The organism is Cellulosimicrobium cellulans, from assembly GCF_001722485.1.
In the GTDB taxonomy this organism is placed as follows: Bacteria; Actinomycetota; Actinomycetes; order Actinomycetales; family Cellulomonadaceae; genus Cellulosimicrobium; species Cellulosimicrobium cellulans_A.
This window is the reverse complement of sequence record NZ_LWGL01000013.1, coordinates 1-40397: the sequence shown is the minus strand read 5'-3', so window position 1 is coordinate 40397 and position 40397 is coordinate 1. Positions and strand designations below refer to the sequence as shown.

The 40397-nt window shown below is 74.6% G+C and carries 34 protein-coding genes and 1 pseudogene; 22 read left to right on the top strand and 13 right to left on the bottom strand.

Going from position 1 to position 40397, the window contains the following annotated elements:
- The coding region (locus JZ5iCDA_RS19975) for a hypothetical protein (protein WP_216093391.1) at positions 1 to 187 on the bottom strand (187 nt) is incomplete at its 3' end.
- Here JZ5iCDA_RS19975 and JZ5iCDA_RS03105 point away from each other — a divergent pair.
- Positions 125 to 525 (top strand): annotated as a pseudogene (locus JZ5iCDA_RS03105) (RNA polymerase subunit sigma-24); the annotation flags it as partial. The gene JZ5iCDA_RS19975 and the pseudogene JZ5iCDA_RS03105 overlap by 63 nt on opposite strands.
- 41 nt (positions 526 to 566) lie before the next feature.
- Here the strand turns inward: JZ5iCDA_RS03105 and JZ5iCDA_RS03100 are convergent.
- Positions 567 to 944 (bottom strand): nuclear transport factor 2 family protein, encoded by a 378-nt coding sequence (locus tag JZ5iCDA_RS03100; RefSeq protein ID WP_069385797.1) that lies wholly within the window; start codon positions 942 to 944, stop codon positions 567 to 569.
- A gap of 188 nt (positions 945 to 1132) precedes the next feature.
- On the opposite strand from JZ5iCDA_RS03100, the gene JZ5iCDA_RS03095 reads away from it, so the two are divergent.
- On the top strand, positions 1133 to 1594 hold the full coding sequence (locus tag JZ5iCDA_RS03095) for a tRNA (cytidine(34)-2'-O)-methyltransferase (protein ID WP_069385805.1): 462 nt from the start codon (positions 1133 to 1135) through the stop codon (positions 1592 to 1594).
- A gap of 108 nt (positions 1595 to 1702) precedes the next feature.
- On the opposite strand, the gene JZ5iCDA_RS03090 is transcribed toward JZ5iCDA_RS03095, so the two are convergent.
- Together JZ5iCDA_RS03090 and xylA are read right to left on the bottom strand one after the other, a co-directional pair.
- Positions 1703 to 3304 (bottom strand): xylulokinase, encoded by a 1602-nt coding sequence (locus tag JZ5iCDA_RS03090; protein ID WP_253181923.1) that lies wholly within the window; start codon positions 3302 to 3304, stop codon positions 1703 to 1705.
- 1 nt (position 3305) lies between these two features.
- A complete protein-coding gene (xylA, locus tag JZ5iCDA_RS03085) occupies positions 3306 to 4487 on the bottom strand; it encodes a xylose isomerase (RefSeq protein WP_069385796.1) in 1182 nt (393 codons plus the stop codon).
- A gap of 103 nt (positions 4488 to 4590) precedes the next feature.
- Here xylA and JZ5iCDA_RS03080 point away from each other — a divergent pair, with 103 nt between their 5' ends.
- Entirely contained in the window at positions 4591 to 5829 is a 1239-nt protein-coding gene (locus tag JZ5iCDA_RS03080; protein ID WP_069385795.1) for an ROK family transcriptional regulator, read from the top strand.
- Positions 5830 to 5836: 7 nt separating this feature from the next.
- Here JZ5iCDA_RS03080 and JZ5iCDA_RS03075 read toward each other — a convergent pair whose 3' ends face one another.
- A complete protein-coding gene (locus JZ5iCDA_RS03075; RefSeq protein WP_069385794.1) occupies positions 5837 to 6604 on the bottom strand; it encodes a MerR family transcriptional regulator in 768 nt (255 codons plus the stop codon).
- Positions 6605 to 6657: 53 nt separating this feature from the next.
- On the opposite strand from JZ5iCDA_RS03075, the gene JZ5iCDA_RS03070 reads away from it, so the two are divergent.
- Entirely contained in the window at positions 6658 to 7152 is a 495-nt protein-coding gene (locus JZ5iCDA_RS03070) for a DUF6194 family protein (protein WP_069385793.1), read from the top strand.
- 18 nt (positions 7153 to 7170) lie between these two features.
- On the opposite strand, the gene JZ5iCDA_RS03065 is transcribed toward JZ5iCDA_RS03070, so the two are convergent.
- Complete coding sequence (locus tag JZ5iCDA_RS03065) at positions 7171 to 8367, bottom strand: LacI family DNA-binding transcriptional regulator (RefSeq protein WP_366246652.1); 1197 nt, start codon at positions 8365 to 8367, stop codon at positions 7171 to 7173.
- 161 nt (positions 8368 to 8528) lie between these two features.
- Between JZ5iCDA_RS03065 and JZ5iCDA_RS03060 the strand changes: the two genes are divergently transcribed.
- The 7 genes from JZ5iCDA_RS03060 to JZ5iCDA_RS03030 all read left to right on the top strand — a co-directional run bounded on the left by JZ5iCDA_RS03060 (position 8529) and on the right by JZ5iCDA_RS03030 (position 18853).
- Positions 8529 to 9470 (top strand): carbohydrate ABC transporter permease, encoded by a 942-nt coding sequence (locus JZ5iCDA_RS03060; RefSeq protein WP_069385792.1) that lies wholly within the window; start codon positions 8529 to 8531, stop codon positions 9468 to 9470.
- A 2-nt stretch (positions 9471 to 9472) separates the two neighbouring features.
- Positions 9473 to 10411: a carbohydrate ABC transporter permease gene (locus JZ5iCDA_RS03055; protein WP_069385791.1), complete on the top strand. Its 939-nt coding sequence runs from the start codon at positions 9473 to 9475 to the stop codon at positions 10409 to 10411.
- A 124-nt stretch (positions 10412 to 10535) separates the two neighbouring features.
- Positions 10536 to 11873, top strand: coding sequence for an ABC transporter substrate-binding protein (locus tag JZ5iCDA_RS03050; RefSeq protein ID WP_069385790.1), 1338 nt, complete (start codon positions 10536 to 10538; stop codon positions 11871 to 11873).
- Positions 11874 to 11971: 98 nt separating this feature from the next.
- On the top strand, positions 11972 to 14182 hold the full coding sequence (locus JZ5iCDA_RS03045) for a beta-galactosidase (RefSeq protein WP_253181922.1): 2211 nt from the start codon (positions 11972 to 11974) through the stop codon (positions 14180 to 14182).
- A 145-nt stretch (positions 14183 to 14327) separates the two neighbouring features.
- Positions 14328 to 17912, top strand: a complete 3585-nt coding sequence (locus JZ5iCDA_RS03040; RefSeq protein ID WP_139122931.1) for an Ig-like domain-containing protein — start codon at positions 14328 to 14330, stop codon at positions 17910 to 17912.
- A 162-nt stretch (positions 17913 to 18074) separates the two neighbouring features.
- Positions 18075 to 18380, top strand: a complete 306-nt coding sequence (locus JZ5iCDA_RS03035; RefSeq protein ID WP_083259606.1) for an STAS domain-containing protein — start codon at positions 18075 to 18077, stop codon at positions 18378 to 18380.
- Positions 18377 to 18853: an ATP-binding protein gene (locus JZ5iCDA_RS03030; protein WP_069385787.1), complete on the top strand. Its 477-nt coding sequence runs from the start codon at positions 18377 to 18379 to the stop codon at positions 18851 to 18853. The genes JZ5iCDA_RS03035 and JZ5iCDA_RS03030 overlap by 4 nt, the downstream gene beginning before the upstream one ends.
- Positions 18854 to 18897: 44 nt before the next feature.
- Here the strand turns inward: JZ5iCDA_RS03030 and JZ5iCDA_RS03025 are convergent, their stop codons facing one another.
- Positions 18898 to 21174 (bottom strand): SpoIIE family protein phosphatase, encoded by a 2277-nt coding sequence (locus JZ5iCDA_RS03025; protein ID WP_069385786.1) that lies wholly within the window; start codon positions 21172 to 21174, stop codon positions 18898 to 18900.
- Positions 21175 to 21451: 277 nt separating this feature from the next.
- Between JZ5iCDA_RS03025 and JZ5iCDA_RS03020 the strand changes: the two genes are divergently transcribed.
- From JZ5iCDA_RS03020 to JZ5iCDA_RS03010, 3 genes are all read left to right on the top strand, one after another.
- Positions 21452 to 22252 carry an ABC transporter ATP-binding protein gene (locus JZ5iCDA_RS03020; RefSeq protein ID WP_069385801.1) on the top strand — a complete coding sequence of 267 codons (801 nt, stop codon included), beginning with the start codon at positions 21452 to 21454 and terminating at the stop codon, positions 22250 to 22252.
- 127 nt (positions 22253 to 22379) lie between these two features.
- Positions 22380 to 22814 carry a YciI family protein gene (locus JZ5iCDA_RS03015; RefSeq protein WP_069385785.1) on the top strand — a complete coding sequence of 145 codons (435 nt, stop codon included), beginning with the start codon at positions 22380 to 22382 and terminating at the stop codon, positions 22812 to 22814.
- A gap of 39 nt (positions 22815 to 22853) precedes the next feature.
- Complete coding sequence (locus tag JZ5iCDA_RS03010; RefSeq protein ID WP_069385784.1) at positions 22854 to 24188, top strand: RNA polymerase sigma factor; 1335 nt, start codon at positions 22854 to 22856, stop codon at positions 24186 to 24188.
- Positions 24189 to 24232: 44 nt separating this feature from the next.
- Here JZ5iCDA_RS03010 and JZ5iCDA_RS03005 read toward each other — a convergent pair whose 3' ends face one another.
- Both JZ5iCDA_RS03005 and JZ5iCDA_RS03000 read right to left on the bottom strand, forming a co-directional pair.
- Positions 24233 to 25285 (bottom strand): aldo/keto reductase, encoded by a 1053-nt coding sequence (locus tag JZ5iCDA_RS03005; protein WP_069385783.1) that lies wholly within the window; start codon positions 25283 to 25285, stop codon positions 24233 to 24235.
- A gap of 84 nt (positions 25286 to 25369) precedes the next feature.
- The gene (locus JZ5iCDA_RS03000) at positions 25370 to 25960 is read right to left on the bottom strand and encodes a M15 family metallopeptidase (protein WP_069385782.1); all 591 of its coding nucleotides are present in this window, start codon (positions 25958 to 25960) and stop codon (positions 25370 to 25372) included.
- A gap of 142 nt (positions 25961 to 26102) precedes the next feature.
- Here JZ5iCDA_RS03000 and JZ5iCDA_RS02995 point away from each other — a divergent pair, with 142 nt between their 5' ends.
- Positions 26103 to 27842 carry a SpoIIE family protein phosphatase gene (locus JZ5iCDA_RS02995; RefSeq protein ID WP_069385781.1) on the top strand — a complete coding sequence of 580 codons (1740 nt, stop codon included), beginning with the start codon at positions 26103 to 26105 and terminating at the stop codon, positions 27840 to 27842.
- Positions 27843 to 27907: 65 nt separating this feature from the next.
- On the opposite strand, the gene JZ5iCDA_RS02990 is transcribed toward JZ5iCDA_RS02995, so the two are convergent.
- Positions 27908 to 28462, bottom strand: a complete 555-nt coding sequence (locus JZ5iCDA_RS02990) for a TetR/AcrR family transcriptional regulator (protein ID WP_069385780.1) — start codon at positions 28460 to 28462, stop codon at positions 27908 to 27910.
- A gap of 61 nt (positions 28463 to 28523) precedes the next feature.
- On the opposite strand from JZ5iCDA_RS02990, the gene JZ5iCDA_RS02985 reads away from it, so the two are divergent.
- A complete protein-coding gene (locus JZ5iCDA_RS02985) occupies positions 28524 to 29435 on the top strand; it encodes an alpha/beta fold hydrolase (protein ID WP_069385779.1) in 912 nt (303 codons plus the stop codon).
- 31 nt (positions 29436 to 29466) lie between these two features.
- Here JZ5iCDA_RS02985 and JZ5iCDA_RS02980 read toward each other — a convergent pair whose 3' ends face one another.
- A complete protein-coding gene (locus JZ5iCDA_RS02980; protein ID WP_069385778.1) occupies positions 29467 to 30492 on the bottom strand; it encodes a 3-oxoacyl-[acyl-carrier-protein] synthase III C-terminal domain-containing protein in 1026 nt (341 codons plus the stop codon).
- Positions 30493 to 30571: 79 nt separating this feature from the next.
- On the opposite strand from JZ5iCDA_RS02980, the gene JZ5iCDA_RS02975 reads away from it, so the two are divergent.
- The 4 genes from JZ5iCDA_RS02975 to JZ5iCDA_RS02960 all read left to right on the top strand — a co-directional run bounded on the left by JZ5iCDA_RS02975 (position 30572) and on the right by JZ5iCDA_RS02960 (position 35154).
- On the top strand, positions 30572 to 31609 hold the full coding sequence (locus tag JZ5iCDA_RS02975) for a LacI family DNA-binding transcriptional regulator (RefSeq protein WP_069385777.1): 1038 nt from the start codon (positions 30572 to 30574) through the stop codon (positions 31607 to 31609).
- Positions 31610 to 31733: 124 nt separating this feature from the next.
- The gene (locus tag JZ5iCDA_RS02970; protein ID WP_069385776.1) at positions 31734 to 32900 is read left to right on the top strand and encodes a Gfo/Idh/MocA family protein; all 1167 of its coding nucleotides are present in this window, start codon (positions 31734 to 31736) and stop codon (positions 32898 to 32900) included.
- 77 nt (positions 32901 to 32977) lie between these two features.
- Positions 32978 to 34216: a dihydrodipicolinate synthase family protein gene (locus JZ5iCDA_RS02965; protein WP_083259607.1), complete on the top strand. Its 1239-nt coding sequence runs from the start codon at positions 32978 to 32980 to the stop codon at positions 34214 to 34216.
- A complete protein-coding gene (locus JZ5iCDA_RS02960) occupies positions 34213 to 35154 on the top strand; it encodes a sugar phosphate isomerase/epimerase family protein (RefSeq protein ID WP_069385775.1) in 942 nt (313 codons plus the stop codon). Before JZ5iCDA_RS02965 ends, JZ5iCDA_RS02960 begins: the two co-directional genes overlap by 4 nt.
- A 200-nt stretch (positions 35155 to 35354) precedes the next feature.
- Here JZ5iCDA_RS02960 and JZ5iCDA_RS02955 read toward each other — a convergent pair whose 3' ends face one another.
- Positions 35355 to 35939 (bottom strand): TetR/AcrR family transcriptional regulator, encoded by a 585-nt coding sequence (locus JZ5iCDA_RS02955; RefSeq protein WP_069385774.1) that lies wholly within the window; start codon positions 35937 to 35939, stop codon positions 35355 to 35357.
- 86 nt (positions 35940 to 36025) lie between these two features.
- Here JZ5iCDA_RS02955 and JZ5iCDA_RS02950 point away from each other — a divergent pair, with 86 nt between their 5' ends.
- Positions 36026 to 37531, top strand: a complete 1506-nt coding sequence (locus JZ5iCDA_RS02950) for a hypothetical protein (protein WP_069385773.1) — start codon at positions 36026 to 36028, stop codon at positions 37529 to 37531.
- Between the two features lie 216 nt (positions 37532 to 37747).
- Positions 37748 to 38782 carry a saccharopine dehydrogenase family protein gene (locus tag JZ5iCDA_RS02945; protein ID WP_216093389.1) on the top strand — a complete coding sequence of 345 codons (1035 nt, stop codon included), beginning with the start codon at positions 37748 to 37750 and terminating at the stop codon, positions 38780 to 38782.
- Positions 38783 to 38864: 82 nt separating this feature from the next.
- On the opposite strand, the gene JZ5iCDA_RS02940 is transcribed toward JZ5iCDA_RS02945, so the two are convergent.
- On the bottom strand, positions 38865 to 40376 hold the full coding sequence (locus tag JZ5iCDA_RS02940; RefSeq protein ID WP_366246653.1) for a UxaA family hydrolase: 1512 nt from the start codon (positions 40374 to 40376) through the stop codon (positions 38865 to 38867).
- Between the last annotated feature and the right edge of the window lie 21 nt (positions 40377 to 40397).

Below are 40397 nucleotides of genomic sequence, written 5' to 3'. Positions count from 1 at the left end.
CGACTCGAAGCTCCTCACGGCGGCGGCGCGCGAGGCGCTCGTCCCGCTCGCCCGGTCCTGGTGCTGCGCGTGGGCGGTCGGCCACGCCGGCCCGGCCGAGATCGACGCGCACGGCATCATCGGCGCCGACGCCCTCGGTCGCGGCCGGGGCGCGTACGGGCTGCAGGCGGCGATCGCGGAGTGCCACGCCGTCGCGCCTTCCGTCGAGGAGACCGACTGGGAGCGCGTCGTGCTGCTCTACGAGGCGCTGGGCCGCCTCGCCCCTCCCCCGTGGTCGAGCTCAACCGGGCGGTCGCCGTCGCGATGGCGCAGGGACCGGACGCGGCGCTGCGCATCGTCGACGACCTCGTGGCGACCGACCGGCTCTCCGGGTTCCACCTGCTGCCGAGCGTGCGCGCCGAGCTGCTCGGCCGGCTCGGGCGCACCGACGAGGCGCGCGCGGAGTACGACCTCGCCGTGCGCCTGTGCCCGAACCCGCGCGAGCGCGAGCTGCTACGACGCAAGTCCGCGGCGCTGCGGCCCTGAAGCGTCCCCGAGTCCCCGGCCGCTCGGTCCTCTCGACCGCGTCAGTCCGCCGCGCTGTACGCCTTCCCGGGCCAGTACGCCCACTCCTCGAACTGCGACACGCGCCCGTCGGGGGCGAACCGCAGCAGCCACAGGTCGCGGTACTCCTGCTCGCGCGGTGCGGTGTAGCGCACCTCGAGACGGACGACGGCGGCGTCGGCCTCGACCGCGACGGGCTCGGCGGTCACCGTGAACGACGCGTCCTCGTCCACGGTCCAGAACCCGCGGATCGCGTCGTGCCCGTGCAGCGGCTTCTCGTCGTACGGCGAGCGCAGGTACGTCGCGTCCTCCGTGAACAGCCGCTCGACCGCCGACGCGTCGCTCGACCGCCACGCCGCCTCGTACGCCCCGACCCACGCCATGACCTCGTCGCGGCTCATCTCCCGACCTCCTCCGGCTCCCCGGCCAGGGTGCCGGAGCACCGCGCCGACCGCACCCGCGCCGGACGGGGCAGGACGGCCGTCGTCACCGCGCGGCTGCGAGAATCGACGCCGTGAGCCTCCTTCCCGACCCCGGCACGGACTGGCGCCCGCACGTCGCCGACCCGGCCGCCCGCCCGTCCCCGACCCTGCCGCACGTGGTGTTCTTCGAGCCGCGCATCCCCGGGAACACGGGCAACGCCATCCGCCTCGCCGCGGTGACCGGGTCGCGCCTGCACCTCGTGGAGCCGCTCGGCTTCGAGATGGACGAGCCGCGACTGCGACGTGCGGGGCTCGACTACCACGACCTCGCCGCGGTCGAGGTGCACGCCGACCTCGACGCCGCCCTCGCGACGCTGCCCGGGCGGGTCTTCGCGTTCACCACGCGCGCGACGACGACGTACACCGACGTCGTCTACCGCGCCGACGACGTCCTGCTGTTCGGCCCCGAGCCGACCGGCCTGCCCGACGAGGTGCTCGCCCACCCGCGCGTGACGGAACAGCTGAAGATCCCCATGCAGCCCGGCCGTCGTTCGCTCAACCTCACGAACGCGGCGTCGATCGCGGTCTACGAGGCGTGGCGGCAGGCGGGGTTCGCCGGCGGCGCCTGAGCCGAGCCTCCCGGGCAGCCGGCCGAGCGAGCACGGTCCCCCGCGCGCACGAGAACGGGGTCGGTGCCGTCATCCGGCGGATGACGGCACCGACCCCGTGGTCGGCGGTCAGACGAGGTCGCGGACCGCCGCGTACTGCTCCCGGATCGCGGGCACCGGCTCCGCCTCGGAGACCGTGGCGGACGACGCGGCCCAGTCCGGCGGCGGCACCTCACCACCGCCGTCGCCGGCCGCGGAGCCTCCCGACCCGGCGCGGTGGGCGGCGAGGACCCACGCGGCCTGGCGCGCGGCGCCGTCGGCCACGTACTCGCCGGGCTCGGGGACCGTCACCGGCAGCCCGAGCACCTGCGGCGCGATGCGCCGCACCGCCTCGGACTGCGCTCCCCCGCCGATGAGCTGCACCCGCTCGACCTTCACGCCCAGCGCGCGCAGGGCGTCGAGGCCGTCGGCGAGGCCGCACAGCATGCCCTCGACGAACGCGCGCGCCAGGTGCTCGGGCGTCGTCGTGCCGAGCCGGATCCCGTGCAGCGTGCCCGACGCGTCGGGGCGGTTGGGCATCCGCTCGCCCTCGAGGTAGGGCACGAGCACGAGCCCGTCCGCGCCGGGCGGCGCGGCGAGCGCGAGCCGCGAGAACTCCTTGTGGTCGACGCCGAGCACGGACCGCGCCGCGTCGAGGACGCGGCTCGCGTTGAGCGTCACGGCGAGGAGCAGGTACCGGCCCGTCGCGTCGGAGAACCCGTTGACGAGGCCGGAGCCGTCCGCGGTGCGGTCGTCGGCGACGGCCGACACGACGCCCGACGTCCCGATCGACACCGCGACGTCGCCCGCGACCATGCCGAGGCCGAGCGCCGCGCCGGCGTTGTCCCCCGCACCCGGGCCGAGGAGCGCGCCGCCCTCGACGGCGGCCCCCGCCACGGTCGGGTGCGCGACGCCCGCGACCGCCGACGGCGCGACGACCCGCGGCAGCACGACGTCCGTGCGGCCGAGCGCGACCTCGAGGAGGTCGAGGCGGTAGCCACCCCGTCCGTCGTCCTCGCCGTCACCCTGACCGCCTCCGCCGCCCGAGGCCGCCCGCGTCGCGTCCCAGTACCCCGTGCCCGACGCGTCGGACGCGTCGGTGACGAGCGCGTCGAGGTCCGGCCCGAGCGGTGCGGTCGGGTCGCCCTTCGGGCCGTACCCCGCGATGCGCCAGGTCAGCCAGTCGTGCGGCAGCGCGACCGCCGCGACGCGCGCCGCGTTCTCCGGCTCCGCGTCGCGCAGCCAGCGCAGCTTCGTGACGGTGAGCGAGGCGACGGGCACCGAGCCGATCGCGTCGGCCCACGCCTGGGCCCCGCGCTCGTCGTCTCCGTCGCCGAGCTCGCGCACGAGGTCCCGCGCCGCGCCGGCCGACCGGGTGTCGTTCCACAGCAGCGCGGGACGCACCACGTTGCCGTCGGCGTCGAGCGCGACCATCCCGTGCTGCTGACCGCCCACGGCGAGCGCGGCGACGTCGTCCAGGCCGCCCGCCGCCGCGACCGCGGCGCCGAGGGCCTCCCACCACGCGTCCGGGTGGACCTCCGTGCCGTCGGGGTGCTTCGCCGAGCCGAAGCGCCGCAGCGCCCCGGTCTCGGCGTCGCGGACGACGACCTTGCAGGACTGCGTGGACGTGTCGACGCCGGCGACCAGCACGCGCTGGCCGCCGGCGCCGACCGTCCCGGAAGGGATCGCCACGTCAGCCGATGAGGTGCTCGAGCGCGAGCTGGTTGAGACGCACGAAGCCGAAGTCGCGGTTCGCCGCGGCGTCGACGTCGAAGTCCTCGTACGCGCTGCGGTCCGCGAGCAGGTCGGCCACCGACTCGCCCTCGGCGAGCGTCGACTGCCCGAGCTCGAGGACGCCCGAGTGCTCGAACGCCTCCTGGACGCGGCTGTCGGCGCGGTACGCGGCGGCCTTGCGCGCGAGCAGGCGGTACGTCTCCATGTTGGCGCGCGCGGAGTCCCACACGCCGACCTCGTTCTCGGTGCGCGACGGCTTGTAGTCGAAGTGGCGCGGGCCCGTGTAGCGCGGGCCGCCGTTCGGGAAGCCGTTCTCGAGCAGGTCGACCGTGAAGAACGCGGAGAGCAGGTCGCCGTGGCCGAACACGAGGTCCTGGTCGAACTTGATCGAGCGCTGGCCGTTGAGGTCGATGTGGAAGAGCTTGCCGGCCCACAGCGCCTGCGCGAGGCCGTGCGTGTAGTTGAGGCCCGCCATCTGCTCGTGGCCCGTCTCGGGATTGAGGCCCACGATGTCGCCGTTGTCGAGCTTCGCGATGAGGCCGAGCGCGTGGCCGATCGTCGGCAGGAAGATGTCGCCGCGGGGCTCGTTCGGCTTGGGCTCGAGGGCGATCTTGAGGTCGTAGCCCTTCTCCTTGATGTACGCCGCGGTGAGGTCCAGGCCCTCGGCGTAGCGCTCGTGCGCGGAGTGCAGGTCCTTGGCGCCGTCGTACTCGGTGCCCTCGCGCCCGCCCCACATGACGAACGTCTTCGCGCCGAGCTCGGCGGTGAGGTCGACGTTGCGCAGCACCTTGCGCAGCGCGTAGCGGCGCACGCCGCGGTCGTTCGACGTGAGCCCGCCGTCCTTGAACACGGGGTGGCTGAACAGGTTGGTCGTCACCATCTCGATGACGAGGCCCGTCTCGTCCGCGGCCTTGCGCACCGCGTCAAGTCGCTTCGTGCGCTCGGCGTCGTCGGCGCCGAACGGCACGACGTCGTCGTCGTGGAACGTGAAGCCCCACGCGCCGAGCTCCGCGAGGTGCCGCACGGAGTCGGCGGGGTCCAGCGCGGGGCGGCTCGCGCTGCCGAACTGGTCCTGCGCGGTCCAGCCCACGGTCCACAGACCGAAGGAGAAGTTGATGTCCTGGGTCGCCTCGTCGGCCACGGTGGTCTCCTCGTCCTCGAGAATCTCGGCGGCGGCGCGCCGGTCGCGCCACCATTTTTGTTGTACGGATGAACTTATGCGCCAGGATCGGTAGGGTCAAGACGTGAACCGCGCCGCCGCCACCCGACCGGGTCCCGCCGCCGCCCGGCAGACGTCGCTGCGCGAGCACAACCTCGCACTCGTCGCCCGGGCCGTCTTCGAGTCCCCGACTCCCTGCTCGCGCGCGGACATCGCCGCGGCCAGCGGGCTGACCCGCGCGACCGTGTCGACGCTCGTCGACCGGCTCGTCGCGGCGCGCATCGTCGCCGAGCTCGCGCCCCTCGCCGCCCAGCGCGCCGGACGCCCCGCCGTGCCGCTCGTCCCCGCACCGCGCACCGTCGTGGGGCTCGGGCTCGAGGTCAACGTCGACTACCTCGGCGGGCGTGTCGTCGACCTCGCCGGCTCGGTCGTCGCCGAGCACGTCGAGCCCGACGACCTCCACGACAGCGACGCCGCGGCCGTCCTCGGCCGGCTCGGGCGCATCGCGCGCGGTCTGCTCGACGCCGTGACGGCCGACGGGATGACCCCCGCCGGCGCGACGCTCGCCCTGCCCGGTCTGGTCGACGTGCGCACCGGCCGCCTCGTCGTCGCCCCGAACCTCGGCTGGTCGGGGCTCGACCCGGTCCCGCTCCTGGGCCTCGACGCCGTGGCGCCCGGGCTCGCGGTCACGGTGGCCAACGAGGCCAAGCTCGCGGCGCTCGCCCAGTCGGGCGGCGGGGTCGAGCCCGACGGCGCGGGTGCACCCGTGCCGCCGTCGTACCTCTACGTCTCAGGCGACGTCGGCATCGGCTCGGCGATCGTCGTGGACCGGAGGCTCTTCCACGGCGGGCACGGGTGGGCCGGTGAGATCGGGCACGTCGTCGTCGACCCGAGCGGCCCGCGCTGCCGCTGCGGCGCGACCGGGTGCCTCGAGCAGTACGCCGGCAAGGACGCCCTGCTGCACGGTGCTGGCCTCGGCACCGGCGCGGAGACGGCGGACCTCGTCGCGGCGCTCGACGCCGGCACCCCGGACGCCGTCGCGTCCGTGGACCGCGCCGGCCGCGCGCTCGGGAGCGCGCTCGCCGACTACATCAACCTCGTCGACGTCGACACGGTGCTCCTCGGCGGCATCTACCCGCCCCTGCTCGCGCACCTGCGCGGACCCGTCGAGGCGGAGCTGCGCGACCGCGTCCTCGCCGCGCCGTGGACCGACGTCCGCGTGGACGCCGCGCCCGTCGGCGACCACGCCGCCCTCACGGGCGGCGCGCGCGAGGTGCTGCGCCGCGTCGTCGAGCACCCCGCGGCGTGGGTCGAGGGCGACTGAGCAGGGCTCAGCCCGACGTCGTCCCCCCGACGGCCTCGACGACCGCGGCGAGGTCCGCGCCGGCGCGCAGCAGGGCGACCGAGCGCTGCGCGATCCTCTCGAGACGCTCGCGCAGCACCCCCTCGGCCCGCTCGACGCCCGACGCGCCGTCGAGCGCGGCGAGCAGGTCGCGCACCGCGGGCACCGGGTGGCCGGCCGAGCGCAGGGCCACCACGACGCGCGCGCGGGCGACGGCGCCCGGCGGGTAGCGGCGCACGCGCAGCGACGTCACCCGTTCCGGGTCCAGGAGGCCCTCCGCCTCCCAGAACCGCAGCGTCGAGGTCCGGACGCCGAGCGCCTCGGCGAGCTCGGTGATCGTCATCGCGTCGCCGTCGTCGCGCGCGGCGGGCGCGGGTACGGCGAGCTCCGCGCGGATCGTCCGCAGCGCGTCCTGCGCGCGCAGCACCTCCTCGCGCTCGCGCGCGAGCCCGACGTGGAGGTCGGCGACGGACGCCGCCGCGCGGTCCAGGGTCTCGTGCCACAGCTCCGCGAGGAGCCGCCGCGCGACGACCGGCCCGGCGGCCGCCGCGACGCCCCGGTACGCGTGCAGCGCGGCGACGTGCACCGGCGTGAAGGCGCGGTAGCCCTGCGCCGAGCGCACGGCGGGCGGGAGGACGCCGAGCCGCTCGAGGTCGCGCACCTGCTGCAGGGAGTACCCCGTCGCGCGGGCGACGTCGGCGGTGCGCAGCGGTGGTCCCGGCGGACATCCTGATGGAGACCCGTCCCCCGGCGTCACGCGTGATCGCCCCGCAAGACCCCACGCAAGCACTTCAACGTCATGCTCGAAGTATGGACATGGAGCAGATCATCGGCACGGTCCGGACGTTCGACGGTGCCCTCGTCGTCACGCCCGGACCCACCAGCGGCGCCCCCGAGCTCGCGTGGGGCGACGCGTTCTTCTACCACGCTCCCGACGGCGTGATGCCGGAGCGCGAGCAGCCGTACGGCACGATCGTCACCAAGGACTACCCCGGCGACGACGCGTGCGACCTCGACCGCGACGGGCGCTGGCGCGTCAACGTCCACGTCGACCGCGCGACGTTCCGCGAGCTCGTCGGGGCGGACCCGCGCGACGCGAGGCTGCCCGACGACCTCACGGCCACCGACGTCCTGATCCCCCACCCCGCCTACGCGGCGCAGGGCTGGGTCGCCGTCGTGAACCCGGGCGAGCGGACGGGCGCGCTCGTGCTGCGGCTCCTGCGCCAGTCTCACGACGCGTCGCGCGCGCGCCACGAGAGGCGGGCAGCGACGCGGAAGCCGTCACGGCCGTCGAGGGAGGACTGAGCGGCGGCCCTTCGCCGGTCAGCGGTCGGCGGGTGCGGCGGTGGTGGCCGCCGTGCCGGCGCCGCCCGGTGGCGGCGCGGTGCTCGCGCGGCGGACGAGCCACGTGGGCACGAGCCGCGTGCCGGTCTCGTGCACGTTCTCCCGCACCTGGCGCAGCACCTGCTCGACGCAGCGGCGGCCCACCTCGGCGAAGTCCTGGTGCACCGTCGTCAGCGGCGGCTGGAACTCACCCGAGTCGGGCAGGTCGTCGAAGCCGACGACGCTCACGTCCTCGGGGACGCGGCGACCGGAGTCGTGCAGCGCCCGGAGGAGGCCGAGCGCCATCTGGTCGTTCGCCACGAAGACGGCCGTGCAGCCGTCGCGCGCGGCGAGCCGCAGCCCGGCCTCGTAGCCCGAGGCCGCGGACCAGTCGCCGTGCTCGACGGGCGGCACCTCGCGGCCCGCGTGCTCGAGCGTGCGCCGCCACGCCGCCGCGCGCCGCTCGGCGGCGAACGAGTGCGCCGGCCCCGCGAGGTGGTGCACCGTGGCGTGCCCCAGCCCCAGCAGGTGCTCGACCGCCTGCCGCGTGCCGTCCGCCTGGTCGGTGTCGACCACGGCGTAGCGGTCGCCGGCGTCGGAGTCCGCGACGACGAGCTGCACGCCGGGCGGCAGGCTCACCTGCGCCGTGTCGAGGAGGTGGACCTCCATGAGCAGGATGATCGCGTCGACCGCGAGCTCGCCGAGCCGCGTGAACGCCCCGTGCACGCCGCTCTGCGTCGGCGCGGCGACCGGGATGACCGTGATGGCGTACCCCTCGGCGGCGGCCGACGTCGCGATCGCCTCGAGCGTGCGGACGTTGCCCGTCGTGGCGAGGGAGAACAGGATCACGCCGATCGTGCGGAAGGTGCCGCTCTTCAGCGCGCGCGCCGCGCTGTTGGGGCGGTAGCCGAGCTCCGCCATCGCCTCGAGGACGCGCGAGCGCGTCGCCTCGACGACGCCGGGGTGGCCGTTGGCGACGCGCGACACGGTCTGCGCGGAGACGCCGGCGACCCGCGCGACGTCGGCCATGGACACGCGCCGCACGGGGATCGGGGGCGCCAGGGTCCGCTCGGGCACGGTCGGCACGGTTGGCACGGTCGGCACGGTCGGCACGGCCGTCGCGACCGCGCCCCGTCCCTGCTTCGCGTCGATGGCCGTCGTCGTGGCCGGGGCGTCCTCGTCGAGCCCGTCGGTCATGGTCCTCGTCCTCGTGGTCCGTCCGGCGGGGCTCCCTGCGGCCCCGTCACGGGTCACCATAGGGCATGTTTGCGCAAACATCGAACGTCGTGCATGCTGATGTTTGCGCAAACAACGTGGCGACGACCGACGTCGCCCGCCCCCGAGGACGAGGAAGCAGCATGACGACGACGTCCCCACCCGTGGCCGCGCCGAACGTGCCACCGGTCGACGGCCCCGCCTCCGGCGAACGCCGGGTGCGACGGCGATCCTGGATCGGCTGGGGCTTCATCGGCCCCTTCATGGCCGTCTTCGCGCTCGTCTTCCTCGCGCCCATCGCGTACTCGATCTACCTGAGCCTGTTCCGCACGCAGATGGTGGGCGGCACGCAGTTCGTGGGCGTCGAGAACTACGTGCGGGCGTTCTCCGACCCGCAGTTCTGGTCGGGTGTCTCGCGCGTCGGCCTCTTCCTGCTCGTCCAGGTGCCGATCATGCTCGGCATCGCGCTGCTCGTCGCCCTCGCGATCGACAGCGGCCGCCTGTACGGCAAGAACTTCTTCCGCATCTCGATCTTCCTGCCGTACGCCGTCCCCGCCGTCGTCGCGACGCTCATGTGGGGCTTCATGTACGGCACGCGCTTCGGGCTCGTGGGGAACATCAACGACGCGCTCGGCACGTCCATCCCCAACCCGCTCTCGCCGGACTGGGTGCTCCTCGCGATCGGCAACATCGTGACCTGGGAGTTCGTCGGCTACAACATGCTCATCTTCTACTCGGCGCTGCGGGTCATCCCGACGTCGCTGTACGAGGCGGCCGAGCTCGACGGCGCGAGCCAGTGGCAGGTCGTGCGGGCCATCAAGATCCCCGCGATCCGCGGCTCGCTCGTCATCGCGACGATCTTCTCGATCATCGGCTCGTTCCAGCTCTTCAACGAGCCGAGCATCCTGCAGAGCCTCGCGCCGAACGCCATCACGACGTACTTCACCCCGAACCTGTACGCGTACTCGCTGTCGTTCTCCGGCCAGCAGTACAACTACTCGGCGACCGTCGCCATCATCATGGGCGTCCTCACGATGATCGTGGCCTACGTCGTCCAGCTGCGCGGCATGCGCAAGGAGGCCTGACCGTGACCGCGACGACTCCCACCACGTCCGTGCCCGCCGCCCGGCCCACCGGACGCAAGCCCGCCCGCCTGCGCTCGGCCAAGCCGCACAGCGTCGCCCGGCCCCGCCGCAGCACGCTCCTCACGGTCCTCAGCGGGATCGTGCTCCTGTACTCGCTCGTCCCGCTGTTCTGGCTCTTCGTCAACGCGACGAAGACGCAGTCGAGCCTCTTCTCGTCCTTCGGCCTGTGGTTCAGCGGCGACTTCGCGCTGTTCGACAACGTCGCGCGGACGCTGACGTACGACGACGGCATCTTCGGCCGCTGGTTCCTCAACACGGTCCTGTACGTGGTCCTCGGCGCGGGCGGCGCGACGTTCCTCGCCATCCTCGGCGGTTACGCGCTCGCGAAGTTCGACTTCCCGGGCAAGCGCGGCGTGTTCGCCGTCGTCATCGGCGCGGTCGCGGTGCCCGGCACGGCGCTCGCCGTCCCGACGTTCCTCATGTTCAGCCAGATGGGCCTGACGAACACGCCGTGGGCCGTGATCATCCCGTCGCTCATCTCGCCGTTCGGGCTGTACCTCATGTGGGTCTTCGCCGCCGAGGCGATCCCGACCGAGCTGCTCGAGGCGGCGCGCATGGACGGGTCGAGCGAGTTCCGCACGTTCTTCCAGGTCTCGCTGCCGCTGCTCGCGCCCGGCATCGTCACCGTGCTGCTCTTCACGATGGTCGCGACGTGGAACAACTACTTCCTGCCGCTGATCATGCTCAAGGACCCGACCTGGTACCCGCTGACGCTCGGCCTCAACGCGTGGAACGCGCAGGCCGCCACCGCGGGCGGCGAGGCGATCTTCGACCTCGTGATCACCGGGTCGCTGCTGACCATCCTGCCGCTCGTCGTCGCCTTCCTGCTCCTGCAGCGGTACTGGCAGTCCGGCCTCGCGGCGGGCTCCGTCAAGGAGTGACCTCGCGGCCGCGCGGGCCCGGTCCGGGCCTGCGCGGCCTCCTCGGCCGCGTCGTGCGACGACGCCGCCCTCCTCGCCCTGCACACCCCCAGATCCGTCTGACGACGAAGTGAGAGGAACCCTCATGTCCATCCGCACCACCCGCACCCTGCGGGCCGTCGCCGCGACCGGCGTCGTGGCCCTCGGCCTGGCCGCCTGCTCCGGCGGCGGCGACTCCGGCTCCGGCGGCGGTGGCTCCGCCGACGACGTCGCGGCCGCGCTCGAGGAGGGCGGCTCGCTGACCGTCTGGGCCTGGGAGCCCACGCTCGAGCAGGTCGTCACCGACTTCGAGGCCGAGTACCCGAACGTCGACGTCGAGCTCGTCAACGCGGGCACCGGCAACGACCAGTACACCGCGCTGCAGAACGCGATCGCGGCCGGCAAGGGCGTCCCCGACGTCGCGCAGGTCGAGTACTACGCGCTGCCCCAGTTCGCGCTCTCCGAGGCCGTCGCCGACCTGTCGTCGTTCGGCGCCGACGAGCTCGACGGGACGTTCACGCCCGGCCCGTGGAACGCGGTCCAGCAGGGCGAAGGCATCTACGGCCTGCCGATGGACTCCGGCCCGATGGCCCTGTTCTACAACGAGGAGCTCTTCACGCAGCACGGCATCGAGGTGCCGACGACGTGGGACGGCTTCGTCGAGGCGGCCCGCGCGCTGCACGCCGCGGACCCGAACGTCTACATCACCAACGACACGGGCGACGCGGGCTTCGCGACGTCGCTGATCTGGCAGGCCGGCGGCCAGCCGTTCCAGGTCGACGGCACCGACGTGACGATCGACCTCGCGGACGAGGGCAGCACGAAGTTCGCCGAGACGTGGCAGACGCTCATCGACGAGGAGCTCCTCGCCCCCGTCAGCTCGTGGAGCGACGAGTGGTACCAGGGCCTGGGCAACGGGACGATCGCGACGCTCGCGATCGGCGCGTGGATGCCGGCCAACCTCGAGTCCGGCGTGCCGGACGGTGCCGGCAAGTGGCGCGTCGCGCCGCTCCCGCAGTGGGAGGAGGGCGCCTCGGCGAGCGCCGAGAACGGCGGCTCCGCGCTGTCGGTGCCGGCCGCGAGCGAGAACCAGGCCCTCGCCTACGGGTTCCTCGAGTACGCCAACGCGGGTGACGGCGTCCAGACGCGCGTCGACGGCGGCGCCTTCCCGGCGACGACGGCCGAGCTCGAGTCGGAGGAGTTCCAGTCCTACGAGTCGGAGTACTTCGGCGGCCAGAGGATCAACGAGGTCCTCGCCGAGTCGGCCACGAACGTCGTCGAGGGCTGGTCGTACCTGCCGTTCCAGGTGTACGCGAACTCGATCTTCAACGACACGGTCGGCCAGGCGTACGTCTCCGGCACGCCGCTGACCCAGGGCCTGCAGGACTGGCAGGACGCCTCCGCCGCGTACGGCAAGGAGCAGGGCTTCACCGTCAACGAGTGACGCCCGCCGGTGGCCGGACCCCCGGGCCCGGCCACCGGTGACCGCCCGACGGCGCGACGACGCCGTCGTCCGAGCACCACCCCGAGGAGCACCTCATCGTGTCGACCCCCACCGACCGCCCGACGGCCCCCGCCGACGGCCCCGTCCCTCACCGCTGGCTGCGGCGCCCCGGCCCGCACGCGCGCCCCGGCGACCCGGCCCGCCCGGACGAGCACGCGCCGTCGGGCCTGTCCTACGGCGCGGACTACAACCCGGACCAGTGGCCCCGGGAGGTGTGGGACGAGGACGTGCGCCTCATGCGCGAGGCCGGCGTCACGGTCGTCTCGCTGGCGATCTTCTCCTGGGCGCGGATCCAGCCGACCGAGGACACGTGGGACTTCGCGTGGCTCGACGAGGTCATGGACCTGCTGCACGAGAACGGCATCACCGTCGACCTCGCCACCGCGACCGCGTCCCCGCCGCCGTGGCTCACGACGAAGCACCCCGAGATCCTCCCCCGCACGCGCACCGGGGAGACCCTGTGGCCGGGCGCGCGCCAGCAGTGGCGCCCGACGTCGCCGGTCTTCCGCGAGCACGCGCTGCGCCTCGTCGAGCGCATGGCCGAGCGATACGGCGACCACCCGGCGCTCGTCGCCTGGCACGTGTCGAACGAGCTGGGGTGCCACAACGTCTACGACTTCAGCGACGACGCGGCCGCCGCATTCCGCACCTGGCTGCGCGAGCGGTACGCGACGCTCGACGCGCTCAACGCCGCGTGGGGCACCGCGTTCTGGTCGCAGCGCTACAGCGACTGGGACCAGATCCTGCCGCCGCGCCTCGCCGCGTCGCACCCGAACCCGACGCAGCAGCTCGACTTCAAGCGGTTCTCGTCCGACGCGCTCCAGCAGTACCTGCGCGCCGAGGCCGCCATCCTGCGCCGCGCCACGCCCGACGTCCCCGTGACGACCAACTTCATGGTCATGGGCGAGACGAAGGGCATGGACTACGCCGCGTGGGCCGACGAGCTCGACTTCGTCTCCAACGACCACTACGTGCTCCCCGGGCCGCAGGCGCTCGACGAGCTGTCGTTCTCCGCCAACCTCACCGGCGGCATCGCCCGGCACCGCCCGTGGTTCCTCATGGAGCACTCCACGAGCGCGGTGAACTGGCAGCCGGTGAACGTCGCGAAGAAGCCGGGCGAGCTCGCGCGCGACTCCCTCACGCACGTCGCCCACGGCGCCGACGCGGTCTGCTACTTCCAGTGGCGCCAGTCCGCGGCGGGCGCCGAGAAGTACCACTCGGGCATGGTCCCCCACGCCGGGGAGCACTCGCGCCTGTTCCGCGACGTCGTCGCGCTCGGCGCGACGCTGCGCGATCTCGCGCCCGTCGCCGGCAGCGACCAGGCGCCCGCGCGTGCCGCGATCGCGTTCGACTGGGACTCGTGGTGGACGAGCGAGCTCGACTCGCACCCGACCGACCGCCTGCGCTACCGCCAGGAGGCGCTCGACTGGTACTCGGCGTTCCTCGCCCTCGGCGTGCGCGCGGACGTCGTGCCGGTCGCGGCCGACCTCACCGGGTACGACGTCGTCGTGGCACCCGTGCTGCACGTCGTCCCTGCGGCGCTGCGCGACCGCCTCACGGCCTTCGTCGAGGGCGGCGGCCACCTCGTGACGACGTACTTCTCGGGCGTCGTCGACCAGGACGACCACGCGTGGCTCGGCGGTTATCCCGGGGCGCTGCGCGACCTGCTCGGTATCCGGGTCGAGGAGTTCGCGCCCCTGCTCGACCACGAGTCCGCCACCGTCGAGGTGGACGGGGAGCAGCTCGAGGCCACCCTGTGGACCGAGCCGCTCGACGTCGTCGACCCGGCCGTCGAGGTCGTCGGCTGGTACAAGACCGGCGAGCACGCGGGCCGCGCGGCGATCACGCGCCGCCCCGTGACGACGGGCGCCGGGACCGGGTCGGCGGCGTACGTCTCGACGCGCCTCGGCCGCGAAGGCCTCGTGCCCGTCCTCGCACGGCTGCTCGACGACGCGGGCGTGCGCAGCGAGCTGCCCGCCGCGGCGCGCGGCCTCGTCGAGCTCGCCGTCCGGACGAACGGCACCGAGGACTTCTGGTTCCTCGTCAACCGGACGGCGCAGCCGGTCGAGGTGCCGGACGTCGCGGGCGACGTCCTCGTCGGACGCCGCCTCACGCCGTCGGGTGCCGCAGACAGCACGGACGGCACGGACGGCGCGCACGACACCGCCGTCGGAGCGCTCCTGCTCGACGCGCGCGGCGTGGCGGTCGTCCGCCGCCCGGCCGCGACGGCCGGCACCGTCACGCGGTAGCCGCCGCAGCGGGAGAGCCCTGGCCGTGGAGGCCGGGGCTCTCCCCGTACGGGCGCGGCCCGCCCCCAGATCCCCGCGGGAACCACCCGCACCCGGTGGCACGCACGCCACCGGTTCGCAGCGACGCGAAGGAGGTGGCTCAGCGATGAGCCGGACCAGGATCGACCGCACGACACGGGGTGGCCCACCCCGCAGGCCGCTGGGCGCACGGCTCGGCGCGGGACTCGGCGCGGGGGCCCTCGTCGCGGGGTGCGCCCTCGCGGCCGTCCCCGCCCAGGCAGCACCCACCGCCCCGCTCAGCACCGTCGGCACCGTCGGCACTGCTGGAGCGGCTGCTGCCGCCGACGTCCCCGGCGTCACGGTGACGCCCGACCCGTCCTACGCCGGCGCCCCGTTCGAGGGCTGGGGCACGAGCCTCGTGTGGTTCGCCAACGCCACCGGCGACTACCCGGACGAGATCCGCGAGAAGCTCGCCGACATGGTCTTCGGCGACGAGGGCCTCAACCTCAACATCGCGCGCTACAACGTGGGCGGCGGCAACGCGCCGGACGTCCCGCCGTACCTGCGCGCGGGCGGCGCCGTCGACGGCTGGTGGAAGGCTCCCGAGGGCACGACGCGCGAGGACGTCGACTGGTGGGACCCCGAGAACCCGGACCACTGGGACTCCGGCGCGGACGCCACGCAGCGCTGGTGGGTCGACCGCATCAAGGACGAGGTCACGCACTGGGAGACGTTCAGCAACTCCCCGCCGTGGTTCATGACCGTCAGCGGTTACGTCTCGGGCGGGTTCGACCCGAACGCCGACCAGCTGAAGACGGAGAGCATCGACGACTTCGCCGCCTACATGGTGGGCGTCACGGAGCGCCTCGAGGACGCGCACGGCATCGAGGTCGACACGATCGACCCGTTCAACGAGCCGAACACGAACTACTGGGGCACCCAGCTCGGCGCCGACGGCAACCCGACCGGGGGCCGCCAGGAGGGCGCCCACATGGGACCGGAGCTGCAGCAGCAGGTGATCCCGGCCCTCGCCTCGGCGCTCGAGGACGCGGAGACCGACGCCGTGATCTCGGCGATGGACGAGACGAACCCGGGCACGTTCGCGCGCAACTGGAACTCCTACCCGCAGTCCGTGCGCGACCAGGTCGCGCAGCTCAACGTCCACACCTACGGCACGGGCCAGCGCACCACGGTGCGCGACATCGCCAAGGGCGAGGACAAGCCGCTGTGGATGAGCGAGGTCGGCGGCAACTGGAGCTCGACCGGCCAGGACTTCGAGACCATGGAGTCCGGCCTCGGCAGCGCCCAGCACATCGTCGACGACCTGCGCGAGCTCGAGCCGGACGCGTGGGTGTTCTGGCAGCCCGTCGAGGACTACACCAACATGGCGCCGGGCGGCGAGAGCGCGGACGGCATGAACTGGGGCGAGATCCAGATCCCGTTCGACTGCACGGCCGAGGACACGCTCGAGACGTGCCCCATCTACACGAACACGAAGTACTGGGCGACCCAGAACTTCACGCACTACATCGAGCCGGGCGACCGCCTCGTCCGCTCCGACGACGCGAACAGCACCGCCGCGATCTCGCAGGACGACGAGTCGGCGGCCGTCGTGCACGTCAACGCCACGAAGGCCGAGCGCGCCGTCACGCTCGACCTGTCGAAGTTCGGTGCGGTCGGGTCCGATGCGACCGTCACCCCCGTCACGACGAGCGCGTCCGGCTACCTCGTCGAGGGCGAGCCCGTCGCCGTCACGCCCGCGACCGGCGACGCCGGCCCGAGCGCGACCCTCACGGTGCCCGCCGAGTCCGTCACGACGTTCGTCGTCGACGGCGTCTCGGGCGTCGCCGACGACGCGGCCCTCGTCCAGGACGGCCACGTCTACCGGATCGACGGCGCGCAGGCGGACCGCTCGCTCGCCCCCGCGGCGACCGGCGACGGCGTCGTGATTCGCACCGACGCGCCCGTCGCGGAGCAGGCGTGGCGCCTGACCGCGCTCGGCGCCTCCGAGGGCTCGGGCACGAACCGGACCCGGTACGCCGTGACCAACGCGGCGACGGGCGAGCAGCTCGCGGTCGCCGAGGACACCTCCCCCGTGCTCACGGCGGCCCCGGCCGATGTCGCGGACACCCCGCTCGCCGCGCAGTGGATCCTGTCCACGACCGGCGACGGCACCTACACGCTCGTCAACGCCTTCTCGAAGACGCTGCTCGAGGTCGGCGGCCAGGCGACGGCGGACGGCTCCGCCGTCGGCACGTACCTGGCCAACTCGGGCGCGAACCAGCGCTGGCGCGTCGTCGACGAGACGGTGCTCGGCACCGAGCCGGTCGAGGCGTTCACGACGCCCGGCACCGCGCCCACGCTCCCGGGCTCGGTCGTGCCCGTGTACCGCGACGGCGCGCGCGGCGAGCTCCCCGTGACGTGGGACGTCCCGTCCGACGACGCGTGGGCGACCGCCGGGACCGTCGAGGTCTCCGGGACGGTGGCCCTGCCCACCGGCGGCTCCGCCGAGGCGACCGCGACCGTCGTCGTGGACACGCTCGAGCGCACGCTGCCGGCGCGCGCGAAGGCGTACGCGGGCGGCACGCCCGAGCTGCCGGCGACCGTCACGGCCGTCGCCGCGGGCGGTGCCGAGGTCCAGCGCCCGGTCGAGTGGGACGCCGCGCCCGAGGGCGCGTTCGACGCGGTCGGCGTGGTCGAGCTCACCGGCACCGCCGACGCGGGGTCGGGTGAGACCCTGCCCGCGACGGTCCGCGTCCAGGTGACCGAGGCGGCGTCCGCGAACGGCGCGCTCGCACCGGGCACGACCGCGAGTGCGACGTTCACCGAGCCCGGCTACTCCGTCGCCGGGGTCGTCAACGGCAACCTCACCGACAAGGCGTGGTCGAACTGGCTCTCCGGCACGAAGCGCACGTCGGACACGCTCACCGTCACGCTGCCGGAGGAGCGCGACGTCACCGGTGTCGTGACCCGCTTCTGGAAGGACGGCTCCAGCGCCACCTGGGCGCGGACGGTGCAGCTTCAGGCGCTCGTCGGCGGCACGTGGACGGACGTGGGCCAGCCCGTCGCCGTCGACGCTGCACCGAGCGGCCCCTCGCCCGCGGTCGAGATCCCGGCGGACGTGCGGACGTCCGCGGTCCGCGTCGTGCTCACCGCGCGCGACAACACCCACATGGTGGTCTCCGAGATCGAGGTCCTGGCCAAGGTCCCGGGCTCGGGGACGGACGCCGCGGCGGCGGGCATCACCGTCGACGGCGAGCCGCTCGCGGGCTTCGACCCCGAGGTCACGGCGTACGAGGTCGCCGCGGGCGACGTGCCCACCGTCGAGGCGAGCCCGCGCGACCCGTACGCGACCGTCGCGGTGCGGCCCGCCGACGCGGTGCCCGGCACGACGACCGTCCGCGTGACCGCCGAGGACGGCACCGAGCGCACCTACACGCTCGCGTGGACCGATCGAGCGGCGCTGGCACCGGTCACCGCGACCGCCGAGACCCGCTGCCTCGCCGGCAAGGTCTACGTCGCGGTGCGCGTGACGAACGACGGCGAGGCGCCGGTCGACCTCGAGGTCACGACGCCGTACGGCTCGCGCTCGTTCGCCGACGTCGCGCCGGGGCGCAACGCGTACCACGCGTTCGCGGCCCGCAGCGCGTCCGTGGCGGCCGGCACGGTCTCCGTGTCGGTCGACGGCGGCGCGGCCCGCGAGGTCGGGTTCCCGGCCCGCTCCTGCTGACGCGAGGCGCCCCACGACGGCCACCCGACCGGCACCGCCGGCGGGTGGCCGTCGTCGTCCCGGGGTGTCGCGCGCGGACGGACGGGCGCAAGGCGCGCGGATTGCGTAGCGTAGGCTCCTGGCACCCTGGACCGTCCCGGGTGTCGCGGAGGAGGCGCGCCCGTGACCGACAGCGGTGTGACAGTGCAGGACCAGGGGGCTCTCTGGGTGATGTACGGCGAGATCGACGCCGCCGTGCAGGCTCGCCACGAGGACGAGCTGGTCCGCCACGCGCAGTCGGCCGCCGGACGGATCCGGATCGACCTGTCGGCGGTGACGTTCATGGACTCCGGCGGCCTGCGCCTGCTCTACCACGCCGCGACGGCCGGCACCGGCAAGCCCGCGCTCCTCGGCACCCCGCAGCGCGTGCGCGACCTGCTCGACCTCAGCGGGGTCGTGACCCTCTTCGACCTCGAGGGGTCGCGGTGACGATCGACCGGTCCGTCATCCCGGACCGGTTCGTGGAGATCGGCTCGTGGCGCCTCGCGGCGATGGGAGACCTCGCCGAGCTGCGCGCGGAGCTGCACCGGGTGCTCACCGGGTCGCCGCTACCGCCCGACCGGCACCTCGACGCCGTGCCGGAGCGCGTCGTCCTCGTGGCGAGCGAGCTCGCCACCAACGCGTTGCGCCACGGGCGCCCGCCCGCGATGCTGCGCCTGCTGAGCGACGGCCGGGAGTTCGTCGTCGACGTCGTCGACCACTCCCCCGAGCTGCCGCCCGTGATCGACGCCCACCGCCCCCCGGGCGCCGGCGGGTTCGGCCTCCAGCTCGCGCGGCGCACCGCCCGCGAGGTGGGCTGGTTCGGCACGACGACAGGTGAGAAGCACGTCTGGGCACGCTTCGTCGTGCCGCTGTTCCGCGCGGGCGCGAGCGCGCGCAGCGCCCTCGCGCTTCTCGGCTGAGGGGAGCGCACCCGGCCGACCCCCGGCCGTGCTCGCCGCGGCCCTCAGGCGTCGCGGCGCAGGACCAGCAGGGTCGCGTCGTCCGCCGAGCGCGGGTCGCGCGCGGCCGTGACGATGGCGTCGGCGTCGAGCACGCCGCCCGTGCACACCCCCGCGAGCCGGGTGAGACCGTCGCGGATGGACTCCCCGCGCCGCTCGACGAGACCGTCGCTGTACAGCACGAGCGCCCCGCCGGGCGCGACCTGGAGCCGGTTGACGACCGGCGCCTCGTCCACGAGGCCGAGCGGGGGCACCGCGGCGGGCTCGGCCCACCGCGTGCTCCCGTCCGGCTCGACGACGAGCAGGGGCGGGTGCCCCACGGACACGTGCTCGACGACTCCGGTCGCGGGATCGAGCACCGCCACCGCGAGCGTGGCGACCTCCCCGGGCAGCGTCCACCGGGCGAACTCGGCGAGCCGCGACACCGCCTGCGAGGCGCACGACGTGTCCACGAGCGCGGCGCGCAGGGTCGTGCTCAGCTGGCCCATGGTCGCGGCGGCCTGCAGGCCGTGCCCGGTGACGTCCCCCACGACGAGCGCGATCTGCCCTGAGGGCAGCGCGAGGGCGTCGTACCAGTCGCCGCCGACGAACCCGTCGCCGGCCGCCTCGTAGCGCGACTGGATCGACCACCCCTCGACCTGGGGCAGGATCGCGGGCAGGAGGCTGCGCTGGAGCGACTCGGTGGCGCGCAGGTCCTTGCGCCCGCGCACGTACAGCGCCTCGACGAGGTGGCCGCGCAGCGCCGTCGCGAAGTCGACCTGGTCGGGCGTCCACGGCCGGCTGTGCCCGCGCACGACCTCGCGCCAGCGGTCGAAGGACTTGCGCGGGCTCAGGCGCACGGTGTCGCCCTCGCGCGAGGCGATCGCCTTGTTGTACGGGTCGCCGCCCCAGTCGACGTGGCGCAGCACCTCGTCGCGCACCCAGACGACGACCTGGCCGTCGGGCAGCACGATGCCCATCAGGCCCGCGACGTCGGGGGCCATGGACGCGACGTCCGGCGCGTCGCGCGCCAGGCAGTCGGTGGCGACGAGCTCCTCGCCCTGGGCGAGCACCCACGCGACGAGCGCGCGGCAGCCGTCGTCGTCGGGCACGCTGCCGACGGAGATCAGCCGGCCCTCGGCCACCACCGCCGCGCCGTCCGCGCGCACGAGCCGGCGCAGCCAGCCGGACCGCGTGATCGCGATGCCGAGCGGGGCCGCCTCGTCGCGGCTGTCCGCCGCGAGGTGGGCCAGCACGCTCTCCGCGCGGCGCACCTCGGCGTCGCGCTCCTGCTCGGCCTGGCCCACGAGGCGCACGGACAGCGCCGAGCCGAGGAACTCGGCAGCGGTGCGGACCTCGTACGGCGGCTCGTGCGGGCCCGAGTAGTGGTGGCACGCGATGAGGCCCCACAGCTTGCCGTCGCGCAGCAGGGAGATCGACATCGACGCGCGGACGCCCATGTTCCGCAGGTACTCGAGGTGGATGGGCGACACGCTGCGCAGCGTCGAGTACGTGAGGTCGAGCGGCGCGCCCGTCGTGGGCAGGTCCGTGGGGACGACCGGCGCGGGCGTGTAGTCGACGTCCGCGATGAGGCGGATCCAGTTCTTCTCGTACAGCGCGCGGGCCTGCGGCGGGATGTCCGACGCCGGGTAGTGCAGCCCGCGGAACGAGTTGAGGTCCTTGCGCCGCGCCTCGGCGACGACCTCGCCGTTGTACTCGGCGTCGAAGCGGTAGATCATCACGCGGTCGAAGCCGGTGAGGTCGCGCACGTGCCGTGCGGCGTCGTCGTACAGCTCGCGCAGCGTCGCGGCGCGCTCGAGGTCGCGCAGGGCGCGGCGGACCAGCAGGTAGGTGTTGCGGAACGTGAGCGGCCGCTCGCCCGCGGCCGCCTCGAGCTCGACGACGAGCACCCGCTCCGCGCCGGGGCCCTCCTCGGGCAGCGGCGGGCGGTGGAGCACGGCGTCGACGTCGCGCTCGGCGCCCCGGCCCTCGAGCCGGACGGTGAGCGGGTTGCGGACCGTGAGGTCGTCCCCCGTGGTCGCGTGGTGGAGGATCGTCGCCGCGGCGCCGTCCCCGACCGCGGCCGCGAGCGACCCGCCGAGCAGGTCCTCAGGCTCGGCGCCGAGGAAGGCCGCGGTGTTCGCCGACACCTGGAGGACCGTGCCGTCGCTCTCGCGCACGACGAGGAGCATGCCGCGCGGCTGGATCATGCCAGGGACGTGGATCGGCTCGCGGGCGCAGTTCTCGAGGTCGACCGGCTCACCGGGCGCGAGGAGCCCGTCGTTGTCGACCGTCCTGGTCACGCGAGTCCTCCGGTCCTCGCGGCGCGGGGGCGCCAGCGTTAGCGTCGATGGACCACCTGGTCACGAGGATCCTGTACGACGGTCCAGGCTATCGTGCCAGGACGAGCGTTCGCACATCGCCCGTCCGGCGCGTCCGCGCCGGTCGCGGGGCCGCACCGGCGCCGCCGGACGGGTGGATCCGGACGGGTCGCGGAACCGGGGGGTACCGTCGTTCGTCGGACCGTGCGGGGCACGCGCGACCGAGCGCCGCCCCGAGCCGACCGAGCAGAAGGTGACCATGAGCCCGACCGCCACGCCCCCGATCCTGCGCGCCGCCGGCCTCGCCGCCGGCTACGGCGGGCCCGACGTCCTGCGCGGGATCGACCTCGACGTCGTGCCCGGCGCCGAGCCCGTGGGGATCGTCGGCGAGTCCGGCGCGGGCAAGTCGACCGTCCTGCGCTCGCTCGTCGGGCTGGTCCGGCCGACGGGCGGGCACGCGACCTACGAGGGCCGCACCGTGTCGAAGCTGTCGCGCCGGGACAAGAAGGTGTTCCGGGCCGACGTGCGGCGCGTGTCGCAGGACGGTCTCGCCGGCGTCGGGATCGACCCGCGCTGGACCGTCGACCGCACCCTGTCGGCCGCGCTCACGGAGGCCCGCAAGGCCGGGCGGGCGAACGGGCGGCCGGTCGCGGACCTGCTCGTCGACGTCGCGCTCGAGCCCCGGCACGCGCCGCGCACGATCCAGTCCCTGTCGGGCGGCGAGAAGCAGCGGCTCGCGCTCGCCGTCGCCCTCGCCACCCGGCCGCGCGCGCTCCTCCTCGACGAGCCGCTGACCGCCGTGGACCCGGCGATGCGCGGTGACGTCGTGCGGCGGCTGCGCGAGACGACGGCCGAGCTGGGGACCGCCGTCGTGCTTGTCTCGCACGACCTCGAGCTCGTCGAGCGCATGTGCCCGACCGTGCACGTGCTCGCCGACGGGACCTTCGTCGCGTCGGGCCCGCTGCGCGACGTCTTCGCGGGCGGCGCCCCCGGTGCCGACCACCCCGCCGTCCGCGCGCTCGCCGAGGCCGCTCCGCTCGCGGTGCAGCGCTTCCGCTGACCCACCCGAGGGCCCCGGGAGAACTCGTCCGGCACCCGTGTCGAAAGCGCAGGTGCCCCGTTCGACGTCCTGGTGAACCCGCCCCCTCGGCACTACGGTCGAGGGGCACTCACCGAGGAGGAACGTCATGCGAGTCATGGTCCTGATCACGGGCGCCGGAGCGGACGAGGACAAGATCACCCCGACGCAGGAGATGCTCGCCCAGATGGGCGCGTACAACGAGGAGCTCGTCAAGGCGGGCGTCATGCTCGACGGGCAGGGGCTCCAGCCGAGCGCGAAGGGCGCACGCGTGGTGTTCGACGCGAGCGGCACGTCGGTGCTCGACGGCCCGTTCACCGAGTCCAAGGAGCTGCTCGCCGGCTACTGGATCTGGCAGGTGTCCTCGCTCGAGGAGGCCGTGGAGTGGGCGCGGAAGTGCCCGACCGACCCGCAGCTCGGCGCCACGCAGGTGCTGGAGATCCGGCCGATCTTCGAGGTCGAGGACTTCGGCGCGGAGTACACGCCCGAGCTGCGCGAGAAGGACGAGCGCCTGGCCGAGCAGATCAAGGCGCAGCACGGCTGACGGGCCGGGTACCGGGACGCTGCGGCCGGCAGGCGGGTCATGGACGCACGACGCACCGTCGAGGCCGTCTGGCGCATGGAGTCGCCGCGGCTCGTGGCCGGGCTCGCGCGCACCCTGCGCGACGTCGGTCTCGCCGAGGACGTCGCCCAGGAGGCGTTCGTCGCCGCGCTCGAGCAGTGGCCCGAGCAGGGCGTTCCCGACAACCCCGGGGCGTGGCTGACGACGGTCGCGCGCCGCCGGGCGGTCGACCTGGTCCGCCGCGAGCGCACGCGCGACGAGAAGTACGCGCGGCTCGCGGCGGACCTCGTCGCGCCTGCTGCGGGGGCGCACGGCGGTGCGGCGCGCGCGGCCGACGGCGGTGCGGTGCTCGTGGGCAGCGTCCCGGCCCCGGACGCGGTGGTCGAGCGGCCCGTCGACGACGACCTGCTCGCCCTCGTGCTCGTCGCGTGCCACCCGGTGCTGCCGCGCGAGTCGCGCGTCGCGCTCACGCTGCGCCTGGTCGGTGGCCTGACGACGGACGAGATCGCCCGGGCGTTCCTCGTGCCCTCGGCGACGGTCGGCCAGCGGATCTCGCGCGCCAAGCGCACGCTCGCGGAGGCGCGCGTGGCGTTCGAGGTGCCGCAGGCCGACGAGCTCCGGGAGCGGGTGCCCGCGGTGCTCGAGGTGCTGTACGTCGTCTTCACCGAGGGGTACTCCGCGACCTCGGGCGACGCCTGGGTGCGCCGCGACCTCGCGGAGGACGCGATGCGCCTCGGCCGCGTGCTCGCAGGGCTGCTGCCCGGCGAGCCGGAGGTGCACGGCCTGCTCGCGCTCATGGAGCTGCAGGCGTCGCGCTTCGCCGCGCGGACGGGGCCCGACGGCGAGCCCGTCCTCCTCGAGGACCAGGACCGCTCGCGGTGGGACCGGCTGCTCGTCACGCACGGTCTCGCGGCGCTCGACCGCGCGTTCACGCTCGGCACGCGCGGGGGCCGGGTGCTCGGCCCGTACACGCTCCAGGCGGCGATCGCGGCGTGCCACGCGCGCGCGGCGACGTTCGCCGACACGGACTGGGAGGCCGTCGTCGCGCTGTACGACGCGCTCGCGACCGTCGCTCCGTCGCCCGTCGTCGAGCTGAACCGCGCCGTCGCCGTCCTCAAGGCCGACGGCCCGGAGCGCGCGCTCGCCGTGCTCGACGGCGTCGCGGACGACCCCCGCCTCGCCCGGCACCACCTCTACGGCGCCGCGCGCGGCGACGTCCTCTCCCGGCTCGGCCGGCACGCGGAGGCCGCCGAGGTGCTCGAGCGCGCGGCCGGCCTCGCCCCGACGTCGCACGAGCGCCGCCTCCTGCTCGGCCGCGCCGCCGCCGCGGCCGCGCGGTCCCACCCGCCGAGGTAGAGACCTGGCTCGCACCAGGGCTCTACCCCCGCGGGACCGGGGCTCTACCTCGCGGAGAGGGCGCGCTCGATCGCGTCGAGCTCGTCCGTCGTGAGCGGCGCCGCGGCGAGCGCGGCGACGCTGTTCTCGAGCTGGCGCACGCTGCTCGCCCCGACGAGCGCGGACGTCACGCGCGCGTCGCGCAGCACCCACGCGAGCGCGAGCTGCGCGAGCGTCTGCCCGCGGCCCTGCGCGATCTCGTCCAGCGTCCGCGCGGTGGCGAGGTAGCCCTCGTCGAGGTTGTCCGCCGAGAGGAACGGCGAGTCCGGGCGCGCGGCGCGCGACCCCTCGGGCGCGTCGCCCGACAGGTACCTGTCGGTGAGCAGGCCCTGCTGGAGCGGGGAGAAGACGATCGTGCCGACGCCGAGCTCGCCCACGACGTCGAGCAGCGACTCGCTCTGCACGCCGTCGTAGCGGTCCTCGTGCGCGGCGTCCTCGACGTGCCGGTTGAGCATCGAGTAGCTCGGCTGGTGGATGAGCAGCGGCGTGCCGAGGTCGGCGAGGATGCGGTGCGCCTCGCGCGTGCGCGCGGGCGAGTAGTTCGAGACGCCGACGTACAGCGCCTTGCCGGCCTGGACGACGTCGTGCAGGGCTTGCATCGACTCCTCGAGCGGCGTGCTGGGGTCGGGACGGTGGTGGTAGAAGACGTCGACGTAGTCGAGGCCCATGCGCTGCAGCGACTGGTCGAGCGACGACACGAGGTACTTGCGCGAGCCGCCGTCGCCGTACGGGCCCGGCCACATGTCGTAGCCCGCCTTGGACGAGATGACGAGCTCGTCGCGGTACGCGCCGAGGTCGCGCGCGAGGTGGCGCCCGAAGTTCTCCTCCGCCGACCCGTACGGCGGGCCGTAGTTGTTCGCGAGGTCGAAGTGCGTGATCCCGAGGTCGAACGCACGGCGCAGCACGGCCCGCTGCGTCTCGAACGGCGTCGTGTCCCCGAAGTTGTGCCACAGGCCGAGCGAGATCGCCGGCAGGTCCAGCCCGCTGCGCCCCGTCCGGCGGTAGGTCATCGTGTCGTAGCGGTCGTCGGCGGCGACGTAGCGCGGCGTGAGAGGCATAAACCTCATTCTGCCCGCTGGTCGGCGAGCGGGTCCGCGCCGGCTCGGCCGCCCGCGAGGTCCACCGGCCCGGCGGGTGGACGCTCAGGCGCGGTACACCCAGTGCCACGGTTCGCACGGGGTGTCCTCGACGAAGCCGAAGCGCCCACCGTGGGTGCGCATCCAGGACTGGGCCTGCGCGTCCAGGTCCAGGTCGACCGCGATGCCCCAGCCGTGCGGGCTGGTCCCGGGCTCGGCGGCCAGACCGCCCTGGGAGTAGAGCCCCTTGCGTGCGGCGACGTCCACCTGGGCCTCGTAGGACCGGTACGAGTCCGTGATGCCGATCCGGACGCCGTCGCGGGCCGCCGCCGCGAGCAGACCCTCGAGCGCCTCGCTCGCGGGCGCCCAGAGGCGGTGACCGGTCGTCCCGACCTCGTCCAGCGCGGACCGCGGGACCTTCCCGTTGCCGTAGGCCGCGAGGTCGCGGGGGACGCCGTCGGCCGTGCGTGCCCGGTCGACGCCGGCCGACTCCTCCACCACGGCGCCGAGGACCTGCTCGAAGTGCGCGCCGGAGCTGGTCCCGACCGGTGCTGCCGACCGGGAGCCGCCGGCACCGACGGCACCGGCGGGGCCCGCGACCCCGATCGTCGCCTCGATCGCCGCGACCCGCTGCGCGATCGCCGCGATGGACTCCATGCGGTGCCCTATGCATGCCGCCCGGTGCGAGCCCTGCGGACGGCGGCCCGTGCTTGTACGGTGAGCGCGGAGCACCACGGGACAGCTGGACGACGGCGCGGTGGCCGCCGGGCGGGCTGTCCGCGGGGCAGGAGGAGACGGTGTGACGAGAGCTGGCGACATCGACTTCGCCGCCGTCTTCGACGCGCTCCCTACCCCCTACCTCGTCCTCGACGCCGACCTGCGGATCGTGGCGGCCAACCGGGCCCGCGAGCTCGCGACCGGGCGGGTCGCCGCCGAGGTCGTCGGCCGGCACCTGTTCGACGCGTTCCCCGACGACCCGGACGACCCGGACGCCCGCAGCACGACGCTGCTGGCGCAGTCCCTGCACCGCGTGCTGCGCACCGGCCGCCCGGACGTCATGCCCGTGCAGCGGTACAACATCCCGGCCGCCGAGGGCGGGTTCGCCCAGCGGTGGTGGACCCCCGTCAACACCCCCGTGGTCGACGGCACCGGCCGGGTCGAGCTCATCGTGCACCGCGTCCACGACGTCACGGACTACATGCACGACCGCGACGCCGTCACGCAGGAGCAGCTCGAGACCGCACGCCGCGAGATCTACGTCCAGGGGCACGCCCTGCGCGACGCCCTCACCGCCGAGGCGCTCACGGCGCGGCGCCTCGCCGGCCTCGTCGACGTCGCCCGGGAGCTCAGCGGCACCACCACCGTCGCCGAGCTGACCGACGTCGTCCTCCGACGCGGCCTGGGCGCGCTCGACGCCGACGGCGGTGCCGTCGCGGTCCTCGCGGAGGACGGCAGCGGCCTCGAGGTCACCCTGGCCGGGACCGAAGAGGGCCAGGCGCAGCGGTTGGACGACCTCGACCTGCGCAGCCCCGTGCCCGCGGCCGTGGCCGCGAGCTCCGGCGAACCGCTCGTGCTCCCGGACCTCAGCGGCCGCGGCGCCCGTGAGGTCCCCGCCCTCGGAGACGTCGCGGTGTCCGCGTGCGTCGCCCACCCCCTGCGGGTCCAGGGCCGGGTGCTCGGGTCGCTGACGATCGGCTGGCGCGAGCCGCAGACCTTCACCGAGCGCGACCTCGGCCTGATCGCGGCGTTCGCCTCGCTGTGCGCCCAGGCGCTCGACCGCACCCAGGACCACGAGCGCGAGCAGCGCACGGTCGCGGCCGAGCGCAGCCTGTCCGAGGCGCTGCAGCGCAGCCTGCTGTCGGAGCCGCCACGGCTCGACGGGGTGCAGATCGCGGTGCGGTACTGGCCCTCCGCCGAGCACGCCGAGGTCGGGGGCGACTGGTACGACGCCTTCACCCTCTCCCCCACCACGCTCGTGGCCGCCGTCGGCGACGTCGCGGGGCACGACCGGCAGGCCGCGGCCGCGATGGCCCAGCTGCGCAACCTCGCGCGAGGCGTGAGCGTGAGCCTGCACAGCTCGCCCGCGGCCACCCTCACCGGGCTGGACCGCGCGATGCGCACCCTGGCGGTCGACGCGGTCGCCACCGCGCTCGTCGCCCAGCTGAGGCTGCGCACGGACGCGGGCGGGAGGCGCCGGCTGCGCTGGTCGAGCGCCGGGCACTACCCCCCGCTGCTGCTCACTCCGGACGGCACCGCCCAGCTGCTCCACACCACGCCCGACATGCTGCTCGGCGTCGCCCCGGACACGGTCCGACGCGACCACGAGGTCGACCTGTCGCCCGGGTCGTCGGTCGTGCTCTACACCGACGGCCTCGTCGAGCGGCGCGGCCGGCCGGTGCAGGCCGGGCTCGAGTGGCTCGCGGACACGCTCCGCGGACGGCACGGCGAGTCCGCCGAGGCGCTGTGCGACCTGCTGCTCGACGCCTCCGACGGCGTCCACGACGACGACGTCGCCGTCCTCGTGCTGCGCGTCGAGTGAACGGCCCCCTCCGGTGGGCGGAGCCGACGACCGCTCCGGTCAGCGCCGGCCGTCCGACGTCCGCGTCACCGGTTCGCGAGCGCGCGCACCGCGCGCTCGACGGCGGGACGCACGTCGAGACCGGGGTCGACCGTGAGCCGGTGCAGCAGCAGCCCGTCGGCGAGCGCCATGATCGCCCGGGTCGCCGGCACGGGGTCGGGGATGCCGACGTCGGTGACGATGCGCTCCGTCCACCGCTCGAACTCCCGGCGCTGGTGTCGCAGCGGCCCGCCGAGCTCCGCGTCGCCCGCGAGCTCGAGGAAGAGGGCGTAGCGAGCGCGGGTGCGCGTGGCGAACGGCCCGGTCTGCAGCCCGATCACGGCGCACAGCGACTCGATCAGGTCGTCGGGGCCGGTGATCGCGGGCGCCCCGGCGGGGTCGAAGTCGGCGCGCTCGCTCTCGGCGATCCCGTCGACCACCCCGGCGAGAAGCGCACGGCGGGTGCGGAACCAGTTGGAGGTCGACCCGGGCGGGAGGCCGGCCCGCTCGTCGACCCGGGCGTGGGTCAGCGCGCGCACGCCCTCGGCGCCGAGCAGCTCCACGGCTGCCTCGAGCGCGCGCTCGCGGGTGGTCGCGGCCATGGACGCCCCCTCTCCACGGGTCTACTATGAACATAGTAGTCGTCCGGCCGAGGGAGTCGTCATGGCGACGTCGCAGCCCCGCACCACCCGCTCGCACGGCACGTCGGCGTGGTCGCCGCCGCTGCCGGAGGCCCCCGGGTTCGACCATCTCGTCGTCGAGACGCCCGGCCTGCGCACCCACGTGGCGACCGTCGGCGAGGGCGAACCGGTCGTGCTGCTGCACGGGTTCCCCCAGCACTGGTGGCAGTGGCGCGCCGTCGCCCCGGCGATCGCCGCTCGCGGCTACCGCGTCCTCTGCCCGGACCTGCGCGGGGCCGGCTGGACCGAGGCCGACGACCCGCACGTCGAGCGCGAGACCCGGCTCCACGACGTGCTCGCCCTCCTCGACGCGCTCGACGTCGAGCGCGCCCACCTCGTGTCCCACGACATGGGGGCCATCACCGCCGTGCAGCTCACCTACGAGCACCCCGAACGGGTCCGCACGGCCGTGCAGCTCGCGGTGCCGCCGGCGTTCATGGCGTTCAGCCCGAAGATCCTCCCCGGCTTCCGGCACCTGCCCCCGTTCGTCTGGCACCGCCCGGGCGCGTCCCTGCGCGACGTCTTCTCCCCCGCGTACGTCGCCCACCCGCTGCCGGAGACGACCCTCGACGCGCACCTCGCGCCGATGCGCCGGCCCGAGGTCGACGCAGCGGTCCGCCCGCTCACGCGCGGGATGGTCCTGCCCGAGGGGATGCGCATGGCCCGGGGCGTCTACCGCCGGCGGCGGCTCACGGTACCGACCCTCGTCGTCTTCGGCCGCCGCGACGACCACCCCTGGTCCGAGGAGGTCCTGACGCGCGTCGGCCGGCACCCGGAGCGGTACGCCGACCGGTTCGAGCTCGCCTTCGTCGACGACGCGGCGCACTTCATCACCGACGACGCCCCCGCCGCGGTCGCGGACCTCGCGCTCGACTGGTTCGACCGCGCCGCGTGACGGCCGCGGAGGGCGCCGCCGGAGCCGCGGCTCAGCGCGTCGGCGTCTCCACGACCTGGCCGGCCCACGCGAACCCGCCGCCGAACCCGAACAGCAGCGCGGGGGCCCCGGCGGGGATCTTGCCGGCGTGCCACCACTTCGACAGTCCGAGCGGGATCGAGGCCGCCGACGTGTTGCCGGACTCGACGATGTCCGTGACGACGACGCGGTCCTCCATCCCGAGCGCCTTGGCGAGCGGCTCGATGATCCGCAGGTTCGCCTGGTGCGCGACGAGCACCTGGATGTCGTCGAGCGAGACGCCGGAGCGCTCGACGACCGACCGGGCGCGGTCGGCGGCGCGCGTGATGGCCCACTTGAAGACGGAGCGCCCGTCCTGGGCGAACTTGTCCCCCGGTGCCTCGATCAGCACTGCGGGCGTGAGGTCGGGCTCGGAGCCCCACGTCACGGGCCCGACCCCGGGCGTCTCGGACGCCTGCAGGACGGCCGCGCCCGCGCCGTCGGCCGTGAGGATGCACGTGCTGCGGTCGGTCCAGTCGGTGAACGCGGTGAGCTTCTCCGCGCCGACGACGAGGGCCGTGCGCGCGGAGCCGGCGCGGATCGCCTGGTCCGCGAGCGCCACGGAGTGCGCGAAGCCGGAGCACGCGACGTTGACGTCGAGCACGGCGGGCCCGACGACGCCGCGCAGGTCGAGCTCGGACGCCTCCTCGGGCGTGGACTCCCCCGGCATGACGCCGGTGCGCAGGTGGTAGGCGACGCGGCCGGCGGTGTTGGGCGACCGGTCGACGGCGGTCGCGGTCGCGACGATCACGAGGTCGACGTCGGCGGCCGCGACCCCGGCGTCCTCGAGCGCGTGCCGCCCGGCGGCGACGGCCATGTCCGCGACGGTCGTGGCGTCGTCGGCGACGTGGCGCGTGACGATGCCGGTGCGCGAGCGGATCCACTCGTCGTTCGTCTCGACGAGCTGGGCGACATCGTCGTTGGTCATGGTCCGTTCGGGCTGGAAGTGCCCGAGCCCGACGATGCGCGAGCCGGGAGCGCCGGTGGCGGAAGCGATCATGGACCGATCATTCACCCGGCCTCCCCGATCGACCAACCCGGCTCCGGACGCCCGGGGGCGCCTGCCCTACGCTGACCCCGTGCCCTCCCCCACCCTCAGCGACGTGGCCCGCGAGGCAGGAGTCTCCCTGGCGACGGCGTCCCGTGCCCTCAACGGGAGCGCGACGCGCGTGGTCGGGCCGGCGCTGCGCGAGCGCGTGCTCGAGGCTGCGGAGCGGCTCGGGTACACGCCCGACGCGCGGGCGCAGGCCATGGCGCGCGGGCGGTCGAGCGCGCTCGGTCTGGTGGTGCACGACATCGCGGACCCCTACTTCTCGACGCTCGCCGCGGGGGTCAGCGAGACCGCCGAGGAGGAGGGCCTGGTGGTGACGCTCGCGTCCACGCGGACGGACCCCGTGCGCGAGGCCGAGGTCGTGGAGCTCCTCGCGCGGCAGCGCCCGCAGGCGCTCGTGCTCGCCGGGAGCCGCCTGGGCGGTGGCGACGACCGGGCCCGGCTCGTCGCGACGCTCTCGCGCTACGTCGCGGGCGGCGGGCGCGTGGCGACGGTCGGGCAGCCGCTCGACGACCTGCCGTGCGTGGAGATCGCCAACCGGGAGGGCGCCGCCGAGCTCGCGGGCGCGCTGCACGACCTCGGCTACCGCGACGTCGTCGTGCTCGGTGGCCCTCCGGATCACCGGACCGCGGCCGAGCGCACGCGCGGGCTCCTCGAGGGTCTCGCCGAGCGGGGCGTGCACGTCCCGGCGGAGCACGTCGTCCCGGGCGACTTCACGCGCGACGGCGGGTACGACGCGGCGACGACCGCGCTTCCCCTGCTGGAGGGGCGACCCGGCGTGGTGCTCGTCGCGGTGACCGACGTCATGGCCGTCGGCGCGACGGCGGCGCTCCGGGACGCGGGGATCGACGTCCCCGGCGACGTCGCGGTCGCCGGCTTCGACGACATCGTCACGCTGCGCGACGTCACGCCCGGGCTGACGACGGTGCGCCTGCCGCTGTACGACATCGGGGCGGCCGCCGTGCGGCTCGCCCTCGGCGCGGGCGAGCCGTCGGGGGCGCAGCACGTCGTGGTGCGCGGCGAGGTCGTGGTGCGTGCCTCGACCCCCCGGCGCGCCGCGGGCTGAGCCGCCCTCTTCCGTTCGCGGAGGGGTGTGCCGTACAGTGTGGGAAAGCGCATTCCCGCGCGGGGATCGCGCCGACACACGCCTTCCCGGCCGTGCCGGGCCGACGCAACGGAGCCGAAGCCGAATGACCACCTCCCGCACCCTGCGGATCGCCATGAACGGCGTGACCGGCCGCATGGGATACCGCCAGCACCTCCTCCGCTCGATCCTGCCGATCCGCGCGCAGGGCGGCGTCGAGCTGCCCGACGGCACGCGCCTGCAGGTCGAGCCGGTCCTCGTGGGCCGCAACGAGTCGAAGATCCGCGAGCTCGCCGCGCAGCACGACGTCGAGCACTGGACCACCGACCTCGACGGCGCGATCACCGACCCGGGCGTCGACGTCGTCTTCGACGCCTCGATGACCGCGCTGCGCGCCAAGACGCTGACCAAGGCGATGCAGGCGGGCAAGCACGTCTACACCGAGAAGCCGACCGCCGAGACCCTCGCCGAGGCCGTCGAGCTCGCGCGCCTGCGCGAGGAGACCGGCGTGACCGCCGGCGTCGTGCACGACAAGCTGTACCTGCCCGGCCTCGTCAAGCTGCGCCGCCTCGTCGACGAGGGCTTCTTCGGCCGCATCCTGTCGCTGCGCGGCGAGTTCGGCTACTGGGTGTTCGAGGGCGACCACCAGGCCGCCCAGCGCCCGTCGTGGAACTACCGCAAGGAGGACGGCGGTGGCATGACGACGGACATGTTCTGCCACTGGAACTACGTCCTCGAGGGCATCCTCGGGTCCGTGCGCACCGTCACCGCGCAGACGACGACCCACATCCCCACGCGCTGGGACGAGCAGGGCCGCGAGTACGCCGCGACCGCGGACGACGCCGCGTACGGGATCTTCGAGGTCGAGACCCCCGCGGGCGACCCGGTGGTCGCGCAGATCAACTCCTCGTGGGCCGTGCGCGTCTACCGCGACGAGCTCGTCGAGTTCCAGGTCGACGGCACGCACGGCTCGGCCGTGGCGGGCCTGCGCAAGTGCGTCGCGCAGCAGCGCGCGCACACCCCCAAGCCGGTGTGGAACCCCGACCTGCCCGTCACCGAGCCGTTCCGCGACCAGTGGCTCGAGGTCCCGGCGAACGCCGACCTCGACAACGGCTTCAAGGCGCAGTGGGAGGAGTTCCTCCTCGACGTCGCCGCCGGCCGCCCGCACCGCTACGACCTGCTGTCCGCGGCGCGCGGCGTCCAGCTCGCCGAGCTCGGGCTGCGCTCGTCCGCCGAGGGCCGCCGCCTCGACGTCCCGGAGATCACGCTGTGAGCGCGCCGACCACGTCGACGTCCCGCACGCTCCCCGGCGCGCGCGAGCTGCGCGACCGCGACGGTTCCGGCGCCGTCGTGCACCTCCCGCGCTTCGGCGACGACGGCCGCGTCGCGGGCACCGAGGTGCGCGAGCTCCTCGTGCCGGGACCGTGGACGCGGCCGACGGCGCCGATCACCTCGCGCGTCGCCTTCGCCGCCGCGCACGTCGTGCCGCACGTCGGTGCCGACAACGTCCCGGGCGCCCCGGCCGTCGTCGACTGGGACGCGACCCTCGCCTACCGCCACCGCATCTGGGAGCACGGGCTCGGCGTCGCCGACGCCATGGACACCGCGCAGCGCGGCATGGGCCTCGACTGGGCGGCGACGCAGGAGCTCGTGCGCCGCTCCGCCGCCGAGGCGCGCTCCATCGGCGCGCGGATCGCGTGCGGGGCCGGCACCGACCAGCTCGACCCGGCCGTCGTGGCCGGCTGGGAGCCCGGCGACCCCGCCGCGCTCGACGCCGTCGTCGAGGCCTACCGCGAGCAGGTGCGCGTCGTCCAGGACGCCGGGGCTCAGGTCATCGTCATGGCGTCGCGTGCGCTCGCCCGCGTCGCCCGCTCACCCGAGGACTACGCGCGCGTCTACGACGCCGTGCTCGCCGAGGCCGACCAGCCCGTGATCCTGCACTGGCTCGGCACGATGTTCGACCCGGCGCTCGCGGGCTACTGGGGCTCCGGGGACGTCGCCGCCGCGACCGACGTGTTCGTCGACCTGGTCCGCGCCCACCAGGGCCGGGTGGACGGGGTCAAGGTGTCGCTGCTCGACGCCGACCACGAGAAGGACCTGCGCGCCCGCCTCGCCGCGCTCGGCGGCGCCGATCGGACTGGCACGGGCCCGGACGCCCCCGGACCCGTGCGCCTGTACACGGGCGACGACTTCAACTACCCCGAGCTCGTCGTCGGCGACGGCACGGCACACTCGGACGCCCTGCTCGGCATCTTCGCGGCGATCTACCCGGCGGCGTCCACCGCGCTGCAGGCGCTCGACGCCGGGCAGCCGGACCGGGCGCACGCGATCCTCGCGTCGACCGAGCTGCTCGGGCGGCACGTGTTCGCCGCGCCGACGTACTACTACAAGACCGGGATCGCGTTCCTGTCCTGGCTCAACGGTGCGCAGCCGGGCTTCCAGATGGTCGGCGGGCTGCACTCCGGCCGGTCGGTCGCGCACCTCGTCGCCCTGGTTCGGCTGGCGGACCGCGCGGGCCTGCTCCTCGACCCCGACCTCGCGGCGCGGCGCACGCGGACGTTCCTCGAGGCGAACGGGGTGACGCGATGAGCGCCCCCGCGCACGCACCCCGGGCGTCCGACCAGGACGCGCCGGACCTGTCGCGCTGCTCGCTCAACACCGCGACGGTCAAGCGCGCGACGCTCGAGGAGGCCGTCGCGCTCGCCGCCGAGGCCGGCTACGGCGCGGTGGGGCTCTGGCGCGACCGCGTCCAGGAGATCGGGGCCGAGCGCGCCGCTCGCGTCGTGTCCGACGCCGGGCTGCGCGTCTCCTCGCTGTGCCGCGGCGGGTTCCTCACGGCACCTGACGCCGCGGGGGTCGCCGCGGCGCTCGACGACAACCGGCGCGCGATCGAGGAGGCGGCCACCGTCGGCACGAGGGAGCTCGTCTTCGTCGTCGGCGGCCTGCCCGCGAACGGCACGCCCGGTCAGGCGCCGCGCCCCGACGCGGGTCCCGGCGACCGGGACCTCGTCGCCGCGCGCGCCCGGGTCGCGGACCGGATCGCCGACCTCGTGCCGTTCGCGGCCGAGCACGGCGTGCGGATCGTCCTCGAGGCGCTGCACCCGATCTTCGCCGCCGACCGGGCCGTGCTCTCGACGCTCGGCCAGGCGCTCGACCTCGCGGCGCCGTTCGACCCGGGCACGGTGGGCGTCGTCGTCGACACGTACCACGTGTGGTGGGACCCGGCGCTGCGCGAGAGCGTCGCGCGCGCCGGCGCCGAGGGCCGCATCGCCGGCTACCAGGTGTGCGACTGGATCCTGCCGCTCGCCGACGACGCACTGCTGTCCCGCGGGTACGTCGGGGACGGCTACGTCGACTTCCCCACGATCACGCGGTGGGTCGCCGAGGCCGGCTACACGGGAGACGTCGAGACCGAGATCTTTAACCAGGCCGTGTGGGACACCCCCGCGGTCGACGTCGTCGCGCGCGTCGCGGACGGCTACGCACGTCTGGTCCTGCCGCACCTGGGGGGTCCGACGGGCGGCTGACCGACGGCCGCGGCGGCGACGACGGACCGCCGCCGCGGCGCACGAAGGGCGCCGCCCGGGGGTCGCCTCTCCTCCCCCGGGCGGCGCCCCACGAGTGTCTGGTCTCGGTCCCGACGAGCTCCGGGACGCGGAGTGCCGCGCGAGCCCGCCATCCTCCCGGGCGTGGGCGTCCGCCCGCTGAGGCGACGCGTCCGCGCAGCTCAGCGCCGGCCCGGCGCCGAGGCGGGCGCGAGTGCGGCGAGCGCGGTCGCGACGCGCCCGACGCCGGGCGCGGTCTCGGGGTCGACGAGCCACTGCATGACGGCACCGTTGACGATCGCGAGCGCGAGCGACCCGACCGTCAGTGCGACGTCGGGCGTGATCTGGTTGCGCGGGCGGTCGAGGATGAGCGCCGCGACGTCGAGCCGCCCTCGGTCGTACGTCTGCTGGAGCTGGCGGCGGACCTCGGGGGCGAACTCGGCCTGCGCGTAGACCTGGACGGTGGCGGCGAGCAGCCGGCGCTCGCCCTCGTCGGCGGAGAGCAGGCCCCCCACGAACTGCTCCAGACGCTCGGCCGGGGTCGCGCCGCCGACCGCGTCCACCGCGCCGGCGAGCCGGTCGCCCCACTCCTCCACCAGCTCGATGGCGACCGCGTTGAGGAGCGCCTCCTTCGAACCGAAGTGGTAGCCGATCGACGCGAGATTGGCCCCGCCCGCCGCGACGATGTCGCGCGCCGTGGTGTGCGCGTAGCCGCGCTCGACGAGGCAGGTGCGCGCGCCCTGCAGCAGCAGTTCTCTCTGTCCCACGCCTCCGAGGGTACCGCCCCGTGTACGGACGTGTTATACATATGTCTAACACGTGCGTACAAGCGCGTCCGACAGAGAGGCTGCTCATGACCACCCCCTCCTTGCTCGCCCCGCCGGAGCACTCGCCGGCCACCCCGGTCTCCGCCGACTGGAGCGCGCCGGGGCGCCCGGTCGCCACGACGCTGACCACGCACCTGTGGACGGCCCCGACGCTCGCGCGCGGGGCGGTCGCCCACGACGGCGCCTTCGAGGCCCTGCGCGCGCTCCGCGTGGACCACGCCCGCTTCCTGCCCTGGTTCTCCCACCCGCACGTCGCGGTCCCGGCGCTGCACGCGCCGACGCCCGCCGGGACGTCGTGGGACTTCTCGCGGCTCGACCCGTTCGTCGAGGACTTCGTCGCCGCCGCCGAGGGGCGCCCGATCGTCGCGAACTTCGCGACGATCCCGCACTGGATGTTCGTCGGCGGTGACCAGGTCGAGGTCGACGACGACCCGACCGCCAACGAGTGGGGCTACGAGGTCGGCACCGAGCTCCGCGACCCCACCGGCGCCGAGGTCGCCGACTACTTCTTCCGCCTCGCCAGCTGGTACATCGCCGGCGGGTTCACCGACGAGAACGGCGTCCGTCACGAGTCCGGGCACCGGTACCGCTTCGCCTGGTGGGAGGTGCTGTGCGAGCCCGACCTCAACCGGCGCCTCAGCCCTCAGACCTACACGAAGATCTACGACGCCGTCGTCGAGAGGCTGCGCACCCTCGACCCGCAGATGCGGTTCGTCGGGCTGTCACTCAGCCACGTGCACCACGACCCGGAGTACTTCTGGCACTTCCTCGACCCGGCCAACCACGCGCCCGGGATCCCGCTGGACGCGATCTCGCTGCACATGTACGCCTCACCCGACATCGTGAACCCCTTCGGGCCCGAGGGGAACCCGCCGCCGGAGGTCTGGGAGACGGCGTTCTTCGCCCAGGCCGAGGGCTTCCTCGAGCAGGTCCGCCACGTCCAGGCCCTCATCCGCCGCCTGTCGCCCGGCACCCGTCTGATGCTCAACGAGATGGGCACCTACCCGTCCGACATCATGAACCCCGAGCCCGACATCCCGCACGAGTACTGGGCGCTCAGCGCGAGCTGGCAGACCTACCTGTGGGCACGCTGCCTCGAGCTCGACGTCGACCTGTTCGGCGTCGCGGAGTTCATGGACTACCCCGGCATGATCCCCGGGACCACGCTCGTCGACTGGGAGACCGCGGAGCCCAACGCCCGGTACCACGCCCTGCGGCTCATGGTCGAGCACGTGCGCCGCGGCGACCGCATCGTCCCCACCGTCACGGGCCACCCGGCCTTCCCCGACGCCCGGGTGCACGCCCAGGGCGTGGTCGCCGCCGACGGCACCCGGACCCTGGTCCTGGTCAACAAGCGCGACCACCCGGTCGACGTGGAGATCGGCGACTGGCCGGCGCGCTCGACGCTCCGCAGCGTCGACTCGACCACCCCGACGGGGATCCCCGTCACCAGCGAGAACGTCGGGACCCGCGTGACGCTCGCCCCCTATGCGAGCGCAGCACTCGTCGCACCCCCCGCTGGCCGCGACTAGTCCCTACCATGTCGCCCGGGAGTCCGTCGGGACGATCCGGGTGCCGACGTCGCCGCACCTCTGATGCGGCGACGTCGGCGCGTGGACGGACGGGCGGCCACCGAGGGCGAGCAGGAGTGCTTCGAGCCCGACCGACGAGGAGCAGACGTGATCTCACACGACCGGCGAGGCCGGGCCGGCGATGAAGCGGCCGGACCCGCGGTGGACGTCCGAGCCGTGCGCACCACCGACCGGGTCCTCGTCTACGGGGCGACAGGGCACACGGGACGCTTCGTCGTGGACGAGCTCCTGCGCCGTGGCCTCGTCCCCGTGCTGGCTGGCCGCAGCGCCGAGCGCCTCGCCGCCGTCCCGTCCCGGCACACGGTGCTGGAGCGACGCGTGGTCGGCATCGACGACCCGGACCTCCTCCGCGACGCGGCCGCCGGCGCCGCCGCGGTGATCAACTGCGCAGGTCCGTTCCTCGACACCGCGCTCCCCCTGGCCCGGGCCGCGGTCGAGGCAAGTGCCCACTACCTCGACGTCACCGCCGAGCAACCGGTCGTGCAGGCGCTCTACCGCGAGCTGGACGGCCCGGCGCGGGCAGCGGGCGTCGCCGTCGTACCCGCCATGGCGTTCTACGGCGGGCTCGCCGACCTCCTGGTCACCGCCATGCTCGACGGAGACCCCCACGCCGACGAGATCGACATCGCGATCGGCCTGGACCGCTGGTGGCCCACCGCCGGTACCCGAGCCACCGGGGCGCGCAACACCGCGCCCCGCCTCGTGATCCGCGACGGCGCGCTGGTTCCGCTGGAAAACCCCGCACCGTCCGGCACCTGGCCCTACCCCTCACCGCTCGGTGAGCAGCAGGTGGTGCAGCTGCCGTTCTCGGAGGTCGTCACGATCGACCACCACCTCCACGTGGGCGAGCTGCGCTCCTACCTCAACACCGCCTCGCTGAGTGAGCTGCGAGACGCCGCGACGCCGGCGCCCACCGCGGCCGACGAATCCGGACGCTCGCCCCAGCGGTTCGTCGTCGACGCCGTCGTGCGCGCCGGAGCGAAGACCCGACGAGCCGCCGTGACAGGGCGCGACATCTACGCCATCAGCGCGCCCATCGTGGTGGAGGGCGCCGTCCGACTCCTCGACGGACGCCACCACGGCGCCGGCGCTGCGGCGCCCGGCGAGGTGTTCGACGCCGCCGCCGTCCTGGCCAGCCTGCAGGGTCATGCCGACACGCACGTGACCCCGGTCGTGACGACGTCTCCCTGAGGCCGGTGCTGTCGCCGCGGCACGCGACGGCGCGGTCCTCCAAGGTGGGCACTGGTCCTGCCCCGATTCCCGGTGCCCCTGCTCACGTGACCGTGCCGAGCTGCCAGGGCACGAACTCCTCGCCGCCGATGTCGAGGTCCTCGCTCGCCGTCTGCTCCCCCGACGCGACGTCGAGGATGCGCGCGAAGATCTCGTCGCCGACCTCCTCGAGCGTGGCCGTGCCGTCCACGATCCGCCCGCAGTCGACGTCGATGTCGTCGCCCATGCGCGCGACGAGCTCGCTGTTCGTCCCGAGCTTGATCGACGGCGTGGGCTTGCAGCCGAACACCGACCCGCGGCCGGTCGTGAAGCACACGACCGTCGCGCCGCCCGCGACGAGCCCCGTCACGGACACCGGGTCGTAGCCCGGGGTGTCCATGAACACGAAGCCCTTCGTCGTCATCGGCTCGGCGTACTCGTGCACGGCCGCGAGGTCGGCCTGGCCGCCCTTCGCGACGGCGCCCAGCGACTTCTCGAGGATCGTCGTCAGACCGCCCGCCTTGTTGCCCGGCGACGGGTTGTTGTCCAGGCTCCCGCCGCCCGCGGCGGCGTACTCCTGCCACCACGCGAGGCGGTCGAGGAGGCGCTGGCCCACCGCGGGCGTGACGGCGCGCCGCGTGAGCAGGTGCTCCGCGCCGAAGACCTCGGGCGTCTCCGCGAGCGCCGACGTCCCTCCGTAGGCGACGAGCCGGTCGGACGCGAGGCCGAGGGCCGGGTTCGCGGTGATGCCCGAGTACCCGTCCGAGCCGCCGCAGTTGAGGCCGAGCACGAGCTCGGACACGTCGCACTCGGTGCGCTCGAACCGGCCGTCGATCTCCTCGACCATCTCGCGGACCGCCTGCACGCCGGCCCGCACGGTCGCCCGGACTCCCCCGGTGTCCTGGATCGTCAGCGTCCGCACGACGGTGTCGGGCGACAGGCGGGCGCCGGCGAGGACCGTGTCGACGGCGATCATCTCGCAGCCGAGGCCGAGCACGAGCACGCCCGTGACGTTGGGGTGGCCGGCGTAGCCGCGCAGCGTGCGCAGCAGCACCTGGGCGCCCTCGCTCGTCGGCACGAGGCCGCAGCCGGACTGGTGGGTGAGGGCGACGACGCCGTCGACGTCGTCGTACGCGTCGAGCGCGAACCCGCGGAACTGGTCGGCGATCATGCGCGCCGTGCTCGCCGAGCAGTTCACCGACGTGAGGATCGCGACGTACGAACGCGTGCCCACGCGTCCGTCCGCGCGCCGGTAGCCGCGGAACGTCGGCCGCGGGCCGTCGGGCACGGCGAGCTCCGTGTGCACGGTCGCGAGCTCGTGCTCGCGCTCGCCCTCCTGGAACCCGAGGTTGTGCCCGTGGACGTGGTCTCCGGGCGCGACGTCGGCCGTGGCGATCCCGATGACCTGCCCGTACTTGCGCACGGGCTCGCCGGCCGGCACCGCGCGCAGCGCGACCTTGTGCCCGCGCGGGACGTCGTCACGGACCGTGACGGGACCACCGCCCTCGGCCGCGACGACGTCGCCCGGCGCGAGGTCGCGCGTCGCGACCGCGACGTCGTCCTCGGGGCGCAGCACGAGCAGCGCCGCCCGGGCGCC

Excerpts from the sequence above, each read along its gene's own strand:
- JZ5iCDA_RS03100 (WP_069385797.1), bottom strand. The coding sequence starts at position 944 with ATGAGCCGCGACGAGGTCATGGCGTGGGTCGGGGCGTACGAGGCGGCG.
- JZ5iCDA_RS03070 (WP_069385793.1), top strand. The coding sequence starts at position 6,658 with ATGGACATGGAGCAGATCATCGGCACGGTCCGGACGTTCGACGGTGCC.
- JZ5iCDA_RS03065 (WP_366246652.1), bottom strand. The coding sequence starts at position 8,367 with ATGACCGACGGGCTCGACGAGGACGCCCCGGCCACGACGACGGCCATC.
- JZ5iCDA_RS03060 (WP_069385792.1), top strand. The coding sequence starts at position 8,529 with ATGACGACGACGTCCCCACCCGTGGCCGCGCCGAACGTGCCACCGGTC.
- JZ5iCDA_RS03050 (WP_069385790.1), top strand. The coding sequence starts at position 10,536 with ATGTCCATCCGCACCACCCGCACCCTGCGGGCCGTCGCCGCGACCGGC.
- JZ5iCDA_RS03040 (WP_139122931.1), top strand. The coding sequence starts at position 14,328 with ATGAGCCGGACCAGGATCGACCGCACGACACGGGGTGGCCCACCCCGC.
- JZ5iCDA_RS03020 (WP_069385801.1), top strand. The coding sequence starts at position 21,452 with ATGAGCCCGACCGCCACGCCCCCGATCCTGCGCGCCGCCGGCCTCGCC.
- JZ5iCDA_RS03015 (WP_069385785.1), top strand. The coding sequence starts at position 22,380 with ATGCGAGTCATGGTCCTGATCACGGGCGCCGGAGCGGACGAGGACAAG.
- JZ5iCDA_RS03010 (WP_069385784.1), top strand. The coding sequence starts at position 22,854 with ATGGACGCACGACGCACCGTCGAGGCCGTCTGGCGCATGGAGTCGCCG.
- JZ5iCDA_RS03005 (WP_069385783.1), bottom strand. The coding sequence starts at position 25,285 with ATGCCTCTCACGCCGCGCTACGTCGCCGCCGACGACCGCTACGACACG.
- JZ5iCDA_RS03000 (WP_069385782.1), bottom strand. The coding sequence starts at position 25,960 with ATGGAGTCCATCGCGGCGATCGCGCAGCGGGTCGCGGCGATCGAGGCG.
- JZ5iCDA_RS02990 (WP_069385780.1), bottom strand. The coding sequence starts at position 28,462 with ATGGCCGCGACCACCCGCGAGCGCGCGCTCGAGGCAGCCGTGGAGCTG.
- JZ5iCDA_RS02985 (WP_069385779.1), top strand. The coding sequence starts at position 28,524 with ATGGCGACGTCGCAGCCCCGCACCACCCGCTCGCACGGCACGTCGGCG.
- JZ5iCDA_RS02980 (WP_069385778.1), bottom strand. The coding sequence starts at position 30,492 with ATGATCGCTTCCGCCACCGGCGCTCCCGGCTCGCGCATCGTCGGGCTC.
- JZ5iCDA_RS02970 (WP_069385776.1), top strand. The coding sequence starts at position 31,734 with ATGACCACCTCCCGCACCCTGCGGATCGCCATGAACGGCGTGACCGGC.
- JZ5iCDA_RS02960 (WP_069385775.1), top strand. The coding sequence starts at position 34,213 with ATGAGCGCCCCCGCGCACGCACCCCGGGCGTCCGACCAGGACGCGCCG.
- JZ5iCDA_RS02950 (WP_069385773.1), top strand. The coding sequence starts at position 36,026 with ATGACCACCCCCTCCTTGCTCGCCCCGCCGGAGCACTCGCCGGCCACC.